This window comes from Arthrobacter sp. OAP107 (assembly GCF_040546765.1).
Classification (GTDB): Bacteria; Actinomycetota; Actinomycetes; order Actinomycetales; family Micrococcaceae; genus Arthrobacter.
The window spans coordinates 4163135-4219980 of sequence record NZ_JBEPOK010000001.1 but is presented as its reverse complement, the minus strand read 5'-3'; the positions used below and the strand labels follow the sequence as shown (position 1 = coordinate 4219980).

At 66.7% G+C, this 56846-nt stretch carries 51 protein-coding genes, 1 tRNA gene, 3 pseudogenes and 2 riboswitches (1 of these 57 cut by a window edge); of the genes and pseudogenes, 36 read left to right on the top strand and 19 right to left on the bottom strand.

All coding sequences use genetic code 11. The annotated features are described in order from the left end of the window. Nucleotides 1-446, top strand: the 3' portion of a protein-coding gene (locus tag ABIE00_RS19325) for a DUF3027 domain-containing protein (RefSeq protein ID WP_354262309.1). The gene continues 118 nt to the left of window position 1, outside the view; only the last 446 of its 564 coding nucleotides appear in the window; its start codon lies beyond the left edge, outside the window; its stop codon occupies nucleotides 444-446. A gap of 148 nt (nucleotides 447-594) precedes the next feature. Here ABIE00_RS19325 and serC read toward each other — a convergent pair whose 3' ends face one another. Continuing rightward, nucleotides 595-1725: a phosphoserine transaminase gene (serC, locus tag ABIE00_RS19320; RefSeq protein ID WP_354262308.1), complete on the bottom strand. Its 1131-nt coding sequence runs from the start codon at nucleotides 1723-1725 to the stop codon at nucleotides 595-597. Nucleotides 1726-2070: 345 nt separating this feature from the next. On the opposite strand from serC, the gene ABIE00_RS19315 reads away from it, so the two are divergent. The 10 genes and pseudogenes from ABIE00_RS19315 to ABIE00_RS19270 all read left to right on the top strand — a co-directional run bounded on the left by ABIE00_RS19315 (nucleotide 2071) and on the right by ABIE00_RS19270 (nucleotide 13428). Then, nucleotides 2071-2766: an iron-dependent transcriptional repressor DtxR gene (locus tag ABIE00_RS19315; RefSeq protein ID WP_354262307.1), complete on the top strand. Its 696-nt coding sequence runs from the start codon at nucleotides 2071-2073 to the stop codon at nucleotides 2764-2766. Nucleotides 2767-2937: 171 nt separating this feature from the next. Next, nucleotides 2938-3180: riboswitch (cyclic di-AMP (ydaO/yuaA leader) on the top strand. An 11-nt stretch (nucleotides 3181-3191) separates the two neighbouring features. Further along, nucleotides 3192-4013: a M23 family metallopeptidase gene (locus ABIE00_RS19310; RefSeq protein ID WP_354263440.1), complete on the top strand. Its 822-nt coding sequence runs from the start codon at nucleotides 3192-3194 to the stop codon at nucleotides 4011-4013. Nucleotides 4014-4149: 136 nt separating this feature from the next. Beyond that, nucleotides 4150-4319, top strand: a riboswitch (cyclic di-AMP (ydaO/yuaA leader). Nucleotides 4320-4371: 52 nt separating this feature from the next. Continuing rightward, complete coding sequence (locus tag ABIE00_RS19305) at nucleotides 4372-5082, top strand: C40 family peptidase (protein WP_354262306.1); 711 nt, start codon at nucleotides 4372-4374, stop codon at nucleotides 5080-5082. Nucleotides 5083-5184: 102 nt separating this feature from the next. Beyond that, entirely contained in the window at nucleotides 5185-5976 is a 792-nt protein-coding gene (locus tag ABIE00_RS19300) for an NlpC/P60 family protein (protein WP_354262305.1), read from the top strand. A gap of 221 nt (nucleotides 5977-6197) precedes the next feature. Beyond that, nucleotides 6198-6699, top strand: a pseudogene (locus ABIE00_RS19295) (HNH endonuclease). 35 nt (nucleotides 6700-6734) lie between these two features. Further along, nucleotides 6735-7328 carry a molybdenum cofactor guanylyltransferase gene (gene mobA / locus ABIE00_RS19290; RefSeq protein ID WP_354262304.1) on the top strand — a complete coding sequence of 198 codons (594 nt, stop codon included), beginning with the start codon at nucleotides 6735-6737 and terminating at the stop codon, nucleotides 7326-7328. Between the two features lie 36 nt (nucleotides 7329-7364). Then, nucleotides 7365-7727, top strand: coding sequence for a DUF6457 domain-containing protein (locus ABIE00_RS19285; RefSeq protein ID WP_354262303.1), 363 nt, complete (start codon nucleotides 7365-7367; stop codon nucleotides 7725-7727). Next, the gene (locus ABIE00_RS19280; protein ID WP_354262302.1) at nucleotides 7724-9274 is read left to right on the top strand and encodes a molybdopterin molybdotransferase MoeA; all 1551 of its coding nucleotides are present in this window, start codon (nucleotides 7724-7726) and stop codon (nucleotides 9272-9274) included. The genes ABIE00_RS19285 and ABIE00_RS19280 overlap by 4 nt, the downstream gene beginning before the upstream one ends. A 63-nt stretch (nucleotides 9275-9337) precedes the next feature. Continuing rightward, nucleotides 9338-10210, top strand: coding sequence for a formate dehydrogenase accessory sulfurtransferase FdhD (gene fdhD, locus ABIE00_RS19275; protein WP_354262301.1), 873 nt, complete (start codon nucleotides 9338-9340; stop codon nucleotides 10208-10210). A gap of 176 nt (nucleotides 10211-10386) precedes the next feature. Continuing rightward, a complete protein-coding gene (locus ABIE00_RS19270) occupies nucleotides 10387-13428 on the top strand; it encodes an alpha-mannosidase (protein WP_354262300.1) in 3042 nt (1013 codons plus the stop codon). A 113-nt stretch (nucleotides 13429-13541) separates the two neighbouring features. On the opposite strand, the gene ABIE00_RS19265 is transcribed toward ABIE00_RS19270, so the two are convergent. From ABIE00_RS19265 to ABIE00_RS19235, 7 genes and pseudogenes are all read right to left on the bottom strand, one after another. Further along, nucleotides 13542-14396, bottom strand: a complete 855-nt coding sequence (locus tag ABIE00_RS19265; protein WP_354262299.1) for an amino acid ABC transporter ATP-binding protein — start codon at nucleotides 14394-14396, stop codon at nucleotides 13542-13544. Continuing rightward, a pseudogene (locus tag ABIE00_RS19260) lies at nucleotides 14383-15044 on the bottom strand (amino acid ABC transporter permease). The gene ABIE00_RS19265 and the pseudogene ABIE00_RS19260 overlap by 14 nt, the downstream one beginning before the upstream one ends. A 6-nt stretch (nucleotides 15045-15050) precedes the next feature. Continuing rightward, nucleotides 15051-15887 carry an amino acid ABC transporter substrate-binding protein gene (locus ABIE00_RS19255; protein ID WP_354262298.1) on the bottom strand — a complete coding sequence of 279 codons (837 nt, stop codon included), beginning with the start codon at nucleotides 15885-15887 and terminating at the stop codon, nucleotides 15051-15053. Nucleotides 15888-16189: 302 nt separating this feature from the next. Further along, nucleotides 16190-16927 carry a hypothetical protein gene (locus ABIE00_RS19250; RefSeq protein ID WP_354262297.1) on the bottom strand — a complete coding sequence of 246 codons (738 nt, stop codon included), beginning with the start codon at nucleotides 16925-16927 and terminating at the stop codon, nucleotides 16190-16192. Beyond that, a complete protein-coding gene (locus ABIE00_RS19245; RefSeq protein WP_354262296.1) occupies nucleotides 16924-17676 on the bottom strand; it encodes a hypothetical protein in 753 nt (250 codons plus the stop codon). Before ABIE00_RS19245 ends, ABIE00_RS19250 begins: the two co-directional genes overlap by 4 nt. A 35-nt stretch (nucleotides 17677-17711) precedes the next feature. Continuing rightward, a complete protein-coding gene (locus ABIE00_RS19240) occupies nucleotides 17712-18461 on the bottom strand; it encodes a hypothetical protein (RefSeq protein WP_354262295.1) in 750 nt (249 codons plus the stop codon). Continuing rightward, nucleotides 18458-19183, bottom strand: coding sequence for a hypothetical protein (locus ABIE00_RS19235; protein WP_354262294.1), 726 nt, complete (start codon nucleotides 19181-19183; stop codon nucleotides 18458-18460). The genes ABIE00_RS19240 and ABIE00_RS19235 overlap by 4 nt, the downstream gene beginning before the upstream one ends. A 196-nt stretch (nucleotides 19184-19379) precedes the next feature. Between ABIE00_RS19235 and ABIE00_RS19230 the strand changes: the two genes are divergently transcribed. After that, the gene (locus ABIE00_RS19230; RefSeq protein WP_354262293.1) at nucleotides 19380-21044 is read left to right on the top strand and encodes an ABC-F family ATP-binding cassette domain-containing protein; all 1665 of its coding nucleotides are present in this window, start codon (nucleotides 19380-19382) and stop codon (nucleotides 21042-21044) included. Then, nucleotides 21041-22954, top strand: a complete 1914-nt coding sequence (locus ABIE00_RS19225) for an ABC transporter ATP-binding protein (RefSeq protein ID WP_354262292.1) — start codon at nucleotides 21041-21043, stop codon at nucleotides 22952-22954. The genes ABIE00_RS19230 and ABIE00_RS19225 overlap by 4 nt, the downstream gene beginning before the upstream one ends. A 25-nt stretch (nucleotides 22955-22979) precedes the next feature. Here ABIE00_RS19225 and ABIE00_RS19220 read toward each other — a convergent pair whose 3' ends face one another. From ABIE00_RS19220 to ABIE00_RS19200, 5 genes are all read right to left on the bottom strand, one after another. Continuing rightward, nucleotides 22980-23432, bottom strand: coding sequence for an FG-GAP repeat domain-containing protein (locus ABIE00_RS19220; RefSeq protein ID WP_502914235.1), 453 nt, complete (start codon nucleotides 23430-23432; stop codon nucleotides 22980-22982). Between the two features lie 58 nt (nucleotides 23433-23490). Continuing rightward, complete coding sequence (locus ABIE00_RS19215) at nucleotides 23491-25809, bottom strand: galactose oxidase family protein (RefSeq protein ID WP_354262290.1); 2319 nt, start codon at nucleotides 25807-25809, stop codon at nucleotides 23491-23493. Between the two features lie 161 nt (nucleotides 25810-25970). Further along, a complete protein-coding gene (locus ABIE00_RS19210) occupies nucleotides 25971-26375 on the bottom strand; it encodes an NUDIX hydrolase (RefSeq protein ID WP_354262289.1) in 405 nt (134 codons plus the stop codon). Further along, entirely contained in the window at nucleotides 26372-26920 is a 549-nt protein-coding gene (locus ABIE00_RS19205) for a DUF6314 family protein (protein WP_354262288.1), read from the bottom strand. Before ABIE00_RS19205 ends, ABIE00_RS19210 begins: the two co-directional genes overlap by 4 nt. A gap of 1 nt (nucleotide 26921) precedes the next feature. Beyond that, nucleotides 26922-26994, bottom strand: a tRNA-Arg gene (locus ABIE00_RS19200). 87 nt (nucleotides 26995-27081) lie between these two features. Here ABIE00_RS19200 and ABIE00_RS19195 point away from each other — a divergent pair. Further along, nucleotides 27082-27867: a DUF998 domain-containing protein gene (locus ABIE00_RS19195; RefSeq protein WP_354262287.1), complete on the top strand. Its 786-nt coding sequence runs from the start codon at nucleotides 27082-27084 to the stop codon at nucleotides 27865-27867. Here the strand turns inward: ABIE00_RS19195 and ABIE00_RS19190 are convergent. Next, nucleotides 27864-28505, bottom strand: coding sequence for a hypothetical protein (locus ABIE00_RS19190; RefSeq protein ID WP_354262286.1), 642 nt, complete (start codon nucleotides 28503-28505; stop codon nucleotides 27864-27866). The genes ABIE00_RS19195 and ABIE00_RS19190 overlap by 4 nt on opposite strands. A gap of 86 nt (nucleotides 28506-28591) precedes the next feature. On the opposite strand from ABIE00_RS19190, the gene ABIE00_RS19185 reads away from it, so the two are divergent. The 16 genes and pseudogenes from ABIE00_RS19185 to ABIE00_RS19110 form a co-directional block, all read left to right on the top strand. After that, entirely contained in the window at nucleotides 28592-29440 is an 849-nt protein-coding gene (locus tag ABIE00_RS19185; protein WP_354262285.1) for an inositol monophosphatase family protein, read from the top strand. Between the two features lie 115 nt (nucleotides 29441-29555). Continuing rightward, a complete protein-coding gene (pcrA, locus tag ABIE00_RS19180; protein WP_502914295.1) occupies nucleotides 29556-32093 on the top strand; it encodes a DNA helicase PcrA in 2538 nt (845 codons plus the stop codon). 71 nt (nucleotides 32094-32164) lie between these two features. Continuing rightward, nucleotides 32165-32821 (top strand): hypothetical protein, encoded by a 657-nt coding sequence (locus tag ABIE00_RS19175; protein WP_354263439.1) that lies wholly within the window; start codon nucleotides 32165-32167, stop codon nucleotides 32819-32821. Nucleotides 32822-33045: 224 nt separating this feature from the next. Then, nucleotides 33046-34212 carry an ADP-forming succinate--CoA ligase subunit beta gene (gene sucC / locus ABIE00_RS19170; protein ID WP_003804621.1) on the top strand — a complete coding sequence of 389 codons (1167 nt, stop codon included), beginning with the start codon at nucleotides 33046-33048 and terminating at the stop codon, nucleotides 34210-34212. 30 nt (nucleotides 34213-34242) lie between these two features. Further along, nucleotides 34243-35145: a succinate--CoA ligase subunit alpha gene (gene sucD / locus ABIE00_RS19165; protein WP_003804619.1), complete on the top strand. Its 903-nt coding sequence runs from the start codon at nucleotides 34243-34245 to the stop codon at nucleotides 35143-35145. 142 nt (nucleotides 35146-35287) lie between these two features. Beyond that, nucleotides 35288-35761 (top strand): SRPBCC family protein, encoded by a 474-nt coding sequence (locus ABIE00_RS19160; protein ID WP_354262283.1) that lies wholly within the window; start codon nucleotides 35288-35290, stop codon nucleotides 35759-35761. A gap of 220 nt (nucleotides 35762-35981) precedes the next feature. Next, nucleotides 35982-36386, top strand: a complete 405-nt coding sequence (locus ABIE00_RS19155; protein WP_354262282.1) for a tautomerase family protein — start codon at nucleotides 35982-35984, stop codon at nucleotides 36384-36386. Between the two features lie 222 nt (nucleotides 36387-36608). Then, nucleotides 36609-37625 carry a 5-dehydro-2-deoxygluconokinase gene (gene iolC / locus ABIE00_RS19150; protein ID WP_354262281.1) on the top strand — a complete coding sequence of 339 codons (1017 nt, stop codon included), beginning with the start codon at nucleotides 36609-36611 and terminating at the stop codon, nucleotides 37623-37625. After that, a complete protein-coding gene (locus ABIE00_RS19145) occupies nucleotides 37622-38572 on the top strand; it encodes a Cgl0159 family (beta/alpha)8-fold protein (RefSeq protein ID WP_354262280.1) in 951 nt (316 codons plus the stop codon). The genes iolC and ABIE00_RS19145 overlap by 4 nt, the downstream gene beginning before the upstream one ends. A 3-nt stretch (nucleotides 38573-38575) precedes the next feature. After that, the gene (iolD, locus tag ABIE00_RS19140) at nucleotides 38576-40525 is read left to right on the top strand and encodes a 3D-(3,5/4)-trihydroxycyclohexane-1,2-dione acylhydrolase (decyclizing) (RefSeq protein WP_354262279.1); all 1950 of its coding nucleotides are present in this window, start codon (nucleotides 38576-38578) and stop codon (nucleotides 40523-40525) included. Nucleotides 40526-40574: 49 nt separating this feature from the next. Continuing rightward, nucleotides 40575-42086, top strand: coding sequence for a CoA-acylating methylmalonate-semialdehyde dehydrogenase (locus ABIE00_RS19135; RefSeq protein WP_354262278.1), 1512 nt, complete (start codon nucleotides 40575-40577; stop codon nucleotides 42084-42086). A gap of 139 nt (nucleotides 42087-42225) precedes the next feature. Next, a complete protein-coding gene (locus ABIE00_RS19130) occupies nucleotides 42226-43137 on the top strand; it encodes a sugar phosphate isomerase/epimerase family protein (protein WP_354262277.1) in 912 nt (303 codons plus the stop codon). Nucleotides 43138-43173: 36 nt separating this feature from the next. Continuing rightward, nucleotides 43174-44187, top strand: a complete 1014-nt coding sequence (locus ABIE00_RS19125; RefSeq protein WP_354262276.1) for a Gfo/Idh/MocA family protein — start codon at nucleotides 43174-43176, stop codon at nucleotides 44185-44187. A gap of 92 nt (nucleotides 44188-44279) precedes the next feature. Continuing rightward, on the top strand, nucleotides 44280-45155 hold the full coding sequence (locus tag ABIE00_RS19120; protein WP_354262275.1) for a sugar phosphate isomerase/epimerase family protein: 876 nt from the start codon (nucleotides 44280-44282) through the stop codon (nucleotides 45153-45155). Continuing rightward, entirely contained in the window at nucleotides 45152-46606 is a 1455-nt protein-coding gene (locus tag ABIE00_RS19115) for a sugar porter family MFS transporter (protein WP_354262274.1), read from the top strand. Before ABIE00_RS19120 ends, ABIE00_RS19115 begins: the two co-directional genes overlap by 4 nt. 385 nt (nucleotides 46607-46991) lie before the next feature. Next, nucleotides 46992-48134: pseudogene (locus ABIE00_RS19110) on the top strand (IS110 family RNA-guided transposase); the annotation flags it as partial. Between the two features lie 35 nt (nucleotides 48135-48169). Here ABIE00_RS19110 and ABIE00_RS19105 read toward each other — a convergent pair. Further along, on the bottom strand, nucleotides 48170-48250 hold the full coding sequence (locus ABIE00_RS19105) for a hypothetical protein (RefSeq protein WP_354263438.1): 81 nt from the start codon (nucleotides 48248-48250) through the stop codon (nucleotides 48170-48172). 39 nt (nucleotides 48251-48289) lie between these two features. Then, nucleotides 48290-48739 carry a MarR family winged helix-turn-helix transcriptional regulator gene (locus ABIE00_RS19100; RefSeq protein ID WP_236807221.1) on the bottom strand — a complete coding sequence of 150 codons (450 nt, stop codon included), beginning with the start codon at nucleotides 48737-48739 and terminating at the stop codon, nucleotides 48290-48292. 171 nt (nucleotides 48740-48910) lie between these two features. Here ABIE00_RS19100 and ABIE00_RS19095 point away from each other — a divergent pair, with 171 nt between their 5' ends. After that, nucleotides 48911-50191, top strand: a complete 1281-nt coding sequence (locus ABIE00_RS19095) for an MFS transporter (RefSeq protein WP_354262273.1) — start codon at nucleotides 48911-48913, stop codon at nucleotides 50189-50191. A 110-nt stretch (nucleotides 50192-50301) separates the two neighbouring features. Here ABIE00_RS19095 and iolB read toward each other — a convergent pair whose 3' ends face one another. The 3 genes from iolB to ABIE00_RS19080 all read right to left on the bottom strand — a co-directional run bounded on the left by iolB (nucleotide 50302) and on the right by ABIE00_RS19080 (nucleotide 53329). Next, nucleotides 50302-51204: a 5-deoxy-glucuronate isomerase gene (iolB, locus tag ABIE00_RS19090; RefSeq protein WP_354262272.1), complete on the bottom strand. Its 903-nt coding sequence runs from the start codon at nucleotides 51202-51204 to the stop codon at nucleotides 50302-50304. A 164-nt stretch (nucleotides 51205-51368) separates the two neighbouring features. Then, nucleotides 51369-52109, bottom strand: a complete 741-nt coding sequence (locus tag ABIE00_RS19085; protein ID WP_331569122.1) for a GntR family transcriptional regulator — start codon at nucleotides 52107-52109, stop codon at nucleotides 51369-51371. A gap of 188 nt (nucleotides 52110-52297) precedes the next feature. Beyond that, nucleotides 52298-53329, bottom strand: a complete 1032-nt coding sequence (locus tag ABIE00_RS19080; protein ID WP_502914234.1) for a gamma-glutamyl-gamma-aminobutyrate hydrolase family protein — start codon at nucleotides 53327-53329, stop codon at nucleotides 52298-52300. 9 nt (nucleotides 53330-53338) lie between these two features. Between ABIE00_RS19080 and ABIE00_RS19075 the strand changes: the two genes are divergently transcribed. The 5 genes from ABIE00_RS19075 (at nucleotide 53339) to ABIE00_RS19055 (ending at nucleotide 56798) form a co-directional block, all read left to right on the top strand. Next, nucleotides 53339-53599, top strand: coding sequence for a hypothetical protein (locus ABIE00_RS19075; RefSeq protein WP_354262270.1), 261 nt, complete (start codon nucleotides 53339-53341; stop codon nucleotides 53597-53599). A gap of 83 nt (nucleotides 53600-53682) precedes the next feature. After that, on the top strand, nucleotides 53683-54390 hold the full coding sequence (locus tag ABIE00_RS19070; protein WP_354263436.1) for a FadR/GntR family transcriptional regulator: 708 nt from the start codon (nucleotides 53683-53685) through the stop codon (nucleotides 54388-54390). Between the two features lie 226 nt (nucleotides 54391-54616). After that, nucleotides 54617-55192 carry an MFS transporter gene (locus ABIE00_RS19065; RefSeq protein WP_354262269.1) on the top strand — a complete coding sequence of 192 codons (576 nt, stop codon included), beginning with the start codon at nucleotides 54617-54619 and terminating at the stop codon, nucleotides 55190-55192. After that, entirely contained in the window at nucleotides 55077-55985 is a 909-nt protein-coding gene (locus tag ABIE00_RS19060) for an MFS transporter (RefSeq protein ID WP_354263434.1), read from the top strand. Before ABIE00_RS19065 ends, ABIE00_RS19060 begins: the two co-directional genes overlap by 116 nt. A 36-nt stretch (nucleotides 55986-56021) precedes the next feature. Beyond that, nucleotides 56022-56798, top strand: coding sequence for an SDR family NAD(P)-dependent oxidoreductase (locus ABIE00_RS19055; RefSeq protein WP_354262268.1), 777 nt, complete (start codon nucleotides 56022-56024; stop codon nucleotides 56796-56798). The last annotated feature ends 48 nt before the right edge of the window (nucleotides 56799-56846 follow it).

The following is a 56846-nucleotide window of genomic DNA, read 5'->3' as shown; positions in this document are numbered from 1 at the left end:
CCGCTGCCGTGGACACCGCCCGGACCGCCATCGAAGGCATTGCAAAGGCATCCGAAATCGGGGAACACCTGGCCGCCCGTACCGAAGGCGACCGCGTGGTGACGCACCTTTTCGAATCACGGCTGCCGGGGTACATCGGCTGGCAGTGGTACGCCGTTCTGACCCGCAACTCCCGCTCCAAGGTGATCACGGTCAACGAGCTTGGCCTGCTCCCGTCGGAAGAGTCGATCCTGGCGCCGGAGTGGGTGCCGTGGGCCGAGCGCGTGCGCCCGGAGGACGCCCAGGAGCAGGATGCGGAGACCGCGGAGGAATCTCCCGAGGAGGGGGCCACCGGCGAGTCTGAAGCCGGAGAACCGGGCGAGGCCGCCGCGGACGTTGAATCGGCGTCCGACGACGAAATAGAGTCCGACGCCGATGCAGAGTCAGGCAGCCCGGAGCGGGACTGACAACGGCAAACTGATCACAACGCAAACGGCGCCGTCGGGACGAAAGTCCGGACGGCGCCGTCGTGCTTTAACAGAAGAGTTTTGTCCAGATAATGGGGCACAAGGGCTTCGAACACCGATTATCCGGACAAATACTCCTCAGCGGCGATTACTTCTTCAGCTCGCCCACCACGTAGTCGATGCACTCCAGCAGGGCGGTGACATCGGAGGGCTCGATGGCCACGAACGTGGCGATGCGCAGCTGGTTGCGACCCAGCTTCCGGTACGGCTCGGTGTCCACGATGCCGTTGGCGCGGAGTACCTTGGCGATGGCGGCGGCATCGATCGAGTCATCGAAGTCGATGGTGGCGATGACGTTGGAACGTTCGGCGGCGTTGGCAACGAACGGCGTGGCGAATTCGGAGGCTTCCGCCCACTTGTAGATGCGTCCGGCGGAGTCGGCGGTGCGCCCGGCGGCGAAGTCCAGCCCGCCGTTGGCGTTCAGCCACTGCACCTGGGCGTCCAGCGTGACGAGCGTGGACAGCGAGGGGGTGTTGTAGGTCTGGTTCAGCTTGGAGTTGTCGATGGCGGTCTTCAGGTCAAGGAAGTCCGGGATCCACCGCCCGCTGGCCTTGACGCGCTCGGCCCGCTCAAGCGCTGCCGGGGAGAACAGGCCCAGCCACAGCCCGCCGTCGGAAGCGAAGTTCTTCTGCGGCGCAAAGTAGTAGACGTCCGTCTGGGCCACATCGACGTCAAGGCCGCCGGCAGCCGAGGTTGCGTCCACCAGCACCAGCGCGCCCTCGTCGGCGCCGTTCACGCGCTGGACGGGCGCGGCAACGCCCGTTGACGTTTCGTTCTGCGGCCAGGCGTACACGTCAACGCCGGCCTCGGCCTTGGGTGCGGGGCAGGTGCCGGGCTCGGACTTGATGATGGAGGACTCCGCAAGGAACGGTGCCTTGTTGGTGGCCGCGGCGAACTTGGACCCGAACTCGCCGAAGGACAGGTGCTGTGCCTTCTCTTCCACCAGGCCGAAGCTGGCAACGTCCCAGAACGCGGTGGAACCGCCAACGCCGAGGACCACCTCGTAGCCTTCGGGGGCGCGGAAGAAGGTGCTGAGGCCTTCGCGGACGGAACCCACGAGGTTCTTCACCGGGGCCTGGCGGTGGGACGTTCCAAGGAGCGTCGTGGCTGCTGCGGAGAGCGCCTCGATCTGCTCGGGCCTGACCTTGGAGGGACCGGCGCCGAACCGTCCGTCCTTGGGCAGGAGATTTGCGGGAATAGTGATGCTGGTGTCGCTCACAGTGGCTCCAATTTTCGGCATGGAAGTGCGGTTCGGCGGGGACGGGGCGATGGCCGGCAGGCAACCATGACCGCCACCAAGACCCTCCTTATTCTGCCCGAAGCGCGGATACCGCGGGAACACGCCACCGTCATAGTCCAGTCATGGAGATGGTGCCCGTCACAGGCCCGGCGGATTATCCGGACTAATTCAAAATAGGCTAAGCTGGCACTGGACGTACGGGCAGACAGCCGGTGCTGCGCCGCCGTCATACAGGACCGCCGCTGCAGCTTGCCGGATCCCGGTGCGGCGGGCCCGCGGTACGGTGGGACGGACACAAATACTGTGCTCGAGGAGCTGAGCTGAATGACGGATCTGATCGACACCACGGAGATGTACCTTCGCACCATTCTGGAGCTGGAGGAAGAGAACATCGTGGCGCTTCGGGCACGCATCGCCGAACGTCTCCGCCACTCGGGCCCCACTGTTTCGCAGACCATCGGCAGGATGGAACGCGACGGCCTCGTCGTCGTCTCCGGCGACCGCCACCTGGAACTGACCGAAGTGGGCCGGAAGCGCGCCACCGAGGTGATGCGCAAGCACCGGCTCGCCGAGCGCCTGCTCGCTGACGTTATCGGCCTTGACTGGGCCTACGTCCACGACGAGGCCTGCCGGTGGGAACACGTCATGAGTGAGCGCGTGGAGCGCCGGATCTATGAAATGCTCGATCACCCCACCGAATCTCCCTATGGCAACCCGATTCCCGGCCTGGCCGCACTCGGAGGGCAGCCTGCACGCCCGTTCTCGGACGGGGTGGTGAACCTGCTCGATGCCATGACCGGCTACGGCCCGGAATCCAAGGTCACCGTCAGCCGCCTGGCAGAACCCATCCAGGTGGAGCCGGAGCTGCTGCTCCAGTTGGACGAAGGCGGGATCCGGCCCGGCGCCGCCGTCTCGCTCGAACGCGTGGGGGAGTACATCTCTGTCCGCGTACCGGGGTTCGAGGGTGCCCTTGAACTGCCGCCGGAGGTTGCTGCGCACGTGTTTGTGCGCCTGGACTAAGCTCCAGGGAGCCTTGACCGGCGCCTAATCGTCCAGCGGCGCGGAAGCCGTATCCTGTCTGACATCTGCAGGCAGGATGACCCACCACTTTTGCACAGTGAATATAACGGAATTATTACCGTGCTCTTTAATCGCCTATAGTTAAACGGCAACGCCGATACAAAAGCGTTACCTGATCTGGAGCCGAACCCTGCCAGCAGATCAGCAGCACGAGTCACCCACTGGCAGGGGCGGGGGAACCACAACCGGCTGTTCTGACAGCCTTGGGGTGAAGTCCGCAGCAGCAAGTCTCTTCCGCAGAAGGAATCCTCCCGGGGATACCCCTGTGCCGGAATGGCTTGTGATGGCGGACCGGGTCTGAACTCTCTGACCCGAATCCGACAGCTAACTCCGCAGGCTATCCAGAGAGGAAACAGTACTTGTCCATGCAGAATGCCCGGGGCCGCCGCCGCGCGACTGGTCCCGCTCCGGAGCCGCGCCTTGCGGAGGCCAACGCCGCGGACCGTCCCCGGGACGCCCAGCGCGAAGCGCGCCGCCGCCGCCGGGGTCCGTTGCGGCAGGTTACGGATTTCGCCTCGGCCAGTGGCGTTGGGCAGAAAGCCGGCGTTGCCCTCGCGGCCACCGGCCTCCTGCTGACTGTTACTGTCCCCGCCACCAGCCCTGTCCTGGCTGCCGGCGAGCAGGGCGGGGCATCGGCGTCCGCTGCCTCACTGGCGCAGCCGAAGGTTTCGGCGGAACCGGCGGCAAAGATCGACTTCAGCCGCACGTCAGTCTCCACCACCGGCGACCCGGACGGAAAGCTCAAGCAGCTCCTGAGCGCCCAGTCGGCCGGCAGCATCAGCCGTGCGGCCTCGGTGGGCACCCTGGGCGGACCGCTGACCACGCTGGTCAAGTCCTCACCGTTCGGTTACCGGGTGAGTCCGATCACCGGCGGCGCCGGCGAGTTCCACCGCGGCCAGGACTTCGCCGCCGAGTGCGGCACCCAGGTGCTTGCTGCAGCCAGCGGCAAAGTCACTTTCTCGGGGTGGCACCCGTATGGCGGAGGAAACCGCATCGTGATCGATCACGGCAACGGCCTGGAGACGACGTACAACCACCTGTCGTCCTCCAGCGTCCAGGTTGGCCAGAAGGTCACCCGGGGCGAGGTTATCGCCCTCAGCGGGACCACAGGCGCCTCCACCGGCTGCCACCTCCACTTCGAGGTGATGGTCAACGGGGACGTCGTTGATCCCATGGGCTGGCTCTAGGCCTACCCGAGTGAGCACTCTCATTCCTGTGACACGCCGTGACCTGAATGTGACATTGGCTCCGAACTGCTGTACCGTCTAAACCGCGTCAACTTTTCCGAAGTTGACGCTCTTGAGTGGATTGCCTAACTCTGCCACCGCTCAAGGTCCGTTCGCATTACATCGTCTGGCAGGGGCGGGGGAACCAATTTTGGTCTTCGCAAGAAGGCCTTGGGGTTAAGTCGCAAAGCTTCCCAGGAAGCGGAGCGGCCGGGTGACTCCCATCCGAATCCGACAGCTCACCTCGCAGGCATTGGGAGAGGCTACCTTCGTGTCTTCACGCCACAATGCCGCGCGCCACCGCGCGCAAACGGTTCGTATGAACCCGTTGGACTCCGTGTCCAAGGCGGTTAGCGCCAATGCCGGCACAGTAGGTCGCCAGGCAGCTGTTATCGCAGCTGCTTCAGGACTCATCCTGAGCGTTGGCATGCCTGCCAACGCAGCCGACGCCAACATTGGTGTTTCCGCCTCCTCGGAGACCGGATCCCAGGCCGCACAGCTTGCTGTGACCGCCGCGCCCACCGCCACTGTCTCGTTCGAGCGTCCTGCTGTCACGACGGTGGCGGCCCCGGTCGCCGAAACCATCGCTCCGCAGTCGAACGATGAGGGCCAGACGGCCGGCGCAGGGCAGGCCGCCGACGAAAGCACCGGTGCGGCCACGGCCGTCACCGCCAAGTCCACCGATGGTGCGGCCTCCGCCGCGGCTTCCGGACTGGCTGCAATCGCGTACACCGGCATCGGCCACCCGTACGTGTGGGGCGGCACCACCCCCAGCGGCTGGGACTGCTCCGGCTTCACCCAGTGGGTTTACGCTCAGGCTGGCATCAGCATTCCCCGCGTCAACGCGTGGAACGCCATGAAGCCCACCTCGACGCCTGCCCCCGGCGACCTGGTCATGCAGAACGGCGGCGCCCACGTGGGCATCTACGTCGGCAACGGCATGATGATCAGCGCGCTGAACCCTGCGGACGGCACTCTCCTGCACGCGGTGTCCGCAACGGGCACGTCCGCTTTTTACACCCTTCGCTAAGAATCCGATTCGAGGCGGGCCGGCTTACCCCCAAGATGCCGGCTCGTCGATATCCCACGTCCTGCCACCGCGGTCCGTGGAACACGAAAGAGAGAAACTTTAATGACTACACGTGCGACTATTGCACGGCACCGCGCCGAGGTCACCAAGACCAGCTCGCTTGCTGTCATTGCCAAGGCCGTCGGCGACAACGCCGGTGGCATGGGCCGCCAGGCCGCAGTTATCGCTGCTGCTTCCGGTCTTGTCCTGACCAGCGGCATCGCCGCCAACGCTGCTGAGACCAACGTCCAGCGCGAATCCGCTCCTGCTTCCACGCTGGAAGTCCAGTCCGCCGCGGCGCCGACCACCATCTCGGCCGCTTCCAGCATCGCCATCTCCTACGAGAAGCCTGCTGTCTCCACCGCTCCGGCTCCCGTCGTCGAGGCCCCGAAGCCCGTCGTAAAGGTCCAGGAAGCCGCTCCCGCCGTTGACGCTGCTCCGGCTGCTGACGCCGCACCGGCAGTCCAGGCCACCGCCGCCGTTGAGACCGCTGCCCCGGCAGCGCCGAAGACCACTGCCGCCAGCGGCAAGGGCGCTGCCATCGCCGCTGCTGCCTACGCACAGCTGGGCGTCTCGCAGGACTGCACCGCGCTGGCCACCAACGCACTCGCCGCCGTGGGCATCCACTACCACGGCTGGCCGGCAGGTTACCTGTCCCTCGGCCGCACCGTGAGCGCTGCTGAAGCCCGGCCGGGCGACCTCGCCTACTACCAGAACGGCGGCATGGGCCTGGCCCACATCGCTGTGTACGTCGGCAACGGCATGGCCGTCCACGGCGGCTGGAACGGCGGAACCACCGCACTGTTCAGCGTGAACGTCGGCTCCGGCCCGGTCTTCATCCGCGTCGGCGGCTAAGACACCAAAGCATTACGGAAGGGACCCCTGCCAGCTGGCGGGGGTCCTTTTTTGCTTGCGCCCACATGAATTTTTGGTGACACGCCACGACGATGCTTGTGTTCGATTCGCTCATCTGCCTAGTGAGTGTTTACTCTTATGGTGTCGATCCATAGCCCGGACATGCAGAGGGCAGCCGGCCCTCGCGCCTCTGCCGGGTGCGGCCGTGAAGAGGTATGTGCATGCGCACACTCGTTCTGAATGCTGGATATGAACCGCTGGCGGTAGTGACCTTCCGCCGGGCGCTGGTCCTTGTGCTCACCGGAAAGGCAAGCGTGGTGGCCGAAGGCGACGATCCTGTTGTCGGGCCCCAGGACATCATGGGCCGTCCGTCCGTGATTCTCCTTAACCGCTACATCCGCCCCCGGTACAACATGATCACCGCGGTGAGCAGGCGCGGCGTGCTTCGCCGCGACGGCCACCGGTGCGCCTACTGCGGCAAGGCAGCCCACACCATAGACCATGTCCAGCCGAAATCCCGGGGCGGTGCCGATGTCCTGGGAGAACCTGGTTGCGGCCTGCCTCCGCTGCAACAACGTCAAGGGTGACCACACGCCCAGTGAAATGGGCTGGAAGCTCCGGTTCGATCCGGCTCCACCGGTAGGCACCATGTGGCAGATCAAGGAGCTGGAGAAGCCCACGCCGGCGTGGGACCCGTTCCTGCTTCCGGAAAGAGCAGCCTGATGCCCGCCTGAGCATCGCCGCATTACGCTGGGTGTGTGGACTTTGACGCAATAATCCTGGCCGGCGGCCGCTCCTCGCGACTGGGCGGCTCACCCAAGTCTGCCCTGATGTTCGACGGCGCCACCCTCCTCGAGCGCTCGCTTACGGCAGCAGCGGGTGCCCGGCACACTGTTGTGGTGGGACCTGAGACAGGCGGCCTTCCCGGTGGTGTTCTCAGCACGCGTGAGGACCCGCCCTTTGCGGGGCCGGCGGCGGCAATCGCCGCCGGGCTTGCCGCGCTCCGGAGCGCAGGCCGGTCGGACTTGGTCCTGGTTCTGGCGTGCGACATGCCGCGCGTGGGCGATGCTGTCGGCGCTCTGCTGGAAGCCCTTCCGGGCGCAGGCGCTGACGGCGTTATGGCGGCATCCGCGGACGGCCGCCAGCAGCCGCTGGCGGGTTTTTATAGCACAGCTGCGCTGGAACGCGCCGTGCAGGATGCCGCCGCACGTAACGCCCTGGCGCACGGGTCAGTCTTCGCCCTCCTTGCTAGTCTTGACGTGCAGGCTGTGGTTGTCCCTGCCGGCTCCACGGATGACGTGGACACCTGGGACGATGCGGCCGCGTTGGGAGTAGCTGTCCGGGAGCAATGACCCGCCTTCCGGACAGCCATGAATATGGAGGCAGGCATGAAAAGCCAGGACGAGACGCTTGAGGAATGGTGCCGTCTGCTGCTGCGGGCCTTTGAGCTCGAGGATGTGGACGTGGACATCAACGAGGTGCTGTCCGTTGCGGGAGTGGCTGCGCACTCCGTGGTGCGTCCGGCCGCACCGCTTACTACTTTCATAGCGGGGCTCGCCACCGGCCTTAAGTGCGCTGCGGGCCGGGCCCCGGACGTCGACGCCATGCAAAGCGCCATGAACGTGGCCCGTAACGTTGCGAAATCCTATGCGGCCGACGAGGCCCTGGCGGCGGCAGGTTCCCCGGCCGGCTCCGCTGAAACCTCGACGCCCGCCGGAACTTCGGTGCCCAGCGGGACTCCGGGGGAATGACAGCCGCGCCCGAGCACCGCTCCGACGACGACCCACACGCCTCCGCAGCGGAAACCCCTGGAGGGGACGCCACTGCTGCCGGCGACGGAACTGTTTCGGCCGAACGCACCGTCGGCGAACCCGCGCCTGACACCGACCCCGCATCAGGCGCCGGTCCCGCCGCCGCGGGCAAGCCGGACGGGCAGCCTGAGCAGGAAGCACCGGGGGAGCCGGACCCGCATGCCAAGCACCTGGCGCACACGTGGGCGGAGGCCCGGCAGGCCGCCTTCGACTGTGCCTCCCCGATCCCGGCGGCACCAGTTCCCTTGCGCGAGGCCGTGGGCAGGACCCTGGCCACGGACATCACCGCCCACCAGGACATGCCGCACTATGCGTCCTCCGCCATGGACGGCTGGGCAGTTAATGGAAGCGGTCCGTGGATCCTGGCCGAGCCCGGGCAGCGGCTGGCGCCGCACCAGGCGAGCGTGATCGTAACGGGCGGACTCATTCCCTCCGGCGCCAAGGCGGTGCTCCGCACCGAGAGCGGTGTGATCTCCACGGACGACGACGGGCTCCCCGTCCTTACGCTGGGCGGCGCCGCCCGCCCCGGCGAACCGAGGAACGGCCAGCACATCCGGAAAGCCGCAGAGGAGGCGGCCGCCGGCGACGTGCTGGTCAGGGCCGGCGTCGTGCTTAACCCCGCCCACGTGGCCCTCGCCGCCCTGGCCGGGTACGACGAGGTGGAGGTCGTCGGCAAGCCGGTGGTGAAGCTGCTGCTGACCGGCTCCGAAGTGATCGAGCAGGGACTGCCCGGGCCCGGGCGGGTGCGGGACACGTTCGGGCCACAGCTGGCCACGGTGGTGGAAATGCTGGGCGGCCTGTGCCGTGAACAGGCCCGCATCGGCGACAGCTATACGGAATGGCTGGCGGGCCTCGAAGACTCAGGCATCCCCGAGGCCCTGAACCTGCCGGCCGACGTCGTTATCACCACCGGCGGCACCGGCCGTTCCGGTACCGATCACTTTCGGCGAGCCGTGGCTGAACTCGGCGGACGGCTGGTCATCGACGGCGTGGCAATGCGGCCGGGACACCCCGCCGTCCTCGCCGAACTGCCGGACGGGCGCTTCGTGCTGGGGCTGCCGGGGAACCCGCTGGCCGCGATGATGGCTCTGTCCACGGTGGGCGCTCCGCTCCTGGCCGCCCTCGGACATGGCCAGTTGCCGCCGGTCCGGGAAGTTCCCTGCGGCACCATGATCGAACCCGACCCCGGCCGCACCCGGCTGATGCCCTTCCGGCTCCTGTACGGCATGGCCTCGCCCGCGCAGCACACCGGCCCCGGCATGATGCGCGGACTGGCATCGGCCGACGGCGTCCTCGTGGTGCCGCCGCACGGCGTCCAGCTGGGCGAGATGGTGCCGGCGTTCGCGCTGCCCTGGGGCCCGGACATCCCCGAACCCAAAGCCGCCGAATCCAAACCCAAGAGCCCGGCGCGGAAGTCCGCCTCCCGGACCTCCGCCAAGCAGGCAGCCCAAAACGGGCCCGTGGACTGGAGCGCCCTGCTTGATTGAACTGCGTGCCCGGCGGAGATGCAATGATGGAGGCATGAACAGCCACTCAGCGCGGAGTCTCTCATGGGCCGTGTAACGCAAAGACGCAAGGTACACCGCTACGTCCTGGACGGCTCGGCGGCAGCATTGGAATTTCCGGTCCGGCACCGGGAGGACGTGCTCGCGGTGGAAGAACCTCTTGAGATCCGGCTCGGCAGCCTGTCCTTCTCCGTCACCATGCGCACGCCGGGGGACGACTTCGACCTCGTGGCAGGTTTCCTCGTCTCCGAGGGCGTCATCTGGGATGCCGACCAGCTGATTTCGCTCAGGTTCTGTGCCGGCGAGGACGAAAACGGGGTCCAGACGTTCAACGTGGTCGAGGCCCAGCTGCGGCCCGATGTGCCCCTGCCGGACACGGGCCGGCACGTCTACACCTCCAGCTCGTGCGGGATCTGCGGCACGGACTCCATCGAATCAGTGACGAAGTCCTCGCACTTCAACCCCGCCGCCGACCGGCTCACCGTTCCGGTCGAATCACTTGCCTCCCTGCCGGACAAGCTGCGCGAGGCGCAGGCCGTCTTTGAGGTGACCGGGGGAGTGCACGCGGCCGGACTGTTCAGGATTGATGACGACGGCGGTGCGGAGCTGCTGTGCCTGCGCGAGGACGTGGGGCGGCACAACGCGGTGGACAAAGTGGTTGGCTGGGCTCTCCGGGAACGCAGGCTGCCGCTCAGCAATACCGTGCTCCAGGTATCCGGACGCGCCTCCTTCGAGCTCGTCCAGAAAGCCGCACTGGCCGGCATCCCGGTGCTTGCCGCGGTCAGCGCGCCCTCGAGCCTGGCGGTGGAGCTTGCCGAGTCCACCGGCGTCACGCTTGCCGGTTTCAGCCGGGGAACCAGCCTGAACGTCTACGCAGGCTCCGGCCGCATTGCCACGTCTGCATCGGTGCCGCGATAGGGGCGTGGCCCCTTGGCGGCCGGGTGTCAAGGCAGTAGATTTTATCCATCGAATGGATGCGTTGATCCGCTCAGAAGGCAACTGAACTGCCTGGACGCAAAGCTGACCGGCACGCCCATGCCCGCACGAAAGCCAGCACACCCCGCTTCTGCTTTCACGTACTAAAGAGGTACACATTGCATGACGACCGCCGGATCACGGAAGTCCGCCTGGACCGCTTTCTCCGCGAACGGATCACCCCCGCCATCTACGGGCGCAGCGTGCCCCTGGAGCTCAGCAGCTGGGACGTTCCGGATGAACCCGTCCCGGTCCTGGAGGCGCTGCGCCAGGAGTTCGTCCCGCAGGAACGCGGTGCTGCGTGGGGACGCGCGTGGAGCACGAAGTGGCTGCGGCTCCAGGGAGAGGTGCCGGACGCCTGGGGAACGGCGCCCGATACCGAAGTGGAGATCGTGGTGGACCTCGGGTTCACCACCGAGATCCCCGGCTTCCAGTGCGAAGGGATCGCGTGGCGGCCGGACGGCAGCATCATCAAGGCCATCTCACCCCGCAACCAGCACATCACGCTGAAGCTGCTGGGCAGCGGCCTGGCCGTAGACTTCTATGTGGAGGCGGCAGCCAATCCCGACGTCGCCCAAGGCTGGAGCTTCGCGCCCACTCCGTACGGGGACAAGGCCACAGCGGGCAATGAGCCGCAGTACCGGCTCGGCAGCATCGCCATCGCCGAGCTGAACCGCGCCGTGTGGGAGCTTCAGCAGGACGTGCTGACGCTCAGCGGGCTCATGCACGAGCTCCCCACCGAACTGCCGCGCCGGCACGAGATCCTCCGTGCCCTCGAACGCATGATGGACACCATGGACCCGGACGACGTCCCGGGTACTGCGCCCGCCGGGCGGGCAGCGCTGGCCGAGGTCCTGGCCAGACCCGCCTACGCCTCCGCCCACCAGCTGTTCGCCACCGGCCACGCACACATCGACTCCGCCTGGCTGTGGCCCGTTCGGGAGACCGTGCGCAAATGTGCCCGGACCTTCTCCAACGTGGTGGCCCTCATGGACGAGGACCCGGACTTCGTGTTCTCCTGCTCCTCGGCCCAGCAGCTCGCCTGGATCAAGGAATTCTATCCGGAGCTCTTCGAACGCATCCGGGAGAAGGTGAAGTCCGGCCAGTTCATCCCCGTGGGCGGCATGTGGGTGGAATCCGACACCAACATGCCAGGCGGTGAGGCGATGGCCCGGCAGTTCGTGGAAGGCAAAAGCTTCTTCCTCAGCGAATTCGACGTCGAGTGCAGGGAAGCCTGGCTCCCGGATTCCTTCGGGTACTCCGCGGCCATGCCCCAGATCGTCAAGGCCGCCGGCAGCCGCTGGTTCCTCACCCAGAAAATCTCCTGGAACCAGATCAACCGGATGCCGCACCACACGTTCAACTGGGAAGGCATCGACGGCACCCGCCTCTTCACGCACTTCCCGCCGGTGGACACCTACAACTCCGAGCTCAGCGGCCGTGACCTGGCGCACGCCGAGCGCAACTACCGGGACCACGGCTACGGCGCCAGCTCGCTCGTCCCGTTCGGCTACGGCGACGGCGGCGGCGGACCTACGCGGGAGATGCTGGCCGCCGCGCACCGCGCAGCCGATCTGGAAGGCTCGCCGAAGGTCCGGATCGGTGCGCCGCGCAGCTTCTTTGAACAGGCCGAGGCCGAGTACACAGCGCTGCCCGTGTGGGTGGGGGAGATGTACCTGGAGCTGCACCGCGGCACCTACACCAGCCAGGCCAGGACCAAGCAGGGCAACCGCCGGTCCGAGCACCTCCTCCGCGAGGCTGAGCTGTGGTGCGCCACCGCGGCTGTCCGCTCCGGCGGGCAGTACACCTACCCCGCGGCCGAACTGAAGCGGCTGTGGCAGCTGGTCCTGCTGCAGCAGTTCCACGACATCCTGCCCGGCAGTGCCATCGCCTGGGTGCACCAGGACGCCGAACGCAACTACGCCGCCATCGCCACGGGACTGGAGGCGCTCATCAGCGAGGCGTCCGCAGCCCTGCTTGGCGAAGGCAGGAGGGAGTTCCTGCTCAACGCCAGCCCCCATGCCCGCCAAGGAGTCCCGGCGCTCGCAGCAGCCGCGCCTGCTGTATCCAAGGACGCAGCTACCCGGGATGAGGTTGCGGCCACGCCGCTGGAGGGCGGCTTTGTCCTGGACAACGGCGTTATCCGCGCCGTGCTGGATGACAACGGGCTCCTGACCTCCCTGCGGGATCACGGAACAGGCCGCGAGGCGATCGCTCCCGGCCAGTTCGGCAACCACCTGGAACTGCACCGCGACACCCCCAACGAATGGGACGCCTGGGACATCGACGAGTTCTACCGGCGGAACGTCACCAGCCTGGCCGACGCAGCGGAGGTGCGGCTGGAGCGGCACGGCGGGGACGCCGCCGTCGTGGTTGAACGGCTCACGGGGTCCTCCCGCATTACCCAGCGCATCACGCTGGAGCCGGGCAGCCCGTCCCTGCGGATCTCCACCGAGGTCGACTGGCAGGAACGTGAGAAGCTGCTCAAGCTGGGCTTCCCGCTGGACCTGAGGGCCGACCGCTCCGCGGCGGAGACACAGTTCGGCCACGTCTTCCGGCCCACCCACGTGAACACCTCCTGGGAAGCGGCGAAGTTCGAGATCTGCGCGCACCGCTGGATCCACGTCGCCGAACCGGGGTACGGCGTGGCCATCGCCAACGCCTCCACTTACGGGCACGACGTCGCCCGGTCTGTCAGGGACGACGGCGGGACCACCACCACCGTGAGGCTCTCCCTGCTGCGCGCGGCCAAGTTCCCCGACCCCGAGGCCGACCGCGGACGGCACGTGCTGGACGTCTGGGTCAGGCCGGCAGCGGGAATCGCCGAGGCCGTGGAGGAGGGCTACCGCGCCAACCTCGCGCCGAGGACGGTCCGCGGCGCGCACCCGGCCGAGGCGCTGGTTGCCGTGGACAACCCGGCACTGGTCATTGAAGCGGTAAAGCTGGCCGAAGACGGCTCCGGCGACGTCATCGTCCGGCTGTACGAATCACTGGGCCGGCGCTCCGCCGGACGGCTCACGGCCAACTTCGGGACCACGGGAATCCAGACCGTGGACCTGCTCGAGCGGCCGGTTGAAGGAACGGGTGTCGTGGCGGGAACAGACTCCGCCGAGCTCACGCTGCGGCCGTTCCAGCTGGTGACACTGAGGCTCGCCCGCTGACAGCTAGCCCCGCCTCCGGCGATTTACCCAAAAGGGCCGCCCAGCTTGCTGCCGGGCGGCCCTTTTGGGCAAAACGGGGAAGGCTTGGGGCAGTGGCGGCCTGTAGCGGGCGGTCAGAACTCGTGCAGCAGGCGCCGGACGAACTGCCGGGTCCGCTCCTGCCGCGGCGCGCGGAGGACCTCGGCGGCCGGTCCGCGCTCCACCACCAGGCCGCCGTCCATGAAGATGACCTCATCCGCCACCTGCCGGGCGAAAGCCAGCTCGTGGGTAACGATGACCATGGTCCACCCCTCCTCGGCCAGTTCCTGGATGACGCCCAGGACGTCGCCCACGAGCTCGGGGTCCAGCGCCGAGGTGGGCTCGTCGAACAGCAGCAACTGGGGCTTCAGGGCAAGGGCCCGCACAATGCCCGCGCGCTGCTGCTGGCCGCCGGAGAGCTCGAACGGATATGCATCGCGCTTGTCCGCCAGCCCCACCCTGGCGAGGAGCTTTTCTGCGTCGGCCACGGCCTCGGCCCGCTTGCGCTTCTGGACCTGGACAGGACCCTCAATGACGTTCTGCAAGACCGTCATGTGCGGGAAGAGGTTGTAGTGCTGGAACACCATGGCGCTGCGGTCGCGCAGCTCCGAGATTTCCTTTTTGGAGACCTTGGCCGAGAAATCCAGCACAAGGTCCGGCCCCGCACCTCCGGACGTGCCTGTCCCCGCGGAGGTGCCCGTCCCCGCAAAGGTGACCGTCCCGGCGTCGGGCGTTTCCAGGCCGTTCAGTGAGCGCAGCACGGTGGTCTTGCCCGAACCCGATGGCCCGATCAGGGCCACCACGTTGCCCCGCCGCACGTCTAGGTCGATGTCCCGCAGCACCACGTTGCTGCCGAACGCCTTCGCCAGGTTGCGGACGGACAGCACGGGCCTGGCCTGTGATGCGGCGCCGGAGGGAGCGGGTCCCCGGGTTTCGTCAGTGGGCGACATAGCGGTCCAGTCTCCTTTCAAGGACGGACTGCCCGGAGGAGAGCGCCAGGCAGATCACCCAGTAGACCAGGGCCGCCTCGAGGTACAGCACCATGAATTCCTGGCTGAAGGCCGCGATCTGCTGGGCGTTGCGGAAGAGCTCCGTGACAAGGATCAGCGAAGCCAGGGACGTGTCTTTGACCAGCGAAATGAACGTGTTGGAGAGCGGCGGCACGGATACCCTGGCGGCCTGCGGCAAGATGATGCGGCGAAGCGACTGGCTCCGGGACATGCCGATGGTGTGGCCGGCTTCCCACTGGCCCTTTGGCACGGACAGGATGGCGGCGCGGATGACCTCGGCGGCATAGCCGCCCACGTTCAGCGAAAAGGCAATGATGGCGCTGGGCCACGGATCCAGCTTCACGCCCAGGCTCGGCAGGCCGTAGAAGATTACAAACAACTGCACCAGCAGCGGAGTGCCGCGGATCACGGAAACGTAGAACCGCGCCACGCCGGACACTGCGACATTCCGGCTCAGCCGCATGAGCGCCACCAGCAGGGCCAGCGCGAGGCCGATTACGAACGACGCCAGCGTCAGCGGGATGGTGCCGGTGACTGCCCCGGTGACGATGGGGGGCCGAAGGAGCTCCAGACGAGATCCCAGTTCAACGGCATCTACTTGGTGACGTCCGTGCCGAAGTACTTCTCCGAGATCTTTGCCAGCGTTCCGTCAGCGCGGAGTTCGTCCAGCGCCTTGTCCACCGCGGAGGTGAGCTCCGTGGAACCCTTCCGGAACACGAAGGCGCTTTCGGACTTATCGGTGGTTTCGGCGGCGATCTTCAGCCCGGCATCGGGATTGGTCTTGGCATAGTCGAGGTACGTGAGCTTGTCGTTGACGATGGCATCCACGCGCCCCTGCCGGACCAGCGAAACGCCCTGGGCCCAGCCCTCCACGGACTGGACGTTGGCCCCGGCATCGACGGCCAGCTTGTAGAAATTGCTGGTGAGCGACTGCGCCGTGGTCTTGCCCTTGAGGCTCTCAAAGCTGTTAATGCTGCTGTTGTCCGCCTTCGTCACGATCACGCCAGTGGAGACGGTGTACGGCTTGGAGAAGTCGTACTTGGCCTTGCGTTCGGCGTTGATGGAGATTTGGTTGGCGATGGTGTCGAAGCGCTTGGCGTCGAGGCCCGCGAAGATCCCGTCGAACTGGGTCTCCTGGAAGTTGGCCTTCACACCCAGCTTCTCCGCTACCGCCCGGGCGATCTCCACGTCGTAGCCGGTCAGGTCACCGGCTCCTTCCGCATGGAAGCTGAAGGGCTTGTAGGTGCCCTCGGTGGCGATGACGATCTCGCCCTTGGACTTCACATCGCTCAGTGACGTGTCCGAGCCGCCCGAGGCGGGAGCCGAGGAACCTCCGCCGCCGCCGGAGCCGCCGCCGCAGGCCGTCAGAGCCAGGGCCAGTCCGGCAAGGGTGGCTGCAAGTGCGGAGCGGCGGGAATGGAGACGGTTCATGGCGGATACCTTCTTCTTCAGGCTGCGGCGGGAGGCATCGCGTCGGCCGGGTCCGGCGTCCGGCGATGCCACTGCGTGCAACGCATGGGCAGAGACCTTTTATTTCGCCATCATACGGGGACCGGCCTTCCCTTCCAGGCAGGCCCTTAAACAGGCTGAGTGGGGGCGGTCCCCAACGGCCGCCACCACTCATCCCCCCAAGGTGCGATCCGGCAGGCGCCACAGCTTGTAAGCCAGGCAGCAACTGCTTTCACACATTCATGATTCTCTCACGGTCTAATGATTTTGTGAATCCCGGTTTGCTACCTTTCGGTAGATGACGTTCCGTGACTCCTGCGTTTGGCGGCGTTTACGCGAGCCAGCCAGACCATGACCAGGCCGGAGGTGTACAAAACCACCGCAGCGTTGTTCACCGCGGGCGCCACGGGGAGGAGCTGCGGAGGCGCGAACTCAAGGCAGAGTCCGGCAACGGTTGCCACCGCACCGGCCGCCATCAGGGCCGCCCCGGTCCTGACGAGCCTGGGCAGGTGTTCCCTGACGCTGCGGAGCAGTGCCGGCAGCAGCGCGAGGGAAACGTACGCCAGGTAGCCCCGTGCCGCGGCCCAGTAGAACGGCAGCAGGGCGGCATTCCGGGCGCTGGCGGCGCCGGCGTCCCTGAAGCGGACCGACGAGGCGGTCGGGTCCATCAGAAGGAAGATGGCCACCAGGGCCACCGAGAAAACCGCGAGCATGGCCATCCCGGGGCGGCCGGCGATCATGCGGTGGGCGCCGGGGGCACCGAACCCCTTCGTGACGCGGACCGCAATGAGGTAGATCGCGGCGAAGACAACCAGGCGCAGCAGGACGTGTGCAATGTTGATGCCGCCGAGGGCGCCGTCGATGACCGCATAGAACTGCCCGATGCTCAGGACCGCCGCAGCCGTCGCCAACAGGAAAATGCAGAACAGGGCCGGGTTGACGCCGCGCAGGGTGCTCGGAACCCTTGCCATCGCGGCGCCCCCGCACACTACCAGCGTGATCCAGGGGAGAATCTCGCTCATACCAGGTTCTCCCAGATTCTTTCCGTCTGCTCCTGGTCGTGTTCCTGGCGCCGCAGGGTTTTGCCTAGTGCCTGGAGGCGTTCCCCGGCAAGGGCGGCGAGGTCGCCGTCGCTGAGCCGGTCCAGGGCAGCCTGCCGGGCGCCGGGTGGCCAGCCGGCTTCGGTTTCGGTCACCAGCCCGGAGGCCACCAGTCCGCCTGCCAGTCCGACGCCGGCTGCGCGGGAGGTGGCCAGGGCCAGTTCGGGGGCGAGCCGGTTGGCGGTCAGTTGTGCTGAGTAGTTTTGGGGTGCGACGCCGGTGGCGGCGGAGACGCGGTGGCGGAGTTCGCCGTCGTCGATGGCGTCCACCCAGTTCTTCACGGAGGTGGCATGCGGCGGCGGGCTGAGCTCGGGCGGTCCTGTGCCATTGCCAGTGCCGGCGGCACCTGCTCCGGCGCCGGCCGCGGTGCGGGCAATAATGGCGTGCAGCAGGTCCGCGGTGGCAATTTGGCTGACCAGTTCCTTGTCGGTGGGCGGAGTGGTGGAACCGGCGAGGTCGCTGTACGCCTCAAAAGTGGCCAGGGCGGCAACCGGATTGATGTTGTAGGCCCGGCTGATGCTCACGACTGTGGTCTCGGCAACCTTTCCCCGCACCAACTGCTGGGCGAGGGTGGTCCGCTTTACCCCGGAGAGCCTGCAGACATCGGCCGTGCTGGTATCCGGTGCCACGTCGCTAAGCCAGCGCTGGAATGCTTTGGCTGGGAGGGGCATGAAACGCTCTCTGCTGAACGAATGTTTGACTCATATTAGCGGCGTGGCAATGAGCGGCGCTCGACGGACAGGGCTCCGCGCCGCCGGCCTGCTCTGCCGCTGGCCACCCAGATGAGTGCCAAGCCGATGACGAAGCAGAGGATGGCCGTGTAGTTCACGACGAAACGCAGGAATCCCAGCGGCGGAGGGATGACCGGGAACAGCAAGGTAAGGGGGATCGCGATGCTGCCCACGGCCAAAAGTGCCGCGCTTACCCGGAGCAGGGCGGGCAGCGGGCGCCCGACCGCCCGCAGCATTCCCGGCAGGATGGCGAGGCACACGAAGGCCGGGTAGGCGCGGCCCGCGGCGCCGTAGTACTCGACGAGGAGGGCGTTCTGCTGATTCTTGGCTGCCACGTCCACGAGCCCCGCAGATGAGCCCGACGTGTCCATCAGGACAAAGCACACAACCAGCACGGCAGAAATCACGCCGAGGGCCAGCATGCCGGCCCGTCCCTGGATCAGCTGGATCCCGCGGCTGTCCCCGAACCCGGCCGCAATCCGGAGAGCCAGGAAAAGGATGGCTCCGAAGATGATGAAGCGCAGCAGGAGGTTTGCGACGTTGATGCCGCCAAGCAGGGTGTCGATCGCCAGGTAGGGGCCGCGGATGCTCAGCAGGATGGCCAGCGTCAGGAGCGCCAGGGCATAGAAGATGGACCTGTTTTTCCGGCGGACCAGGTTCGGGATCCGGCTCAGCGCCGCGGCGCCGGACGCGATCAGGGTGGTCCATTGCAGCATTTCAATCATCCGAGGTTCTTCCAAATCTGTTCAGTTTGTCGTTGGTCGTGTTCCTGGCGCCGCAGGGTTTTGCCGAGCGCTTGGAGGCGTTCCCCGGCAAGGGCGGCGAGGTCGCCGTCGCTGAGCCGGTCCAGGGCCGCCTGGCGGGCGCCGGGTGGCCAGCCGGCTTCGGTTTCGGTCACCAGCCCGGAGGCCACCAGTCCGCCTGCCAGTCCGACGCCGGCTGCGCGGGAGGTGGCCAGGGCCAGTTCGGGGGCGAGCCGGTTGGCGGTCAGTTGTGCTGAGTAGTTTTGGGGTGCGACGCCGGTGGCGGCGGAGACGCGGTGGCGGAGTTCGCCGTCGTCGATGGCGTCCACCCAGTTCTTCACGGAGGTGGCATGCGGCGGCGGGCTGAGCTCGGGCGGGCCGGTGGAGCCTGTGGGCGCGGTGCGGTCAATGACTGCCCGCAGCAGGTCGACGGTGGCAATTTGACTGACCAGTTCCTGCAACGTGGGCGGGGTGGTGGAACTGGCGAGGTCGCTGTACGGCTCAAAAGTGGCCAGGGCGGCAACAGGATTGATGTTGTACGCCCGGCTGATGCTCACGACAGTGGTCTCGGCAACCTTTCCCCGCACCAGCTGCTGGGCGAGGGTGGTCCGCTTTACCCCGGAGGCCCTGGCCACATCAGCAATGCTGGCGTCCGGCGCGACGCCGTGCAGCCAGCGCTGGAAGGCCTTGGCGGATAGGGGCATGAAACGCTCTCTACTGACGGGCGGGGCGGTGCGAAGTGGCGGTCCGCCGGCCTCGATTTTACGTACCGCCCCGCTTCAACTATGCTAAATGGTCGAACCCGCTGGTCCGTACACCCCCCAAGTCCGGACCAGCGGGTTCTTTCATGCCCGCCTGAATTTTCGGGGCGAAAACGGGCAGCGGTGAGAGGATGGATTGATGACTGCAACCCTTGTTGCGAAGGACCTTTCGGGCGGTCGTGATCATCGCACCCTGTTCTCCGGGCTGTCCCTCACGGTGGCTCCCGGGGACGTTGTTGGCGTGGTCGGCGCCAACGGTGCGGGCAAGTCCACACTGCTACGCCTCCTTGCCGGCGTGGAGGAGGCACAGGACGGCACCGTCAGCCTCGCGCCCGCCGATGCCTTTGTGGGCTGGCTGCCGCAGGAACACGAACGCGTCCCCGGTGAAACGGTTGCCGCCTACATCGCCCGCCGCACCGGCTGCGCGAAAGCCACCGCCGAGATGGAAGCCACGGCGGAGGCCCTCGGCTCGGGTGCGCCGGGAGCGGACGACGCCTACTCGCTGGCGTTTGACCGGTGGATGGCCTCCGGCGCCGCGGACCTGGACGAGCGGATAGCGCCCGTCCTCGCGGACCTTGGCCTGGATATTGGCCCCGAGGCCGGGATGACCGGGCTCTCCGGGGGGCAGGCTGCGCGCGTGGCGCTCGCCGCCCTGCTGCTGAGCCGCTTCGACGTCGTGCTGTTGGACGAGCCCACCAACGATCTTGACCTGGACGGCCTGGCCAAGCTGGAAGCCTTCGTGCAGGGCCTGCGCGGCGGCGTGGTGCTGGTTTCCCACGACCGCGAGTTCCTGGCCCGCTGCGTGACCTCCATCGTGGAGCTGGACCTCGCCCAGAACTCCGTGGCCGTGTACGACGGCGGATATGAGGCCTTCCTGGAGGAACGCGACGTGGCCCGCCGGCATGCCCGTGAACGGTACGAGGAATTCGCTGCGACCAAGGCGGACCTCGTGTCCCGGGCCCGCACCCAGCGGGAATGGAGCTCCCAGGGCGTCCGGAACGCGATGCGGAAAAGCCCTGACAACGACAAGATCCGCCGCGCCGCCAGCACCGAGTCCTCCGAAAAGCAGGCACAGAAGGTCCGGCAGATGGAATCGCGCATCGCCAGGCTGGACGTGGTTGAGGAACCGCGCAAGGAATGGCAGCTGCAGTTCAGCATCGGCCAGGCGCCGCGGTCCAGCTCCGTGGTGGCAACCCTGCGCGACGCCGTCGTGCGGCAGGGCAGCTTCACCCTGGGGCCGGTGAACCTGCAGCTCAACGCCGGCGAGCGGATCGGCATCACGGGGCCAAATGGGGCCGGCAAGTCCACGCTGCTCCGGCTGCTCCTGGGAAACCAGGAGCCGGACTCCGGGGACGCCTCGCGCGGTGCGTCCGTGGCCGTCGGCGAGATCGACCAGGCCCGCGGGCTGCTGGCCGGACACATGAAACTGGCTGATGCCGTCGAAGCCGTCCTGAGCGACTACACGTCCGCCGAGGTCCGCACGCTGCTGGCAAAGTTCGGCCTCAGGGCGGACCACACCGCGCGCACCGTGGACTCGCTGTCGCCGGGGGAGCGGACCCGCGCCGCCCTGGCCCTGCTGCAGGCGCGCGGCGTAAACCTGCTGGTCCTGGATGAGCCCACCAACCACCTGGACCTCCCTGCGATCGAGCAGCTGGAGGAAGCACTGGAAAGTTACGACGGCGCCCTGCTGCTGGTCACCCACGACCGGCGGCTGCTGGAAAACGTCCGCCTGGACGTGCGCTGGAACGTGGACAACGGCGTCGTCACCGAACTGGCGGCAGGCAAGATGGAGCAGAACAAATGAGCATGGACGGCGTCGCCTGGCGCTCCCTTTACAACATCACCCGGGCCAAAAGCGGTTCCCGGCCCTTCTCCAAGGAGACCCTGAAGCGCGTCATGGGCTTCGCCCGTCCGCACCAGGGAAGACTGATCGCGTTCGTGGCCGTCTCCGTGGCCATGGCCTTCCTGGCGGTTGCCACGCCGGTGCTCGCCGGCCAGGTGGTCAACACGATCGTCGCCCGCGCCGATGCCGGCGAGGTGGTCCGCCTGGCTGCCCTGATCGCGGGCGTGGCCGTGGCTGAGGCAGCACTCGGCATGGTGAGCCGCTGGCTGTCCTCCACCATCGGCGAGGGCGTCATCGTGGACCTGCGCACCAAGGTGTTCGACCACGTGCAGAGGATGCCCATCGCGTTCTTCACCCGGACCCGCACCGGCGCGCTGGTCAGCCGCCTGAACAACGACGTCATCGGCGCGCAGTCCGCGTTCGCCGGAACCCTGTCCGGTGTGGTCAGCAACGTCGTGGCCCTCATCCTCACCCTCGCGGTGATGCTGAACACCTCCTGGCTGGTCACCGTGCTGGCCATGGTCCTGCTGCCGATCTTCCTCATCCCCGCCCGGCGGATGGGCTCCCGGCTGGCGGACCTGCGGCGTGAGGCGGCGGAGCACAACGCCGCCATGGGCACCCAAATGACCGAGCGCTTCTCGGCGCCCGGGGCCACCCTGGTCAAGCTCTTCGGGCGGCCGGACGAGGAATCCCGGGAGTTTGCGCTGCGGGCCGGCCGGGTCCGCGACATCGGCGTGCGGACGGCGATGCTGCAGTTCACATTCGTGACGGCCCTGACGCTGGTCTCAGCGCTGGCCCTGGCCCTGGTTTATGGCCTGGGCGGCTGGCTGGCCATCGGCGGGCAGCTCGCCCCGGGCGACGTCGTGGTGCTGGCGCTGCTGCTCACCCGCCTCTACGCGCCGCTCACCGCGCTGTCCAACGCCCGCGTTGAAATCATGAGCGCGCTGGTCAGCTTTGAGCGGGTCTTCGAAATCCTGGACCTGAAGCCCCTGATCCAGGAAAAGCCCGGTGCGCTGGCGGTCCCGCCCGGGCCCGTGGCCGTGGAGTTTGACGACGTGCGCTTCTCCTACCCCTCGGCGGACAAGGTATCGCTGGCGTCGCTGGAGGAGGTCTCCACGCTGGACACCCGCGGCGGTGAAGAGGTGCTGCACGGGATCAGCTTCCGGGTGGAACCGGGACAGACCGTCGCCCTTGTGGGCTCTTCCGGTGCCGGCAAGTCCACGGTGGCCCAGCTGCTGTCCCGGCTGTACGACGTCGATTCCGGCGCCGTGCGCCTCGGCGGCACCGGTCCGGCCTCTGGCCTGGACGTGCGCGACCTGACCTTCGATTCCATCCGCGCCACCCTGGGCATGGTCACCCAGGACGGGCACCTGTTCCACGAGACCATCGCCTCCAACCTCAGGCTGGCCCGCCCCGAGGCCACCGACGAGGACATGTGGGCAGTCCTGCGCCAGGCCCGGCTCGAAGCCATGATCCGTTCGCTTCCCGACGGCCTCGATACCGTGGTGGGGGAGCGTGGCTACCGCCTCTCCGGCGGGGAGCGGCAGCGGCTCACCATCGCCCGGCTGCTGATCGCCCAGCCGCGCGTGGTCATCCTCGACGAAGCAACCGCAGCGCTGGACTCCACGAACGAAGCTGCCGTGCAGGCGGCGCTGGGCGCCGCGCTGGAAGGCCGCACCGCCGTCGTGATTGCCCACCGGCTCTCCACCATCCGTGCGGCTGACGCCATCCTGGTGGTGGAGGACGGCCGGATTGTGGAGCGCGGGACGCACACGGAGCTGCTGGCTGCCGACGGCCGCTATGCCGAGCTGTACCGGACCCAGTTCGCCGAGGCCACGGCCGTGGCGGAGGACGCGGTTCCGGAGTACTGAACGGGGTCACCGGCCAACCTCCGGGCTACCGGAAGATGTTGTAGGCGCTCCAACCTGATCCAACGATGGTCCGGGTGCCCCAGTTGCCGTTCCTGTAGGGGTAGTGGGCCATTCTGCCGTCAGTGAGGCGGCTGAGCAGGCCTAGATTTCCGGGGGTGAATCCCGTCACCCTGGTGATGTTGTTCACGATATTCCAGCTAATGCCGACCACGCGCCTGGGCTCGGCGATGAAGGTGCCGCCCCCTGTGGAGCGATACAGCAGCAGCTTGCCGTCGCTGCGTCTCGTGAGGAGGTCCTGCTTACCGTCCTGATCGAAATCGGCCATGGTGAGGTAAAGGCCGTTCCAGCCGGTTCCGATCCTGGTGCGCGGGCTCAAGGTGTTTCCGGCGTTGTTGCCGTAGTGCCAGAGAGTTCCGGCGTAGTCGTAGGCAACGATACTGGGGTACTTATCGGTCAACCGCCAGCGGCCCACGACCATGTGGTAATTCCCCCACCCGGATCCGATCACCTGCGCTGGCGCAAATCCCCCTCCGGGTTTACCTGCGTAGAACCGCAGCCCGCCCATCCTTCCACTGCGCGATCAGGTCGAATATGCCGTCCACGTTCCAGTCCGTCACGAAACCCTTGGCGAGCCCTGCCCAGCCGCTGCCGATCTTTTCCCGGGGCTGGAAACCGCCGTGTCCGGTCGGTCGGTAGTTCCACAGCGTGCCATCCGGGCCAGCCGCCACCGTATCGGCGAGGCTGCCGATGGCCAGGCGGGGGGAAGGGGCAGCCGCCGGGGCGCCAATCCGGATTGTTGTAGCAATGCTTGGAACCCCTGTGTCGTCCATCGCAAAGAGCATGTAAGTGCCGGGAACGAGCACGCCGGGATCCGCAGGCAACTTCAACGAGGCGGTATTGCCGGACACCGAAATTGCGGTCAGCGGAATCCGCCGCTGATCGGTGTTCACGCTGTGCGTCACCGTGCTCATCCTCATCAGGGAAAACCTGGTGACCGGTTCCCCGGTGGTTACCGAAATTGTGTTGCCGTTCGCGGCAGTGGCCGGCGCAGCAAGAATTTCCGGCCGTACGCGCGTGTTGCCATTTTCGTCCAGCAGGTAGGGCGGCGTAAAAATCTGTCCATCCAAGTGGTTGGTGGTGCAGTCACCCGCGCACAGCCCGCCACCGCCCGCGAAAACCCGTCCGTCCGGGAGTAGTGTGGCGACACTGTGATAGGCGCGGGGAATGGCCATCGGGGCCAATGTGGTCCACAGTCCGGTCTCAGGGTTCCAGATTTCCGGCGACATTCTGGCCCCGGTGTCGGTTACGGTCTCCGAAGTGCCTTTGCCGCCAATCACGAGTACCTGGCCATCGGGCAGTGCGACCCCGTTGGCGTATTGCCGGCTGAAGGCCATGCTCGCGGTCGGGGCCACGCTGACCCCGCTATTGATGTCGATGGTGTAGGCCTTTGCGGTGGGAGCTACTCCCGAGTAGGCCGTGGCACCGCCCACAGTAAGGATCTTGCCGACGTCGTACATCACGGCGTTGCCGTTCATCGCGTCTGGGCTGTCGGAGCGCAATCCGGCCGAGCTGATGGTGCCGGCTCCCGTGGTGGAAATCCAATTCATCTGGCTGCTAGGTCCGGCATGGAAGACCCTTCCTCCGGGGGCGGCAAACAACCAGGCATGATTGTCGGCGCGGAAGTCGCCCCCGGGATCCTGTGTCCGGATGCTGTCAGAAAGCACATTGGGCAGCGCACGCCAGCCGCCTGCGGCGGACCATATCTCACCGTTCTTGTAGCCGAGGCCACCGGACCAGGATCCGCCGATCGTGAACACCTCGCCGGTAGAGGTGGTCACATCGGACTGGTATCCGCGGGGTATATTCATCGGGGGACCCGCGGTCCAGGTGTCCGTTTCCGGGTCATACAGGGTGGTTTTGTTGCTGCTGCTGCCGCCGCTGACCAAGATCCGGCCGTCTGGCAGCATCGAAACCCCGGGGCAGAACATGTCATGACCGGTGTTGGCTACCTCATTCCGGGTCACTTCACCGGTGGTGAGATTCAGTATCGACGTCTGGGTCAGACCACCGCCGCCACCGTACATGGCAGGAGCATTGGCGGACCAGGTCAATAGCCGGTTGCCTGGAAGGAGTGCCGCTGCGGCGGGGACAAGCGGGAAGTCGATGGTTGGCCCCCAGGACCCCGATGATCCGGTTGCCACGTCCGGTGCCGGCAGATCGCTAGGCTCCTGCCCCACCAGGTTGATCTCCGCGGCGCTGCTCCATGGTCCACGGTCGCCCGCTTCGCTGATTGCCTTCAGCCGCACAAAGCGCGCCGATACCGCCGCGAACGTCACACTTTTTTCTATACTGTTATCCGCCCACGTGCCCCGAGCCACAGGAGTTTCCCACGTGGTGCCGTCCGTGCTGACCGTGATCTCGAAGCTGCCGATCCGGCCATTCGGGACATCAGCACGTGGGAGATAACGGAACCCGGAGATGGTCTGGGTGATCCCGGTGTCTATCGTGATGCTGTGCGGAAAAGGGGTCGCAGGCTCCGTCCCCGCGCTCTGCCAGAAAGTGGCGGCCTCCCCGTCGAGAACGTTTGCTGCCCGCCCGTCCTCCGCAGAGACTTCTTCATCGCTGGCAGTCACCGTCCACCCTATCCGTGACAGCGCAGGCGGAGCCGTCTCTATCACAGCAGCCGGCAGCGCTGTGATGTGTTCGTGGAGTCCTGCGATGTTCGCGGCGTCGTGCGGGGCCACCCCAGGGTGAGCCGTGAAGTGTATGGCTCCCGAGGAGCCGAGCGGAGCCACCACCGCGCACCCCGAGAGCAGCAGCATCGCAATAATGACCGCGAACCTAAACCGACCCATTCCTCCGCCTCCGTCAGGCACCATCGACCAATGACAGGACAAAGCTAGGCGGAGCGGCTTGCGAAAACCTTGGCCCCTGGCGTAGTCAGGGGCGGCCCTAAAGTCAAGAGGTCGCTGGAATGAGGTTCACGAACGGCAATGGAGGCCAGACACTGGAGGCGCTAGCGCCCTTCTTCCGCCAGCGCCGGCAGGATGTGGTCCGTGAGCAGCGGCGCGAGGTCCCCGGGCCACTCCGCCGCAAGGTCCAGCCACCGGATCTCGGCGATCTCCGCGGAGGGGTGCGCCACCCAGGTGCCCGGCGCGGTGAAGACGGTGGCCTCGATTTCCGTGGCCGCCTCATTGGCAGCCTCGGCCAGCCAGACGCCCATGAGGGTCAGCTCACGGGGATCGACGATGATGCCGACCTCCTCCTGCAGCTCCCGCGCGGCGGCCTGCACCGCGGTCTCGCCGGGCTCGGGCTTGCCGCCGGGATGCATGAACTTGTCCGTGCCGCGCTTGCGGACGGTCAGGAGCCGGCCGGCGGCGTCGTAGACACACACGGCGGAGACGATGATGCGGGGATTCACGGTTTCGAGCCTAACCCGTCTGCGGCCGCCGGCACGGGCAGCCGCCGCAGCACTGACTCCAGCAGCAGGTCCTTGCGCGGGCCGGTGACATCCCAGGCGTAACTGAATTCGTCGTCGCCGTGTCGGACGTAGGTGACCCGGTAGGTGTCCGGATCGCACCAGTGCCGGTCCTGGCTGGCGTCCGGCGAGAAGCTCATCCGGTGGAACGGCCGGCCGTCCGGAAACAGCATGTCCATGGCATCCGGCGTGTCCGCGGGCCGGAGCAGGTAATCGCGGGTGGCGGGCCCGGTGAAGGTTTCGCCGTCGCCGCCCGGCCAGTTGACTGAAGGCCAGACCACGGTGCCTTCCTCGTGGAAGCGGAGCCCGTCGTCGTCGGGGGAAAAGATGACGACGCCGGTAAAGGTACCGCGGGTGCCGGCAGCCCGGTCCAGCATGGTCCGCTCCACGGACCAGCGGCCTGGCCGGGAAAGGTTCGGTGAGGCGGGGTCCGCGGGCATTGTGCCCAGCAGATAGTCGCGGAGCCCGGACGGGTGCTGCAGATTCAAGTGCCCTCGATTGGAATCGAACCAACGACACCGGCTTTAGGAGAGCCGTGCTCTATCCACTGAGCTACGAGGGCGGGCGCCCGCCGCGGCCGGGTTTTGGACCGGCCCGTTCGGGCACGCTTACAAGCATACAAGGTGACGGCGCGTACTACGCTCTTGGCATGGCCGCCGCAGCTCAAGTCCCCACCGCCCGGGCAACCTTCCTGCCAGACACCGCCTCCACGCGCCACTACATCGGGGCGTGGGCGGTGCTCAGCGTGGTCCAGTATTTCGTGGCGGAGGCAGCCGTCATCGGCGCCTGGGCCGGACCCGGTCCCTACAGCCGGCGGACCGGCCTCATCAGCGACCTGGGCGCCGTCACGTGCGGAATCTACAGCGGCCGCAGCATCTGCTCGCCGCTGCATGTGCTCATGAATTCCTCCTTCGTGGTGCAGGGCCTGGGGATGCTGCTGGGTGCACTGCTGCTGAGCTCGGCGCTGCTGCGGGTGGCCGCCCGGACCGGAGTGCGGGTGGCGGCAAGCCATTCAAAGGAAGCGCCCTGGTATACGGCGGTGGCGGCCCGGATCCTCACCGGGACGGCCGGCGCCGGCACGATCATCGTTGGGCTGGTCCCGGAGGACCTGGAGTCGCGCTGGCACTACGCCGGGGCCGTGATGTACTTCATCGCCGGATCTCTGGCATTGCTGCTGCTCGGCGCGCTGTGGCTCCGGCAGTCACCGCTGGGCTGGTTCGTGCTGGCCAGCGGCGGAGTGTCCGCGGCCGCGCTCGTCACGGCAGCCGTCACCGGCCTGGACGTCCCCGAGCCCGGAACCCTGGAGCGGCTGATGGGCTACCCCATCACGATAGGCCTGGCCGCCGCCGGCCTGGTCATCGCCCAGCGCGTCCGGCGGGAACGGCAGGTGCGCAAGGCCTACGCCCGGGCCCAGGCGGCCCGTGGAAACGCTTAGGCTTCCGATTGCGGGGCTTTCCTTGCGGACCGGCGCCCCTGGAACACAGCGGCGCCGCCGGCGAGAAGGCTGGCGACGAACAGTACCCAGCCGGCCACGGTGAGGCCGGACGCCAAGGCGACCTGGCCGCCGTCGAGGTTTACCGCCGCGATCATGGAATCGATGGTGACGTTGCCCCACAGCCGGACCACCACGAACAGCAGCGGCAGCGCCCAGAGCGCCCAGCGAAGCGTCTTGTTGGCCACGTTGGTGCCGATCAGCAGCAGCCAGGTGAAGGCGAAGATCAGTGGAAACAGGGTGCCCGCCGTCTTGTGGACGTAGTTGAGCTGGCCGCGGGCGTCCCCGTCCAGGGCGCGGCGGAGCTGCTCAATGTAGCCCGAGTCGAAGCCGCCCACCAGGGAATCGGGCATGGCCAGCCCGCCGGACAGCTGGGTGAGCTGGTTCAGCGTGAGCAGGTGGACGTACCAGAACAGGAACAGGCTGGCCACCACGCCGGCGATGACGATGAGGTTGGCGTTGTTCTGCGCCTTCGCAGGTGTGCGGTCCGTGCCGGGATTGATCACCGGCGGCAGGTGGTGCTGGGGTACTGCGGCCTTCGCGCCGTGCTTCTTGATTCGCTGTGCAGGTGTTTTGGCCATGCGTCCATTATCGCCGCCGCAGACCAGGCCTGCTGTACCCTGCCTCTGCTGTGCAGGGCATGCCCGGCGCCGATAGGGTGGGAACCGTGACGGAACTGGGCAAACACAAACTGGGTAGACACAGCGCCACCAACCTGAGCCCCGAGCTCGACGACTACGAGCTGGCGGCTGAGCTGGTCCGTGAGGCCGGGCAGCTGGCACTGCTGATGCGGCAGGGCGGCCTCGACGTCCAGCGCAAGACCTCGATCTCCGACGTCGTCACCGCCGCGGACCACGCGGCCGAAGCCTACGTGCTGGAGCAGCTGCAGCGCTGCCGACCGGACGACGGCGTCCTGGGCGAGGAAGGCGCCGCGGTGCACGGCAGCAGCGGGCGGACCTGGGTGATCGACCCGGTGGACGGCACGTACAACTTCCTGCAGGGCTCCACCTACTGGTGCTCGGCCATCGCCCTCAAAGACGAATCCGATGTGCTGCTCGGCGCCATTTTCCAGCCCGAGGAGGACAAGCTCTGGATCGGCGGCAAACAGCGCGCCACCACCCTCAACGGTGATCCCGTCACCACCTTTCGGGAGGATGGGGTCAACCGCAACGCCGCAGACGTTTCCCATCTCGGCGCGGCCACCTACATCCACCCGCGCTGGCTCTCGGATCCGATGTGCGCCATGCCGTGGCACGCCGCCGCGACCTCGGCCGCGACGTTGCGGATGCTCGGGTCCGGATCGTGCGACCTGGGGCGCGTCGCGGACGGGCAGCTTGGTTGCTGGTTCCAGCACAGCTGCCCCGAATGGGACTGGCTCCCCGGGAAAGCGATCGTGACGGCGGCCGGCGGCGTCGCCGGCAGCGTCCGCGTCAACGGCCTGGAATGGTTCATGGCGGGAGGAACGACGGCGGTGCACCAGTTGCGTGCCGCCCTCGAGTCAGGCTCTGTCGACTAGGGTTCCGCCGGCTTCGGGCGTCTGCATTTCCGTGCCCCGCCCCCCGGTGCCGGGCTTATCCACAGGGCGGATTCCAGTGTCAGCCCCACCGCCTAGACTTGTAGTCACCATGGATATGTTGTTTGACCCCTACGCTGACGGTCCGTTCAAGGCTGGTTCCCACGCCGGTGCCATCACCAAGTCGCGCCCCGAAACAGGACTGATGACGCCCGCGTTCGGCAGCGGCCCGGGTGAATCCGCAGGCCAGCCTGTGGTTGGCCCGGCAGCCGGCCCGGTCGATGCGGGCCCGGGCGGGGAGCACGCCCGGCACCGCCTGCCTGACGCCGGTGCGCTTCTGGCGGGTTTGAACCCGCAGCAGGAAGAGGCGGTCAAACACTCCGGCAGCGCTCTTCTGATCGTGGCCGGCGCCGGCTCCGGCAAAACCCGCGTCCTCAGCAACCGGATCGCCTACCTGATCGCCACCAAGCGGGCCCACCACGGCGAGATCCTGGCCATCACGTTCACCAACAAGGCCGCCGCCGAAATGCGCGAACGCATCGAGGTCCTCGTGGGCGGCAGGGCCAAAGCCATGTGGATCTCCACGTTCCACTCGTCCTGCGTCCGGATCCTGCGCCGCGAGGCAGCCAACGTCGGCCTGAAATCCAACTTCTCCATCTACGACTCCGCGGACTCCCTGCGGCTGATCACGCTGGTGGCCAAGAACCTGGACCTGGACCCCAAGAAGTTCGCGCCCAAGGCCATCCAGCACAAGATCTCCGCGCTCAAGAACGAACTGATCGACGACGATTCCTTCGCCGCCGCAGCCAACCACAGCGACCCGTTCGAGAGCGCCGTGGCGGACGTCTTCAAGGGCTACACCCAGCGGCTGCGCCAGGCCAACGCCATGGACTTCGACGACCTGATCGCGCAGACCGTGTACATGTTCCGGGCCTTCCCGGCGCTCGCGGACTCCTACCGGCGCCGGTTCCGGCACGTCCTGGTGGACGAATACCAGGACACCAACCACGCGCAGTACGCCCTGGTGCGCGAAATCGTCGGCGAGGGACCGGGCGCGGCGGAACTGACCGTCGTCGGCGACTCCGACCAGTCCATCTATGCGTTCCGTGGTGCGGACATCCGCAACATCGTCGAGTTCGAAAAGGACTACCCCGACGCCCACACCATCAAGCTGGAGCAGAACTACCGCTCCACCCAGAACATCCTGAGCGCGGCCAACTCCGTCATCTCGCGCAACCCCAACCGCCCCGAGAAGAGGCTGTGGACCGCGGAGGGCGAAGGCCACAAGATCATCGGCTACGTCGGCGAAAACGAGCACGACGAAGCCCAGTTCATCGCCAAGGAAATCGACCGGCTCCAGGACGAGGACAACCTCCGCCCCGGCGACGTCGCCATCTTCTACCGCACCAACGCGCAGTCGCGCTCCATCGAAGATGTCCTGGTGCGCGTCGGCCTGCCGTACAAGGTGGTGGGCGGCACCAGGTTCTACGAGCGCAAGGAAATCAAGGACGCCCTGGCGTACCTCCGCGTGCTGGTCAACCCGGACGACGACGTCAACCTCCGGCGTGTCCTCAACGAACCCAAGCGCGGGATCGGGGACCGGGCAGAAGGGGCAGTGGCGGCCCTCGCCGAACGGGAGCGCACCTCGTTCATCGCTGCCGCCCGCCGCGCCGACCAGGCGCCCGGCATGGCCACCCGCTCCGTCAATGCGGTGCTCGGCTTCGTGAAGCTCCTGGACGACCTCGCCGAGGTCGCGGCAGGCTCCGGCGCGGCGGCCGCGCTGGAGGCCGTGCTGGAGCAGACCGGCTACCTCGCCACGCTGCGCTCCAGCAACGATCCGCAGGATGAGTCGAGGGTGGAGAACCTCGCCGAGCTTGTCGCCGTCGTGCGTGAATACGAGCAGGAGAACCCCGAAGGGTCCCTCGAGGCCTTCCTCGAGCAGGTGTCCCTCGTGGCCGACGCCGACCAGATCCCGGACGCCCCCGGCGCGGACATCGACGCCGCCGTGGCGGAGGCCAAGCGGCTGGGCGTGGTCACGCTCATGACGCTGCACACGGCCAAGGGCCTCGAGTTCCCCGTGGTGTTCCTGACCGGCATGGAGCACGGGCTCTTCCCGCACCAGCGTTCCGCCACGGACCCCAAGGAACTGGCGGAGGAGCGCCGGCTCGCCTACGTGGGCCTAACACGCGCCCGGAAGCGCCTCTACGTCACCCGTTCCGAGGTCCGCAACATGTGGGGCCAGAGCCAGTACAACCCCGCCAGCCAGTTCCTCGAGGAGATTCCCTCCGAACTCGTCGAATGGAAGCGCGAGGGCACCAGCCGGCAGGTCGGCGGCTGGGGCAACGGGGCATCCATCGGATCCAACCGGTACAGCGGATCGTTCTGGGGCGCCGGAACGGCCCGCGGCAACCGTGCCGATTCTTCCGCCGGCTTCAACGCCGACGTCCCTGCCGCCGTCGCGAAAAACCGCGTGCAGCCGCAGAAGGAAGTCATTTCGGTCAGCGTGGGGGACAAGGTTAACCACACCAGCTTCGGCAACGGCACCGTGCTCGCCGTCGAGGGCGCCGGGGACAAGACCGTAGCGAAGGTGAAGTTCGACGTCGGCGAGAAGCGGCTGCTGCTCAGGTACGCGCCGCTGACCAAGATCGACGCCTGAGCGTGCCGGTGCCGCCCCGGGAAGGAGTTGCTGCCGGCTTGGCCCTGTTGTTTTCGTTGGCCCTGTTCGCAATGACCCTGGCCGGCTGTTCAGTAACCGTCGCGGATCCGGACTACACCCCGCCGGCGCCCCTGCCCGCGCTCGAACAGCTGAAGCAGGCTCCGCTCACTGACCCGGCTGCCTTTGCCGCCGGCGAGGACGTGCTGGCGTTCGTCACCGCGGACCGGAACGTCGTGTGCGCGCTGACGTCAGCCCGCGGGCCGCACCTGAACCTGCCCTACGAAACCAACAACTTCAGCGATCCCGGCAATGCGAAACTGGCCACCGTGCCCGTGGCACACTGCGAGCTCGCGGCATACCCGGCGCCGGCGGCCGCCGACATCGGCGAGGACTGCTCCGGGACCGGACTCGGCTATCTGGGCGGCGCGGCACTCGTGACGCCCCACAAGGCCCGCTACGGGGAATGCCGGTCCGGCGTCACTCAGATGGAAGCCGAATACGGACCGAGGGGCACACCCAACGGGCCGGTCTCCAAGCTTCCCGTCCTGCCCGAGGGCGGCAACCTCGAACGGAACGGCCTGCGGTGCTCGGCCTACCGCTCGGGAGTGGCCTGCGGAAACGTCTCGGGCGGCGTCGGTTTCTTCATCAGCCGGGATCATTACGAACTCATCTCCGCGAAGGGCAAAAACGTCCAAACCACGCCCGCCAAGGCCGCAAAAACCCCGTAATCCCGGGGTTTTTCTACGGTCCATAGAATAGTGTCGTTACTCACAGAACAGGTAGTCTGGAACGGGCCGGTCCCTCCAAAGGACTAGAGTTCCCACAGGAGCATTGCGCCGCGTGGCTCGTTTCCGGACCTGCCGCAGGGCGCTTAAATTCCGCAGCCCGGCCCGCACCATCTGGTGTTGTCCGGCTGTACAGAAACTACTTCGACGTAGAAGGACACTAAACCGTGGACCTGTTTGAATATCAGGCGCGCGATATGTTCGAAGCGCACGGTGTACCCGTGCTCGCCGGCATCGTGGCGCACACCCCTGAAGAAGCAAAGGCAGCTGCCGAGAAGATCGGCGGCGTAACTGTCGTCAAGGCACAGGTTAAGGTCGGTGGCCGCGGCAAGGCCGGCGGCGTCAAGGTTGCCAAGTCCGCCGACGAGGCACTTGAGCACTCCACCAACATCCTGGGCATGGACATCAAGGGCCACACCGTCAACAAGGTGATGATCGCCCAGGGTGCGGACATCGCCGAGGAATACTACTTCTCCGTCCTCCTGGACCGGGCCAACCGCAACTACCTGGCCATGTGCTCGGTTGAAGGCGGCATGGAGATCGAGCAGCTCGCCGTTGAGCGGCCCGAGGCCCTGGCCAAGGTAGCCATCGACCCCGCCGTGGGCATCGACCAGGCCAAGGCTGACGAAATCGTCGCTGCCGCCGGGTTCGCTGAAGAACTGCGCGGCAAGGTCGCCGGCGTCATTCTGAAGCTCTGGGACGTCTTCAAGAAGGAAGACGCCACCCTCGTTGAGGTCAACCCGCTGGTCAAGACCGGCGCGGGCGAAATCGTCGCCCTCGACGGCAAAGTCACCCTTGACGAGAACGCCGAATTCCGCCACCCCAAGCACGCCCAGCTTGAGGACAAGGAATCCGCAGACCCGCTCGAGGCCAAGGCCAAGGCGCAGGACCTGAACTACGTCAAGCTGGACGGCGAAGTCGGCATCATCGGTAACGGTGCAGGCCTTGTCATGTCCACCCTGGACGTCGTCGCCTACGCCGGCGAGAACCACGGCAACGTCAAGCCCGCCAACTTCCTGGACATCGGCGGCGGAGCCTCCGCCGAGGTCATGGCCGCAGGCCTGGACGTCATCCTGGGTGACGAGCAGGTCAAGTCCGTGTTCGTCAACGTCTTCGGCGGCATCACCGCCTGTGACGCCGTCGCCAAGGGCATCGTGGGCGCACTGGCCGAGCTGGGCCACTCCGCCAACAAGCCGCTGGTTGTCCGCCTCGACGGCAACAACGTCGAAGAAGGCCGCCGCATCCTCGCCGAGGCCAACCACCCGCTGGTTACCCTGGCCGCCACCATGGACGAGGGCGCCGACAAGGCCGCCGAGCTCGCCAACGCCCGCTGATCGAGCCTGTCGAGATCTAGGAAAGAAAACATGTCTATTTATCTGAACAAGGACTCCAAGGTCATCGTCCAGGGCATCACGGGCGGCGAGGGCACCAAGCACACCGCCCTCATGCTCAAGGCCGGCACCAACATCGTGGGCGGCGTCAACGCCCGCAAGGCCGGCACCACCGTCCTGCACGGCGAAAACGAAATCACCGTTTTCGGCACCGTCAAGGAAGCCATGGCAGAGACCGGCGCCGACGTCTCCATCGTCTTTGTCCCGCCGGCATTCACCAAGAACGCCGTCGTTGAAGCCATCGAGGCCGGCATCGGCCTGGTCGTCGTCATCACCGAAGGCGTGCCGGTCCAGGACTCCGCCGAGTTCTGGGCACTGGCACAGTCCAAGGTCGACGCCGACGGCAACCAGGTCACCCGCATCATCGGGCCGAACTGCCCCGGCATCATCACCCCGGGCGAGGCCCTCGTGGGCATCACCCCGGCGAACATCACCGGCAAGGGCCCCATCGGCCTGGTCTCCAAGTCCGGCACGCTGACCTACCAGATGATGTACGAACTGCGCGACCTCGGCTTCTCCACGGCCATCGGCATCGGCGGTGACCCCATCATCGGCACCACCCACATCGACGCCCTGGCTGCTTTCGAGGCTGACCCGGAGACCAAGGCCATCGTGATGATCGGCGAAATCGGCGGCGACGCCGAAGAGCGTGCCGCCGACTTCATCAAGGCCAACGTCACCAAGCCGGTCGTCGGCTACGTCGCAGGCTTCACCGCCCCGGAAGGCAAGACCATGGGCCACGCAGGCGCCATCGTCTCCGGTTCCGCCGGTACCGCCCAGGCGAAGAAGGAAGCCCTCGAGGCTGCAGGCGTGAAGGTCGGCAAGACGCCGTCCGAGACCGCCAAGCTGCTGCGCGAAGTCTACGCAGCGCTCTAAGCCTCACCTCAGGCAACGCGGGGTCACTCCCAGCCCAATCCACCCCCCGGATTGGGCGCAGAGTGACCCCGCGTTTCTTTTTAACCATTGCCCTCGGACGGTTTGAGGTCTACCGTTTGGCACCAGCCAGGAAGGAGCGATCATGAGCAACGCACTTAAACTCACCGTCCCCGAGGGCGTCCCGTTCATCGACTTTGAGCGGGAGTTCGATTTCCCCGTTTCGGACGTGTTCCGCGCGCACAAGGAGCCCGGGCTGATCGCGCAGTGGCTGGGCCCGCGCGGCACGAAGATCGACGTCGACCACTACGACTTCCGATCCGGAGGCACGTACCTGTACAACCACACCGGCCCCGACGGGGTGACGTACGCCTTCAGCGGCATCTTCCATGCCGTCCGCGAAAACGACTTCGCCATCCAGACCTTCGAGTTCAGCGGCTACCCGGACATCGTCAGCATCGAATTCATGAGCTTCGAGGACCTGGGCGGGGGCAGGTGCCGGCTGCGGGCCCACTCCGTCTATCCCAGCATGGAGGCCCGCGACGGGATGGCCCAGTCGGGCATGGAAGTCGGGCTCCGCGACGGGTACGAGCGGCTGGAGGAGGTGCTGGCCAAGTAGCGCCCGCACCGCAAGAGCAAGCGTCCGACGGCGGCCGGTGACCTTCCCCGTGAAGGTCACGGGCCGCCGTCGTCCGTTTACACCCAACTGACTGGCAGTTGTTGTCGTTTTGAGCCCTCAAAACGACAACAACTGCGAGCTACTTGGGCCGGGGGAGGGAAAGCCTTGCGCAAGGTGCGCAGTTTGATAGTATGTCAGGACAAACTATCAAAGGAAAGATATGCCCCTCGTGCGAATCGACGTCCACTCCGGCCGCAGCCAGGACGAACTCAACAGCCTCAGCCGGGGCATCCATGACGCCATCCTGGCTGAATATGGCATCCCGGAACGCGACTACTTCCATATCGTCACCGAGCATGCGCCCGGCCAGATCGTGGCGCAGGACGCGGGCCTTGGCTTCGAGCGCACGCGCGACGTCATTATGATCCAGATCTTCACCCAGGGCGGTCGCAGCCAGGAGGCGAAGCAGAGTCTTTTTGCTGCGGTGGCTGAGAAGTTGGCAGCACTGGGAGTCGCCGGCGAGGACGTCTTCATCGGTTACGTCGAGAACACGGCGGGGGACTGGTCCTTCGGGTTTGGCCGAGCCCAGTACGTTACCGGCGAGCTCACCGTACCGAAGAAATAAGGGCGGAAACAGTACCCTCCCGGCTTCCGTTTGTGGGTGCCCGATGCCGCATTTTGGAAGCAGTTCTGCTTGTTGTAAGTATGTCAGTACAAACCTTTGACAGGACATAAATTCTAAGGCACAGTAGTTCATGTGGTCCCGCTCACGGGGCTGCGGAACGCCGGAGCCTTGGCCGTTCGGCTGCTTAGAGGTTGAGATCCAAAAGAAAGGTCCACGATTACCGTGACCCACGAACTGCTCACGATCGGGCGAATTAGCGTTGATATCTACCCGAACGACATCGGGGTGGGACTGGAGGATGTGACGTCCTTCGGCAAGTACCTCGGTGGCTCGCCATCCAACGTTGCTGTTGCCGCTGCCCGGCATGGCCGCCGGACCGGGGTCATTACCCGCACCGGCGATGACCCGTTCGGTATGTACCTGCACCGGGAACTGGAGAAGTTCGGCGTTGACGATTCCTTCGTCAGCCCGGTCCAGGGGCTCCAGACTCCTGCCACGTTCTGCGCGATCCAGCCGCCGCATGATTTCCCGCTGTACTTCTACGGCCGTTTCCCCACCGCACCAGACCTGCAGATTAAGGCCGAGGAGCTGGACACGGACGCCATCCGGAACGCGCAGATCTTCTGGTCCACGGTCACCGGCCTCTGTCAGGAGCCCAGCCGCGGGGCGCACATCACGGCCCACGAAGCACGCCCCCGGACCGGCCTCACGGAGGGCCAGCACACCGTCCTGGACCTCGACTACCGCCCCATGTTCTGGGCCTCCGAGGAGGAAGCCCGGGAGCAGGTGGCCCGGATCCTGCCGCACGTCACGGTGGCGATCGGCAACGACCAGGAATGCTCCGTGGCCGTGGGCCCGGGCACCCCGGATGAGCAGGCGGACCGCCTGCTGGACGCCGGCGTGGAGATCGCCGTCGTCAAGCTCGGCCCGGAGGGCGTGATGGCCAAGACCCGCACCGAGCGTGTGGTTTCCGCCCCCGTCCCGGTGGAGACGGTTAATGGCCTGGGCGCCGGCGACTCCTTCGGCGGCGCCTTCGTGCACGGACTGCTCTCCGGCTGGCCCCTGGCCCAGGTCCTGGACTACGCGAACGCCGCCGGCGCCATTGTCGCATCCCGGCTCTCCTGCGCGGATGCCATGCCCACGCCGGCAGAGGTCACCTCGCTCCTGACCGAGCGCGGACGCCTTGTTCCCGGTGCTGCTGTTCCCGGCACCCCCATCCCCGAAGGAGCGGCCCTGTGAGCCTCAATCCCGGCACCGCGACCCTCGCGGTGGATGACAACCCGCGCCGTTACGAGCACCTGAGCACCATCCGTCTCGAAGACCCCGACGCGGTGGCCCGGGCCGCCAAGGCCCGCCGCCGCCACCCCGGCCTGAAGTACGGCAGGCAGAACTTCATCGTCGCCGCAGACCACCCGGCCCGCGGCGCCCTCGCGGTCGGCAGCGACCCGGTGGCCATGGCGGACCGCCGCCAGCTGTTGGACCGGCTGCAGATTGCGCTGGCCAACCCGGCAGTGGACGGCGTCCTGGCGTCCCCGGACATCATGGATGACCTGCTGCTCCTGGGGGCACTGGAGGGCAAGCTCGTGTTCGGGTCGATGAACCGCGGCGGCCTGACCGGCCTGGTCAACGAATTCGATGACCGTTTCACCGGCCACACCGCCCCGGCGCTGGAGGCGCTGGGCGCGGACGGCGGCAAGATGCTGACCCGCATCTGCCTCGGCGACCCGGACACCGTCTCGCTGCTCGAGGCCACGGCGAAGGCGATCGATTCCCTCGCTCAACGCAGGCTCATCGCCATGGTGGAGCCCTTCCTGTCCGTCCGCGAGAACGGCCGGGTCCGCAACGACCTGTCCACGGACGCGGTGATCAAGTCCATCGCCATCGCCGAAGGCCTGGGCTCCACCAGCGCCTACACCTGGATGAAGCTGCCGGTCGTGGCCGAGATGGAACGCGTCATGGCCGCGACCACCATGCCCACCGTGCTGCTGGGCGGAGACCCGGCAGGCACCCAGGACGAGGTGTTTGCCACCTGGGGGGCCGCCCTGGCCCTTCCCGGCGTGCAGGGACTCACCGTCGGCCGGACCCTGCTCTACCCGCAGGACGGCGATGTCGCCGGGGCTGTCGCCGCAGCCGCCTCACTCCTCCACCACACCACGTCAACCCACACCGCAGAAGTATCGGAGTAAACGATGGGAACAGGAACCCGCCGGATGACCGTGGCGCAGGCCGTGGTCGAATACCTTTCCAAGCAGTACACCGTTGATTCCGTTGGCGGGGTCGATTTCCGTGAACGGCTGATCCCGGGCATGTTCGGTATTTTCGGTCACGGCAACGTGGCCGGTGTGGGCCAGGCGCTGAAGCAGTACCAGCAGCTCGACCCGCGGATCATGCCGTACTACCAGGGCCGCAACGAGCAGGCCCAGTCCCACCAGGCCGTCGGCTACGCGCGCCACACCCGCCGCCGGCAGACTTTCGCGATCAGCACCTCGATCGGCCCGGGCTCCTCGAACCTGCTCACCGGCGCCGCGCTGGCGACCACCAACCGCCTGCCGGTCCTGCTGCTGCCTTCGGACACGTTCGCCACCCGCGCCGCGGACCCGGTCCTGCAGCAGCTCGAACAGCCCTACGCCTACGACCTGACGGTCAACGACGCGTTCCGGCCGCTGTCCAAGTTCTTCGACCGGGTCACCCGCCCGGAGCAGCTGTTCTCCGCGTTCCACCACGGCCTGCGCGTCCTGACCGACCCCGCCGAGACCGGCGCGGTGACCATCTCGCTGCCCCAGGACGTCCAGGCCGAGGCCTTCGACGTGCCCAAGGAATTCCTCGCCGAACGTGAATGGCGGATCCGCCGCCCCGAAGCCGACGACGACGACATCCGCCGCGCCGCCGAAGCCATCAGGGCCGCGAAGCGGCCCCTGATCATCGCCGGCGGCGGCGTCCTCTACGCGTACGCCAACGAGGAACTCGCGAAGTTTGCCGAGCTGACCGGCATCCCGGTGGGCAACACCCAGGCCGGCGTCGGCGTCCTGCCCTGGGACCACCCGTTCTCCCTCGGCGCCATCGGCTCCACGGGCACGACCGCGGCCAACGCCATCGCCGCCGAAGCGGACCTGATCATCGGCATCGGCACCCGCTACGAGGACTTCACCACCGCGTCCCGGACCGCGTTCCAGAACCCGGACCTGAAGTTCATCAACATCAACGTCGCACCCATCGACGCGTACAAGCACGGCACGCACCTGCCGATCGTCGCCGACGCCCGCAAGGCCCTGGTCAAGCTCAACCAGACACTGGGCGGCTACCGCGTGGGCGCGGACCTGGAGCAGAAGATCGCCGCCGAAAAGGCACGCTGGAACACCACCGTGGATACGGCCTTCGACACCCGGCACACGCCGCTGCCGGCGCAGAACGAAATCATCGGCGCCACCAACCGGGCCATGGACGCCTCCGACGTGGTCATCTGCGCCGCCGGTTCCCTCCCGGGCGACCTGCACAAGATGTGGCGGGTCCGCGACCCCTTCGGCTACCACGTCGAATATGCCTACTCCTGCATGGGCTACGAAATCCCGGGCGGGCTGGGCGTCAAGCGCGCAGCGCTTGCCGAGGCCGCCAAGGGCGGGACCCAGCGCGACGTCGTCGTCATGGTCGGGGACGGCTCCTACCTGATGATGCACACCGAACTGGTCACCGCCGTCGCCGAACGCATCAAACTGATCGTGGTCCTGATCCAGAACCACGGCTACGCCTCCATCGGCTCGCTCTCCGAATCCCTCGGCTCGCAGCGCTTCGGCACGCAGTACCGGGCCCTGGACGAAGAAAACCACTCCTTCGACGAGGGCGAGACCCTCCCGGTGGACCTGGCCCTGAACGCCGAATCCCTCGGCGTGAAGGTGATCCGGATCGAACCGGGCGAGAAGGCCATCGCCGAACTCGAACAGGCCATCCGCGACGCGAAGGCAGCCCCGGAACGCGGCGGCCCGATCGTGATCCACGTCGAATCCGACCCGCTCCTGGACGCCCCAAGCTCCGAATCCTGGTGGGACGTGCCCGTCTCCCAGGTCTCCGAACTGGAATCCACCCAGCAGGCCTACCGGACCTACACCGACCACAAGAACCGCCAGCGCAAACTGCTCGGCTAACCCCAAAGCCACGGTTCACTAAAAGCCACAGACGAAGGAAGTCATCTCTATGTCAACGACGACCGTCACCACCACCATCAACCACTTCATCAACGGTGCTGAGACCGCCGGCGAAGGCGACCGCACCCAGCCCGTCTACAACCCGGCCACCGGCCAGGTCACCGCGCAGCTGCGCCTGGCCAACCGGACCGACCTGGACACCACCGTCGCCGCCGCCCGCGCCGCTGCCGACTCCTGGGGCGACATTTCCCTGGCCAAGCGCACCGCCGTCCTCTTCAAGTTCCGCGAACTCGTCGCCGAGCACATCGACGAACTCGCCGAGCTGATCACCGCCGAGCACGGCAAGGTCCTCTCCGACGCCAAGGGCGAGATCGGACGCGGCCTGGAAGTCATCGAGTTCGCCTGCGGCATCCCGTCCCTGCTCAAGGGCGACTACTCCGACCAGGTCTCCACCGGCATCGACGTCTTCTCCTTCCGTGAGCCGCTCGGCGTCGTCGCCGGCATCACCCCGTTCAACTTCCCGGTTATGGTCCCTTTGTGGATGGCCCCGATGGCCATCGCCACCGGCAACGCCTTCATCCTCAAGCCCTCCGAACGCGACCCCTCCGCATCCCTGCTGCTGGCCAAGCTCTGGAAGGACGCCGGTCTGCCCGACGGCGTGTTCCAGGTCCTGCACGGCGACAAGGAAACCGTCGACGGGCTGCTGACCCACCCGGACGTGGACGGCATCTCCTTCGTCGGCTCCACCCCGATCGCCAAGTACGTCCACGAGACCGCCACCGCCCACGGCAAGCGCGTCCAGGCCCTCGGCGGGGCGAAGAACCACGCCATCATCCTGCCCGACGCCGACCTGGACAACGCCGCCGACCACCTCGCCGCCGCCGCGTTCGGCTCCGCCGGTGAACGCTGCATGGCCATCTCCGTCGCCGTCGCCGTCGGGGACGCCGCCGACCTGCTGGTCAAGAAGGTCGAAGAGCGCGCCGTCGCCGTGAAGGTCAACAACGGCACCGTCCCCGGCGCCGAAATGGGCCCGGTCATCACCCCCGCCTCCAAGGAACGGATCGTCAAGATCGTCACCGAAGCCGAAGCCGCCGGTGCCGCGATGGTCGTGGACGGCCGCGACCTCGTCGTCCCCGGCCACGAAGACGGCTTCTGGGTCGGGCCCACCGTGCTCGACCACGTCAAGACCGAAATGACCGCCTACCAGGAGGAGATCTTCGGACCCGTCCTCGTCGTCGTCCGCGTCGACACCCTCGAAGACGGCATCAGGCTGATCAACGCCAACCCCTACGGCAACGGCACCGCCATCTTCACCTCCTCCGGCGCCGCAGCCCGCAAGTTCCAGCGCTCCGTCACCGTGGGCATGATCGGCATCAACGTGCCCCTGCCCGTCCCGGTGGCCTACCACTCCTTCGGCGGCTGGAAGGCCTCCCTCTTCGGTGACAAGCACATCTACGGCCCCGAAGGCGTCTCCTTCTACACCCGCGGCAAGGTCGTCACCTCACGCTGGCCCGAACCCACCCACGCCTCCGGCGCCTCCTACAACTTCCCTTCCAACTAGTCCCCACCGCCACCCTCGCCCCGCAAGTCCCCATCGGCTCCCAGCCTTCGCAAGCTCAGGCAGGGACCCTCGCCGATTGGGCTCCACGGCGAGGGAACCCTGGCGGCGTGGGCCCGCAAAAGAGAAAGACAACGCTGTCATGACTGAGAACAAGCTGATCATCGGCACCGCGCCAGACTCCTGGGGCGTGTGGTTTGCGGATGACCCCAAGCAGACCCCGTGGGAGCGGTTCCTCGACGAAGTAGCCGAGTCCGGCTACAAGTGGATCGAGCTGGGCCCCTACGGCTACCTGCCCAACGACCCGACGCGGCTGGCCGAGGAGCTCAAGCAGCGCGACCTGAAGGTCACGGCGGGCACGGTCTTCACTGCGTTCCACCGCGGCCTGGACCAGTGGGAGACGGCCTGGGAACCGGCCCGCAAGGTCGCCGAACTGACAGCAGCCATGGGCGGCGAGCACATCGTGGTCATCCCCGCCATGTGGCGCGACGACGTTACCGGCGAGGCCGTGGAAAGCGGCCAGCTCACGGACAAGGCCTGGAGCGACCTGTTCGCCGGCCACAACCGGCTCGGAAAGACGCTGATCGAGGACTTCGGCCTCAATCAGCAGTTCCACTCCCACGCCGACTCGCACGTCGGAGCCCAGGAGGACATCGAAACCCTGCTCGGCGCGACGGACCCGCAGTACCTCAACCTGTGCCTGGACACCGGCCACGCGGAATACTGCGGCGCCTCCAGCCTGGAGCTCATCAAGAACTACCCGGACCGGATCGGCTACCTGCACCTGAAGCAGATCAACCCGGACGTCCTGAAGAAGGTCAATGAGGAAAACATGACCTGGGCTGCGGCGAACCTGGCCGGCGTCATGACGGAACCACCCAATGGCCTGCCAGACCTGCGCGCTGTCATCGAAGCCGTCGAGGCCCTGGACCGGCCGATCTTCGGCATCGTCGAGCAGGACATGTACCCGGTAGCCTTCGATGTTCCAATGCCCATTGCCAAGCGCACCCGCAACTACCTGCTGTCCTGCGGCTCCCGCACCGCGGTCAGCTAACCTCCGCCCCGGCATTCCAAACGTAAGGAAAGAACAATGACTGAAACCCTTCGCGTCGCCGTTATCGGCGCCGGCCGCATGGGCGCGGACCACATCCAGCGCCTCAGCAAGCGCATCCACGGCGCTGAAGTTGCCGCCGTCGTCGACGTTGACCTGGCCCGCGCCCAGGCCGCCATCGAAGGCATTCCCGGGGCCGTTGCCCTGGCCGACGCCGACGAGGCGCTGAACAATGGCGACGTCAACGCCGTCCTCATCGCCACGCCGGGCTTCCTGCACGAGGAGATCCTGCTCAAGGCCATCGAGAAGGACCTTCCCATCCTGTGCGAGAAGCCGCTGACGCCGGACGCCGAATCGTCGTGGAAGGTGGTCCAGGCGGAGGTAAAGCTGGGCCGCAAGCGCATCCAGGTGGGCTTCATGCGCCGCTTCGACGCCGAATACGCCGCACTGGGCTCTGTCATCCGCGACGGCGAACTGGGCGAACTGCTGATGCTGCACCACCAGCACCGCAACCCGAGCACCCCGGCGGGCTTCACCAACGAGATGCTGATCAACGACTCCGTGGTCCACGAGTTTGACGCCATCCGCTTCTTCACGGGTGAAGAGATCACCTCCGTCCAGGTCCGCCTCGGCAAGGCAACCAAAAACGCCCCCGCGGGCCAGCACGACCCCCAGCACGTCCTGATCGAAACCGAGTCCGGGGTCCTGGCCGACGTCGAAATCTACGTGAACGCCAAGTTCGGCTACGAAGTGGCCACCCAGGCCTCCTTCGAGGACGGCATCGTCAGCATCGGCGGCGACAGCGGCCCATACCTGCGCAGCAACGGCCGCTGGGGCGGAAAGGTCACGCCCGGCTTCGAGGAGCGCTTTGGCGCCGCGTACGACGTCGAAATCCAGGCTTGGGTGGACGCCGCGCTCCGTGGCGAAATCGGCGGACCCAGCGCCTGGGACGGCTACGCAACGGCCGCGTGCTGCGAAGCCGGCGTGGAGGCGCAGAAGAACGGCGAGAAGGTCGCCGTGAAGCTGAACGCCAAGCCCGCCCTGTACAGCTAGGCCCATCCCTTGGAGTTTTGTCCAGATAGTGCGACTTATCTGGACAAAAACTCCGTTCGTTACCCGTCTCTTTCCACAACGGAGTGTTCCTCGTGAAAATCGCCCTTGATCCCACCCCCTTCCACCACAGCCACAGCCTGCTGGAATTCCCCAGGGTGGTGGCGGACCTCGGCTACAAGTACATGCAGATGACGCCGCACCCGGATTTCATTCCCTTCTACAACCACCCCAAGGCCGACGACGAACTGGTGGGACAGCTGAAGAAGGCGTGTACCGACGCCGGAATCGAAGTCGCGTCCATCCTGCCGGTGCTCCGGTGGTCCGGCCCGGACGAGGACGCCCGTGAGGCAGCAGTGCGCTACTGGAAGCGCGCCATCCAGATCGCCGTTGACCTGGGCGTGAGCACGATGAACACCGAGTTCAGCGGCCGGCCGGAACTGGCAGAGGAATCCGAGCGAGCGTTCTACCGCTCCATGGAGGAACTGCTCCCCATCATCGAGCGCGAAGGCATCGACCTGCTCATCGACCCGCACCCGGACGACTTCGTGGAAGAAGGCCTTGCCGCGATCCGCGTCATTCGCGGGCTGAACTCGAAGAACGTCGGCATGGTCTACGTGGCCTCCCACAGCTTCCACATGAAGAACTCGCCGCTGGACATCATGCGCGCGGCGGGGGACAAGCTCCGTCTGGTCCACGTTGCCGACACCATGGACCACCACGCCTCGCACGGACTGCGCTACATCACCAACCCGCCGGGCAACGCCGTCCGGGTGCACCAGCACCTGAAGATCGGCGACGGCGACGTGAACTGGGATGAGTTCTTCGGCGGCCTGAAGGAAATCGGGTTCCTCGACCGGGACGACACCGTGATGGTGTCCAGCGTCTTCGCCGAAAACGAGAATGCCGAGGAGGTTTCCCGCTTCCAGCTGGACACCATGAAGCAGTACGTGCAGAAGGTCAGCGTATGACGGCGGCGCCTTCTGGGAAGGCTGACTTAAAACACAACAGGGCACTGCGCACCGTCACCATCATCTCCACCTTCGGCGGCCTGCTGTTCGGCTATGACACCGGCGTCATCAATGGCGCCCTGCCCTACATGCAGGAGGACCTGGGCCTCACCCCGCTGGCCGAGGGCATGGTGACGTCGTCCCTGCTGTTCGGCGCCGCCTTCGGTGCCCTTTTCGGCGGCAGGCTGGCCGACCGGAACGGCCGCCGCAAGATGATCATGGTCCTTGCCGTCATCTTCCTCATCGGCACGCTGTCCTGCACCCTGGCACCCGGCACCGAGTTCATGGTGGCGGCCCGCTTCATCCTGGGCCTGGCCGTGGGCGGGGCGTCCGTGACGGTGCCGGTGTACCTTGCGGAGGTGTCGCCGTCGGCCCGGCGCGGACGGATCGTGACGCAGAACGAGCTCATGATCGTCACGGGTCAGCTGCTCGCCTTCATCTTCAACGCCTACCTCGGCAACACCTTCGGCGAGGCCGGAGGCATCTGGCGCTGGATGCTGGTTATCGCCACGCTGCCGGCCGTCGCCCTGTGGATCGGCATGGCCTTCATGCCCGAGAGCCCGCGCTGGCTCGCCTCCATGGGCAGCTTCGGCGAGGCGCTCGGCGTGCTCCAGCGCATCCGCTCCAGGACTGATGCCACAGCGGAATTCGAAGAAGTCAAAGCCATGGCCGTGGAGGACTACAAGTCCAAGATGGGGTCCTGGAAGGACCTGCAGGTTCCCTGGCTGCGGCGGATCTTCTTCGTCGGCGTCGGCCTTGCGGTGATCCAGCAGATCACCGGCGTGAACTCGATCATGTATTACGGCACGCAGATCCTGGCGGATGCCGGCTTCGGCCGGGAAGCGGCCCTCAGCGCCAACATCGCCAACGGCGTAATCTCCGTGCTGGCCACCTTCGCGGGCATCTGGCTCCTCGGCAAGGTGGGGCGCCGCCGTATGCTCATCACCGGGCAGGTGGGCACCACCACGGCGCTGCTCCTCATCGGCCTGTTCTCGCTGGCCTTGCCCGAGGGCACCGGCCGCGGCTACGTGATCCTGGCCCTGACCGTGACGTTCCTCGCGTTCCAGCAGGGGGCCATTTCGCCGGTCACGTGGCTCATGCTCTCGGAGATCTTCCCGCTGAAGCTGCGCGGCCTGGGCATGGGCGCATCAGCCTTCGTGCTCTGGACCGTGAACTTCCTGATCGGCTTCGGCTTCCCGCAGCTGCTCGCGGCCATCGGCATCTCCAACACGTTCTTCGTGTTCGCCGTCCTGGGTGTGGTCGCGATCCTGTTCGCGGCGAAGTACGTTCCCGAAACCAAGGACAAGAGCCTCGAGGACGTGGAGCACTACTTCAAGCACCAAGCCGGCGTCCCCGCGGACGCCGAGACCGACGCCGCACAAAAGACCGACGCGGGAACCCGGGTGCACTAAAAGCCGCACGCACGCAGGAGTTTTGTCCAGATGATGCCCTCTCGCCCGCTCGAGGGGGCATCATCTGCACATAAATCAGTCGCCGGAGGGGTTTTACACTCAGGCGTTCGACGGCGGGTGGCTGGCCGGGGGGCTAGCGGCCCGGCGTCGCTGTCGCGCCGTGGTGGGAGAAAGTATGCGGTTGCCTCGCCATGGGCTCTGGCCGCGGATGAGGTTTCGGGCGGATCATGAAGGTGTCTGCCGCGGTGGACGCCGGTCCGTCTGTGGTGCTGTGGTTGAGCCTGTGGGCTAGCGTGGCGCGGAGGGCTTCCACGGGAACCGTGGATTGTTGCCTTTGGAGCACGAGTGTTAGATTCCTCTGTTTTCCCTGTCCTCCCCTCGGCAGATGCCCGACATGACGAGGTCAAAGGTGTCAGGAGGAACAGTCATGGATATCGTGCACGAGCGGGCTGCCGGTTTGGATATTTCCAAACGTGACGCGAAGGTCTGTCTCCGGCTGCCCGGGCAGCGGGCCGGAACCTACACCTCCACGGTCACGACCTGGGGCGCAACCACAGGCCAGATCCTTGCCCTGCGGGACTTCCTGGAACGCGAGCACGTCACTACGGTCGTCATGGAAGCCACGAGCGATTACTGGAAACCTTTCTTCTATCTCCTCGAAGAAACGCTGCCGGTGATGCTGGTCAACGCCAAGGCCGCATGGAACATCCCGGGCCGCAAAACCGATGTCTCTGACGCGGCCTGGCTCGCCCAGTTGGGCGCGCACGGGCTGCTTCGGGCCTCGTTCGTCCCGCCCGAACCGATCCGGGAACTGCGGGACCTGACCAGGGCCAGGGCCATTGCTATCCGTGACCGGACCCGGGAGATCCAGCGCCTGGAGAAGTTCCTGGAAGGCTCCGGGATCAAGCTCTCCTCGGTGGTCTCGGACCTCACCGGTGTTTCGTCCCGGGCGATGCTCGAGGCCCTCGTCAGCGGTGAACGCGACCCGGAGGTCCTCGCTGGCCTTGCCAAAGGCACTCTCCGCTCAAGAATCCCCGAGCTCGTGGAGGCCCTCACCGGCCGCTTCAAAAGCCACCACGCGTTCATGGCCCGGTTGCATCTGGACCAGATCGATGCCCAGTCCCGCATCATCGACGCGCTCACCGGACGGATCGAGGAAGCGATGGAGCCCTTTCGTGCCGCCAGGGAGTTCCTGGCCACCATCCCCGGAGTCTCACTCAAAGTCGCCGACGTGATCATCGCCGAAACCGGCGCAGACATGTCCCGCTTCGAAACACCCGGTAGGCTCGCTTCCTGGACGGGCGTCTGTCCCGGCGCCAACGAGTCCGCCGGACGGATCAAGTCAGCCCACATCCTGCCCGGCAACAAATACCTCAAAGGCGCCCTGGGCATCGCGGCCATGTCCGCTTCCCGGAGCAAGGACACCTACCTGGCCGCAAAATACTGGCGCGTCGCCGCCCGCCGCGGACCCATGAAAGCCACCGTGGCCGTCGAACACTCCATCCTCACCGCCGTCTGGCACATGCTCGCTGACGGCGAATGCTACGCCGACCCCGGCGCCGATCACTTCACCCGCCTGGACCCGATCAAAGCCAAAAACAACGCCATCAAGAAGCTCAACAGCCTCGGCTTCAACGTCACCATCACCCCGGCCGCCGCAGCCTGACGAACCTTACTTTCGTATTAGACGCCGGCGTGGAGCCGGGGGAGGGCGTCCACCAGGGGCGCCAGCTCCGGCACCTGCTGCGCTTCGGCGAGGGTCCGTTCCAGCGTGGCGTCGTGGACCGGCCGTGCTTCTGCCAGCAGCTTGCTTCCGCTGTCGGTGAGTTCGGTGTAGATGCCGCGGCGGTCGTCCGCGCAGAGGATGCGGGTCAGCAGGCCGCGGTCCTCCAGCCGGTTCACGAGGCGGGTCGTCGCACTGGCACTCAGGGCCGTGGCCCGCGCCAGCTGCTGCATGCGCATGTGCCACCCGTCCTGCCGGCTGAGGGCGTCGAGCACGGTGTATTCGACGACGGAAAGCTGCGCCTGCCCCTGCAGAGACCGTTCCAGCTCCGCCTCAATCAGCCCGTGCAGGGCCGCCAAGGTGCGCCACCCCTGGGCGCGAACCTCCACGGCGTCGTCCTTGATCCCCATGGGCTCTCCTCCTTCCGTTCTCCGGCTCACACGGAACAGAGCGCGGCAGATAGTTGCTTGCGCGCTATATCTTTATGTGCAATATTTGCTTGTGCAACGAAATATAGCGCGCCTGCAACTAATACCTTACGCCGCGCCTCCCAATCAGTACAGTTCCGAAGGAGCACATCCATGCCTGTTGGCCTGATAGCCCTGGCCCTCGGCGGGTTCGGCATCGGACTCACCGAATTCGTCATCATGGGGCTGCTCCCCGAGGTGGCCACGGATTTCCGGGTGAGCGAAGCCTCCGCCGGCTGGTTCATCTCCGGCTATGCCCTCGCCGTCGTGGTGGGCGCGCTGGGACTTACCGCTGTGGTTTCCCGCTTCCAGCGCAAGCCCGTGCTGGCCATGCTGCTGGTGCTCTTCATCGCCGGCAATCTGCTGTCCGCGATTGCCCCTGACTACTGGGCGATGATGGCTGGCCGGGTGGTTGCTGCCCTCGCGCACGGTGCCTTCTTCGGCATCGGCGCGGTGGTGGCTGCGGGGATGGTCCCGCCAACCAAGAAGGCCGCCGCCATCGCCATCATGTTCACCGGCCTCACGGCTGCCAATGTCCTGGGCGTTCCGCTCGACACGCTGCTGGGTCAGGCAGCAGGCTGGCGTTCCACCTTCTGGGCCATCACTGGCATCGGAGTGCTGGCGCTCGCCGGCATCCTGGCCCTGGTGCCCAACGCGGGGGCCGGTGATACCGCAAACGGTGGGCTGCGCAGCGAATTGCGCGCCTTCCGCTCCGCCCAGGTGTGGCTGTCCATCCTGGTGACCATCCTCGGCTATGGCGGCATGTTCGGCGCGTTCACGTACATTGCCTTCACCCTTACCGAGGTTTCCGGATTCGCCGCCTCCACGGTTCCGTGGCTGCTGATTGTCTTCGGCGTGGGCCTGTTTATCGGCAACACCCTCGGCGGCCGGGCGGCCGACCGCGACGTCGACCGCACCCTGCTCGCCGTGCTCTCAGTCCTCGTGGTCGTGCTGGTGGTTTTCGCTCTGGGCGCGGGCAACCAGGTTCTCACCATCGCCTCTTTGCTGCTGCTGGGCGGTTTCGGGTTCGCCACGGTGCCCGGGCTGCAGATGCGCGTCATGAAGCACGCGGCCAAGGCGCCCACGCTGGCATCCGGAGCCAACATCGGCGCGTTCAATGTGGGCCACGCGCTGGGCGCCTGGCTCGGCGGCGTGACCATCACCGCCGGCCTGGGCTACACCTCGCCCATCTGGGCGGGGGCCGCGATCACCCTGCTGGGCCTGGCGGTGATGGCCTGCGCCGCCGCCCGTGCCAAGGCAGCTGCCCGCCGGGCTCCGGCCGCAGATGCAACCGCCGCGTCCGCAGCCAGTTCGTCCCCAACGGGCGTGGAGACGGAAGCGGCCGGTTCAGTCAATGCCGAACCGGCCGACGTCGGACCCGTTACCGTCCGTTAGACCCGCACCCTGCCGGGCCCGAAGCCTGCCGGGCCCGAAGCCTGCCGGGCCCGAAGCGCGCCGCGCCCAAACCGCAGCGCTCGAAGCGCGGTGAGGGCCAGGAGCAGTGCCTATGCCCCGAACGGCAGCCGGGGGTCAAGGTTCTGGCTGTCCCAGGTCTGGCGCACCCAGCCGTGATGCGGGTCGTCGCTGATGAGCCAGTCGCGTACGCGGCCGGGGCCGGCCATGACGTTGAGGTAGTACATGTCGTAGCCGGGGGCGGCCATCGCCGGGCCGTGCCAGCCGTAGGGCACCAGGACCACGTCGCCCGTGCGGACCTCGGCCGATACGTCGATGGGCCGGTGGTCGGAGGCGTAGACGCGCTGGTAGCCGATGGCGTCCGCATTCTCGCCCGGGCCGTTGGAACCCGGGCCGGCAGCCACCCGCGTCTCAAAGTAGTAGATCTCCTCGAGCCGGGTCTCGCCCTCCTTCTCCTCGTCGTGCTTGTGGGGAGGGTAGGAGGACCAGTTGCCGGCGGGAGTGAGGACCTCGCAGACGATGAAGCGGTCGGCTTCCAGCGCGGCGGGGGTGCCGAAATTGTGGACCTGGCGCGAGCAGTTACCGGCTCCGCGCAACTCCACCGGCGTCTCTGCCGCCGTGATCAGGCGGGTGGGGTACTGGACTCTGGCGGGCGCCGTCGCAATGGCAACCCGGCCGCCGTCGGACGATGTGACGGTCACCGCCTTGTCTGTCCCGGTGTACAGCACGTCTGTGGGTCCGCTGAACACGCTGGCCCGCCCGGCCAGGGGGTAGTCAAGCCCGTGCACGCTGGCCGTGAACGCCCCGCTGAGCGGGATGACAATTCGTTCTTCGGCCGCGGGCGGGAGTTCGACGACGGCGCCCGGGGCCAACGTGGCCACCTTCAGTCCCGTGTGTTCCCAGCCTTCCACGGCAAGTTTCGAGTCGGACGTTCCCAGCGAAACGTCCCAGCAGCCTTCGGCTGCACTGCCCAGGGGGTATACCCATTCGGCCATAAGTTCGTGTCCCTTTCGGAGGTTGTGGTTGTTCCGGCGCACGACGGCCCGGCGCGAGGGCAAGGCAAGGCCGCCGTCCTCGCGCAGCTGCCTCTGCGGGCTGCCGCTGCGCTGGCGCTGGACTGGTCTGGTCTGGCGCAGAATTGCTCTGGCGCTGAACTGCTCTAGCGCTGAACCAGTGTCATTTCGAAGCTGTAGGAGTCGCCGCGGTAGACGTGGTGGCCGGTTTCCACGTTCCGCCCCGTGTCATCGACGGCGGTGCGTTCCATGGTCACCAGGGCTGAGCCTGCCTCGGTCTCCAGGAGCGGAGCCTGGTAGTCGTTGGCCACCATCGCGCCGATGCGCTGCGTGGCCAGCCGGAAGTTGACGCCGCCGCTGCGCAGGATGCTGTACAGGCCCTGCGTCTTCAGCAGGTCCTCGTCGATGTGCGTGATGTCGTCGCGCACCCAGTTCTCCATCAGGGCCAGCGGCTTCCCGCCCACCTTCCGGAGCCTGGTGAAGTGGTAGACCTTGGCCCCGGCGGCGAGGTGCAGGGCCTCCCGGGTGGCGGCGTCGGCCTCAACGTGCGCAAAGGTGAGCACCTCTGTGGTGGGCTTGCTGCCGTTGTTGGTCAGGTCGTCGTACAGGCTGGACAGCTCAAGGGGGCGGCGGACCTGGCTCGACACCACCTGCGTGCCGACACCCCGCTTGCGGACGAGCAGGCCGGAGCGGACCAGTTCGTCCATTGCCTTGCGCATGGTGGGGCGCGAGAGGTTCAGCTGGGCGGCGAGATCGATCTCGTTCTCCAACCGGCTTCCGGGTTCCAGCAGGCCGGTATGGATGGCAGCTTCAATGCCCTGGACGACCTGATGGTACAGCGGCACCGGCGACGAGCGGTCGATGCTTAGGTGTAGTTGGTTCGCCATTGAGTGCTCCCTTTGTGCTGCAGGTTCCTGCGTCCAGTAGCCTGTATATCGGTGCATGTCCGTTTGTTAGGACATACTCCGATTTTGATCATAGCAGGGCGCCGCCGCCAGTCAAGGAATGCGGCAGTTTGAGAAAACGGCCGTTCCGGGTGGCCTGTCAGGGCGCCCCGGGCGGGTCCACCGGGCGGTCAGCGTGTGCGGCAGGCCTCAACAAATACCCGGAACGGGGCAAGACGTTGTTCCTCGGTCAGTTCCAGGGCTTCCGGGTGCCACTGTACCGATGCGACCCAGCGCTCGGGGTCCTCCAGCGCCTCCACTGTGCCGTCATCCGCCACGGCGGTCACCAGCAGCCCCGGCGCCACCCGGTCCACAGCCTGGTGGTGGCCGGAGGCGATCTTGACCTCGACGGCGGCCATGTCACCTGCCGCCGCATCGTCGGCTGCCTTGTCCGCGGCTGCGTCGCCGGCGTCGACGGACGCCGTCCCGTCGGACTCCGGATTCTCGACGGCGGCATACATCTTCGCCACCTTGGACCCCGGTGTGATGGTCACCTCGTGCCAGACCCAGGGCCTGTTGGCCGCTGCCGGGATCTGGCGGTGCGGCACGGTGCCCGGCGTCATGTCCTGGATCAGCGTTCCGCCGTAGAGGACATTGAGCAGCTGGTGGCCGCGGCAGATTCCCAGCACCGGCGTGCCGGCATCGAGCGCGCGCCGCGCCACCGCGATGTCCAGCCGGTCCTGCTCGGTGTTGACGTCATAGAGGGAGGGCCCCGGCTCCTGGCCGTAGAGCCGCGGGTCAACGTCGCCGCCGCCGGGAAGTACGACGCCGTCAAGCGCCTCGGGCGCGTCCGGCACCTTGACGCCGTCGGAAGTTCCGCCGGAAGGGCCGACGGAAGGGCCGACGGAGGGCGCACCTTCCAGGCTGCCCGCCGGCGGCCCCTCCACGGATTCAGGGGTGAGCAGCACGGGTTCCCCGCCGACGTCGCGGATCAGGCTGACGATGCAGCCGAAGAGGCTGTTGGCCTTGGCTACCCGCGGGTCCGGGTCTGCCGAGCTGCTCAGTCGGACGGGGATGCCGATCCGCGGCCGGCGCACGTCGCCCGGTACCGCGCTCGGAGCCGCACCTGCATCCGGTGCCGTGTCTGTGTTCTGCGCTGCGTCGCTGTTAGGCCCTGCGTTTGGGGTCTGCACTGTTCCTGAATTCCGCGTTGAATTCTGCATCCTCAAATTGTGCCCCATATCCGGCGATTAGGCTGGGCGGATGAGCACCCGTTATCTGGGGCCCGCGTCCGCTTCATCGCCGCCGCGCCGGACCGGATCTTCGTGAACGGTGTACCCGGTACCCTCGTCATCGAACAGTGGGATGCACGCCCTGTCCGCGGCAAGTTCCTGCTCCGGCCGGCGGGCTACCAGCGCCGCCACCCGAAGAATATCGACATGACCCTCGCCGGGCCGGACAGGGACGTTACGGGCGCCCAGGCCCCGCACTGACGCACTTTTGCGCTGTTTTTACTGCGTCTGGCCCGGCTTCGGTAGTGTTGGGAGCATTGGGCAAGGCGAAAGTAGGGCAGTCGGTGGGGCGCAGGACACTTGTTGACGACCTCGTTGACGGTCTGCTGGACGACATATTGGACGGCAGGCTGAAGCCGCATGACGCATTGCCGCCGGAAGCCGACATTGCCAAGGCCTACGACGTCAGCCGGCTGACCGCACGCGAAGCCCTGAAGGCACTCCGGGCCCAGAACATCCTGTACGTCAAAGCGGGCCGCGGGACGTTCGTTAATCCGGCGGACAACTGGACCGGCCTGGACGCCATCATCAAGGCGGCCTCCCACGGCAACGCGGACGACCAGGTTTCCCGTGGCCTGATCGAGGTCCGGCGCATGGTGGAAACCGGCGCCGCCGCGCTCGCCGCCCGTCGCCATACCCCCGAGCATGCGGAGGAGATGCGGGCGTCCATTGCGGACATGAAGCGGTATCACCAAGCCGGCGACCTTGACGGGTTCGTGATGGCGGACATTGCCTTCCACGACACCGTTCTGAAGGCCTCCGGCAACCCGTTTGTCCGCGCCCTCCTGGCCCAGCTCGGTCAGTCCCTCTACCGCGCCCGCCGCGAGACGTCGGCGATCGAGGAGATTCAGCGCCACGCTATCGCGTTCCACCAGCGGGTGCTGGAGAGCATCCTTACCGGAGACTCCGAGCTGGCCCGCAAGGCCATGGACGAGCACATGGACCAGACCTTCGAGGACTACGAGCGCTACGTTCACGGCCAGCGCTCCTAGCCTTCCGGCCTTCCTTGGCCCCTCCTTTCCGGGTCTACCTTTTGCGTCTTGACGTAATGCTCGTCACCCTCCTATGCTTTTGGTCATGTCCCACCGTCAGATGTCTGACATCAGATAAATCGTCTAGACGGATAAGATCCCCACCGTTTAGACGGACAAGACCCCACCAAGACAAGCAGCGGATTTCCCACCGCAAAGCCGCCGGGAACCGCCAGACAGAAGGTCGATGATGACTTCATTAACCACAAAGTCCTCCGGACTCGGCGAGCTTGGAGACCGCACGCTCCGCAAGGTCCGCCGCCGCGTAATGCCCCTGATCGTCCTGCTCTACTTCATCGCGTACCTGGACCGTAACAACGTCGGCTTTGCCAAACTGACCATGAGCGAGGACATCGGCCTGACCGCTGCGGCCTACGGGCTGGGCGCCGGCATCTTCTTCCTCGGCTATGCCGTACTCGAAATCCCCAGCAACGCCGGCATGTACAAGTTTGGTGCCCGCAAATGGCTGGCCCGCATCCTCATCACCTGGGGCATTTTCGCAGCCGCGATGGCGCTGGTGAACGGCGAATCCACCTACTTCATCATCCGCTTTCTGCTCGGCGCTGCCGAGGCCGGCTTTTTCCCCCGCCATCCTCTTCTACCTGACCCTCTGGTTCCCCGCCGCACAGCGCGTCACCGTGCTGGGCATCTTCATCCTGGCCCAGCCCATCTCCAACGCACTGGGGGCACCTGTTTCCGGCCTGCTCCTCCAGATGGACGGCGTTCTGGGCCTGCACGGCTGGCAGTGGCTCTACATCATTGAAGGCATCCCCGCCGTCGTGCTGGGTGTGCTGACCCCCTTCCTGATGACGGACCGCCCGCGCGACGCCAAGTGGCTCAACGCCGACGAGCGCGAATGGCTCGCCACCACCATGGACGCCGAGTTGGCAGCCAAGTCCAAGGGCAGCAGCCACAACTTCCTCGCCGGCCTGAAGGACAAGCGGACCCTCGTCTACTCGGCCCTCTACTTCGGCCTGGTCTGCGGCATCTATGGCCTCGGTCTTTGGATGCCCACCATCGTGGCAGCCCTCGGCAAGTTCTCCACCGCCGAGGTCGGATTCATCGTCCTCATCCCGTACGCAGTGGCCGCAGTCTTCGTCTACTTCTGGAGCAAGCGTGCTGACAGGACCGGCAAACGCGCGTGGCACAGCGCCGTCAGCATGGTCCTGGCAGGCCTGGGCCTGCTGGCCGCAGGTTACCTGCTCCCGGTCAACCCGGTCCTGGCACTCGTCGCCCTGACCGCCTCGGCCATGGGCATCTACGGAGCCATTGCCCCGTTCCTGTCCATGCCGTCCGCAGCGCTGACCGGCGCGGCCGCAGCCTCCGGCCTGGCCATGGTCAACTCACTGGGTAACCTGGGCGGATTCGTCGCTCCCTACGCCGTGGGCCTGCTGAAGGACGCCACCGGCAACAACCAGAGCGGCCTGCTCTTCCTCTCCTTCTGCCTGTGCATCACGGCTGTGGCCACCTACCTCTACGCCCGCAGGCGCCCCGAAGGTGATGCGGCGCTGGATCCGGCCGTCAAGGCCGCCACAGACACTCCGGCCAGCCACTAAAGACCCATCCGAGAACCACCCGAAGGAATACCCGCAATGAGCTCAAACACCCCTTTCCCCGCAGAGCGCACCGTGGTGCTGACCGGCGCGGCGTCCGCCCGCGGCATCGGCCGCGCAGCAGCTGACCGCATGGCCAGCGAAGGCTGGTCCATCGCGATCCTGGACATCAACGCCGAGGACGCGAAGGCCGCCGCCGCGGAGATCGGGTCCAACCGTGCCGTGAAGGCGGTCGGCGTGGGAGCCGATGTCTCCGACGAGGCGTCCGTGGACCGGGCGATCACCGAGATCGAAGCATCCCTGCCGCCAATCGTGGCCCTTGCCAACCTGGCCGGCATCAGCTCGCCGACCCCCTTCATGGAAACCACGGTTGCCGAGTGGGACAAAGTCTTCGCGATCAACATGCGCGGCACGTTCGTGGTGTCCCAGCGGGTCCTCAAGGGAATGATCGAGCGCAAGCTCGGCCGCATCGTGAGCATCTCTTCCATCTCCGCCCAGCGCGGCGGAGGCACCTACTCCAAGGTGGCCTACAGCGCCTCCAAGGCAGGCATCATCGGCTTCACCCGCGCCCTGGCCCGGGAAGTGGGCGAGTTCGGTGTGACCGTGAACGCCATTGCCCCGGGTCCGATCGACACCGACATTATGGGCGGCACGCTGACCGAAGAGCGCAAGGCCCAGATGTCCGAGGGCATCATGATGGGCCGGGTGGGGACCCGCGAGGAAGTTGCTGCGCTGATCTCCTTCCTGCTGGGTGCGGACTCGGGCTACATCACCGCCGCCACCTACGACATCAACGGCGGCCTCCAGGTTTCCTGACCCGTTCCTGATGTATCCACCCAACTAGGTAGCAGCACAGGGCGTTCT

Bases quoted from the DNA above. Each gene is read 5' to 3' on its own strand.
- ABIE00_RS19315 (WP_354262307.1), top strand. From the start codon at position 2,071: ATGACGGATCTGATCGACACCACGGAGATGTACCTTCGCACCATTCTG.
- ABIE00_RS19310 (WP_354263440.1), top strand. From the start codon at position 3,192: ATGCAGAATGCCCGGGGCCGCCGCCGCGCGACTGGTCCCGCTCCGGAG.
- ABIE00_RS19305 (WP_354262306.1), top strand. From the start codon at position 4,372: ATGAACCCGTTGGACTCCGTGTCCAAGGCGGTTAGCGCCAATGCCGGC.
- ABIE00_RS19300 (WP_354262305.1), top strand. From the start codon at position 5,185: ATGACTACACGTGCGACTATTGCACGGCACCGCGCCGAGGTCACCAAG.
- ABIE00_RS19285 (WP_354262303.1), top strand. From the start codon at position 7,365: ATGAAAAGCCAGGACGAGACGCTTGAGGAATGGTGCCGTCTGCTGCTG.
- ABIE00_RS19280 (WP_354262302.1), top strand. From the start codon at position 7,724: ATGACAGCCGCGCCCGAGCACCGCTCCGACGACGACCCACACGCCTCC.
- fdhD (WP_354262301.1), top strand. From the start codon at position 9,338: ATGGGCCGTGTAACGCAAAGACGCAAGGTACACCGCTACGTCCTGGAC.
- ABIE00_RS19265 (WP_354262299.1), bottom strand. From the start codon at position 14,396: ATGTCGCCCACTGACGAAACCCGGGGACCCGCTCCCTCCGGCGCCGCA.
- ABIE00_RS19255 (WP_354262298.1), bottom strand. From the start codon at position 15,887: ATGAACCGTCTCCATTCCCGCCGCTCCGCACTTGCAGCCACCCTTGCC.
- ABIE00_RS19250 (WP_354262297.1), bottom strand. From the start codon at position 16,927: ATGAGCGAGATTCTCCCCTGGATCACGCTGGTAGTGTGCGGGGGCGCC.
- ABIE00_RS19245 (WP_354262296.1), bottom strand. From the start codon at position 17,676: ATGCCCCTCCCAGCCAAAGCATTCCAGCGCTGGCTTAGCGACGTGGCA.
- ABIE00_RS19240 (WP_354262295.1), bottom strand. From the start codon at position 18,461: ATGATTGAAATGCTGCAATGGACCACCCTGATCGCGTCCGGCGCCGCG.
- ABIE00_RS19235 (WP_354262294.1), bottom strand. From the start codon at position 19,183: ATGCCCCTATCCGCCAAGGCCTTCCAGCGCTGGCTGCACGGCGTCGCG.
- ABIE00_RS19230 (WP_354262293.1), top strand. From the start codon at position 19,380: ATGACTGCAACCCTTGTTGCGAAGGACCTTTCGGGCGGTCGTGATCAT.
- ABIE00_RS19225 (WP_354262292.1), top strand. From the start codon at position 21,041: ATGAGCATGGACGGCGTCGCCTGGCGCTCCCTTTACAACATCACCCGG.
- ABIE00_RS19220 (WP_502914235.1), bottom strand. From the start codon at position 23,432: ATGGTCGTGGGCCGCTGGCGGTTGACCGATAAGTACCCCAGTATCGTT.
- ABIE00_RS19215 (WP_354262290.1), bottom strand. From the start codon at position 25,809: ATGGGTCGGTTTAGGTTCGCGGTCATTATTGCGATGCTGCTGCTCTCG.
- ABIE00_RS19195 (WP_354262287.1), top strand. From the start codon at position 27,082: ATGGCCGCCGCAGCTCAAGTCCCCACCGCCCGGGCAACCTTCCTGCCA.
- ABIE00_RS19190 (WP_354262286.1), bottom strand. From the start codon at position 28,505: ATGGCCAAAACACCTGCACAGCGAATCAAGAAGCACGGCGCGAAGGCC.
- pcrA (WP_502914295.1), top strand. From the start codon at position 29,556: ATGTTGTTTGACCCCTACGCTGACGGTCCGTTCAAGGCTGGTTCCCAC.
- ABIE00_RS19175 (WP_354263439.1), top strand. From the start codon at position 32,165: ATGACCCTGGCCGGCTGTTCAGTAACCGTCGCGGATCCGGACTACACC.
- sucD (WP_003804619.1), top strand. From the start codon at position 34,243: ATGTCTATTTATCTGAACAAGGACTCCAAGGTCATCGTCCAGGGCATC.
- ABIE00_RS19160 (WP_354262283.1), top strand. From the start codon at position 35,288: ATGAGCAACGCACTTAAACTCACCGTCCCCGAGGGCGTCCCGTTCATC.
- ABIE00_RS19155 (WP_354262282.1), top strand. From the start codon at position 35,982: ATGCCCCTCGTGCGAATCGACGTCCACTCCGGCCGCAGCCAGGACGAA.
- iolD (WP_354262279.1), top strand. From the start codon at position 38,576: ATGGGAACAGGAACCCGCCGGATGACCGTGGCGCAGGCCGTGGTCGAA.
- ABIE00_RS19135 (WP_354262278.1), top strand. From the start codon at position 40,575: ATGTCAACGACGACCGTCACCACCACCATCAACCACTTCATCAACGGT.
- ABIE00_RS19130 (WP_354262277.1), top strand. From the start codon at position 42,226: ATGACTGAGAACAAGCTGATCATCGGCACCGCGCCAGACTCCTGGGGC.
- ABIE00_RS19125 (WP_354262276.1), top strand. From the start codon at position 43,174: ATGACTGAAACCCTTCGCGTCGCCGTTATCGGCGCCGGCCGCATGGGC.
- ABIE00_RS19115 (WP_354262274.1), top strand. From the start codon at position 45,152: ATGACGGCGGCGCCTTCTGGGAAGGCTGACTTAAAACACAACAGGGCA.
- ABIE00_RS19105 (WP_354263438.1), bottom strand. From the start codon at position 48,250: ATGGTGACGTTGAAGCCGAGGCTGTTGAGCTTCTTGATGGCGTTGTTT.
- ABIE00_RS19100 (WP_236807221.1), bottom strand. From the start codon at position 48,739: ATGGGGATCAAGGACGACGCCGTGGAGGTTCGCGCCCAGGGGTGGCGC.
- ABIE00_RS19095 (WP_354262273.1), top strand. From the start codon at position 48,911: ATGCCTGTTGGCCTGATAGCCCTGGCCCTCGGCGGGTTCGGCATCGGA.
- iolB (WP_354262272.1), bottom strand. From the start codon at position 51,204: ATGGCCGAATGGGTATACCCCCTGGGCAGTGCAGCCGAAGGCTGCTGG.
- ABIE00_RS19085 (WP_331569122.1), bottom strand. From the start codon at position 52,109: ATGGCGAACCAACTACACCTAAGCATCGACCGCTCGTCGCCGGTGCCG.
- ABIE00_RS19080 (WP_502914234.1), bottom strand. From the start codon at position 53,329: ATGCAGAATTCAACGCGGAATTCAGGAACAGTGCAGACCCCAAACGCA.
- ABIE00_RS19065 (WP_354262269.1), top strand. From the start codon at position 54,617: ATGATGACTTCATTAACCACAAAGTCCTCCGGACTCGGCGAGCTTGGA.
- ABIE00_RS19055 (WP_354262268.1), top strand. From the start codon at position 56,022: ATGAGCTCAAACACCCCTTTCCCCGCAGAGCGCACCGTGGTGCTGACC.